At 71.5% G+C, this 56,238-nt stretch carries 49 protein-coding genes and 3 pseudogenes (2 of these 52 only partly in view); 28 read left to right on the top strand and 24 right to left on the bottom strand.

Annotated features, from left to right (window positions below; genetic code table 11):
• Window positions 1–179 carry the beginning of a pyridoxamine 5'-phosphate oxidase family protein gene (locus LZ495_RS02410; protein WP_235050137.1) on the bottom strand. The gene continues 226 nt to the left of window position 1, outside the view, so the window shows 179 of its 405 coding nt (coding positions 1–179); the start codon lies at window positions 177–179; the stop codon falls past the left edge of the window.
• A 573-nt stretch (window positions 180–752) separates the two neighbouring features.
• Here LZ495_RS02410 and hpnC point away from each other — a divergent pair.
• The 7 genes from hpnC to LZ495_RS02375 all read left to right on the top strand — a co-directional run bounded on the left by hpnC (window position 753) and on the right by LZ495_RS02375 (window position 9,166).
• Window positions 753–1,670, top strand: a complete 918-nt coding sequence (hpnC, locus tag LZ495_RS02405) for a squalene synthase HpnC (protein ID WP_443732540.1) — start codon at window positions 753–755, stop codon at window positions 1,668–1,670.
• A gap of 8 nt (window positions 1,671–1,678) precedes the next feature.
• A complete protein-coding gene (gene hpnD, locus LZ495_RS02400) occupies window positions 1,679–2,626 on the top strand; it encodes a presqualene diphosphate synthase HpnD (RefSeq protein WP_235050136.1) in 948 nt (315 codons plus the stop codon).
• A 31-nt stretch (window positions 2,627–2,657) separates the two neighbouring features.
• On the top strand, window positions 2,658–4,061 hold the full coding sequence (gene hpnE / locus LZ495_RS02395) for a hydroxysqualene dehydroxylase HpnE (protein WP_235050135.1): 1,404 nt from the start codon (window positions 2,658–2,660) through the stop codon (window positions 4,059–4,061).
• A complete protein-coding gene (locus tag LZ495_RS02390; protein WP_235050134.1) occupies window positions 4,058–5,083 on the top strand; it encodes a polyprenyl synthetase family protein in 1,026 nt (341 codons plus the stop codon). Before hpnE ends, LZ495_RS02390 begins: the two co-directional genes overlap by 4 nt.
• Window positions 5,084–5,085: 2 nt before the next feature.
• On the top strand, window positions 5,086–7,005 hold the full coding sequence (gene shc, locus LZ495_RS02385; RefSeq protein WP_235050133.1) for a squalene--hopene cyclase: 1,920 nt from the start codon (window positions 5,086–5,088) through the stop codon (window positions 7,003–7,005).
• A gap of 143 nt (window positions 7,006–7,148) precedes the next feature.
• A complete protein-coding gene (locus LZ495_RS02380; RefSeq protein WP_235050132.1) occupies window positions 7,149–7,793 on the top strand; it encodes a phosphorylase family protein in 645 nt (214 codons plus the stop codon).
• Complete coding sequence (locus LZ495_RS02375) at window positions 7,790–9,166, top strand: aspartate aminotransferase family protein (RefSeq protein WP_235050131.1); 1,377 nt, start codon at window positions 7,790–7,792, stop codon at window positions 9,164–9,166. Before LZ495_RS02380 ends, LZ495_RS02375 begins: the two co-directional genes overlap by 4 nt.
• Before the next feature lie 83 nt (window positions 9,167–9,249).
• On the opposite strand, the gene LZ495_RS02370 is transcribed toward LZ495_RS02375, so the two are convergent.
• Together LZ495_RS02370 and LZ495_RS02365 are read right to left on the bottom strand one after the other, a co-directional pair.
• Window positions 9,250–10,068: a hypothetical protein gene (locus tag LZ495_RS02370; RefSeq protein WP_235050130.1), complete on the bottom strand. Its 819-nt coding sequence runs from the start codon at window positions 10,066–10,068 to the stop codon at window positions 9,250–9,252.
• Between the two features lie 27 nt (window positions 10,069–10,095).
• Window positions 10,096–10,638: a SigE family RNA polymerase sigma factor gene (locus LZ495_RS02365; RefSeq protein WP_235050129.1), complete on the bottom strand. Its 543-nt coding sequence runs from the start codon at window positions 10,636–10,638 to the stop codon at window positions 10,096–10,098.
• 191 nt (window positions 10,639–10,829) lie between these two features.
• Between LZ495_RS02365 and LZ495_RS02360 the strand changes: the two genes are divergently transcribed.
• From LZ495_RS02360 to LZ495_RS02335, 6 genes are all read left to right on the top strand, one after another.
• Window positions 10,830–11,438 carry a hypothetical protein gene (locus LZ495_RS02360; protein ID WP_235050128.1) on the top strand — a complete coding sequence of 203 codons (609 nt, stop codon included), beginning with the start codon at window positions 10,830–10,832 and terminating at the stop codon, window positions 11,436–11,438.
• A gap of 61 nt (window positions 11,439–11,499) precedes the next feature.
• Window positions 11,500–12,378 carry an amidohydrolase family protein gene (locus LZ495_RS02355; protein WP_235050127.1) on the top strand — a complete coding sequence of 293 codons (879 nt, stop codon included), beginning with the start codon at window positions 11,500–11,502 and terminating at the stop codon, window positions 12,376–12,378.
• 22 nt (window positions 12,379–12,400) lie between these two features.
• A complete protein-coding gene (locus LZ495_RS02350) occupies window positions 12,401–13,594 on the top strand; it encodes an amidohydrolase family protein (protein ID WP_235050126.1) in 1,194 nt (397 codons plus the stop codon).
• 31 nt (window positions 13,595–13,625) lie between these two features.
• The gene (locus LZ495_RS02345; RefSeq protein WP_235050125.1) at window positions 13,626–14,450 is read left to right on the top strand and encodes an SDR family NAD(P)-dependent oxidoreductase; all 825 of its coding nucleotides are present in this window, start codon (window positions 13,626–13,628) and stop codon (window positions 14,448–14,450) included.
• Between the two features lie 174 nt (window positions 14,451–14,624).
• A complete protein-coding gene (locus tag LZ495_RS02340; protein WP_235050124.1) occupies window positions 14,625–18,056 on the top strand; it encodes a S8 family peptidase in 3,432 nt (1,143 codons plus the stop codon).
• 110 nt (window positions 18,057–18,166) lie between these two features.
• Window positions 18,167–18,655 carry a nitroreductase/quinone reductase family protein gene (locus LZ495_RS02335; protein ID WP_235050123.1) on the top strand — a complete coding sequence of 163 codons (489 nt, stop codon included), beginning with the start codon at window positions 18,167–18,169 and terminating at the stop codon, window positions 18,653–18,655.
• A gap of 74 nt (window positions 18,656–18,729) precedes the next feature.
• Here LZ495_RS02335 and LZ495_RS02330 read toward each other — a convergent pair whose 3' ends face one another.
• On the bottom strand, window positions 18,730–19,971 hold the full coding sequence (locus tag LZ495_RS02330) for an MFS transporter (RefSeq protein WP_235050122.1): 1,242 nt from the start codon (window positions 19,969–19,971) through the stop codon (window positions 18,730–18,732).
• Window positions 19,972–20,131: 160 nt separating this feature from the next.
• Here LZ495_RS02330 and LZ495_RS02325 point away from each other — a divergent pair, with 160 nt between their 5' ends.
• The 3 genes from LZ495_RS02325 to LZ495_RS02315 are packed head-to-tail and all read left to right on the top strand — an operon-like array spanning window position 20,132 to window position 23,005.
• Entirely contained in the window at window positions 20,132–21,169 is a 1,038-nt protein-coding gene (locus LZ495_RS02325; RefSeq protein ID WP_235050121.1) for an ABC transporter substrate-binding protein, read from the top strand.
• On the top strand, window positions 21,159–22,205 hold the full coding sequence (locus LZ495_RS02320; RefSeq protein WP_235050120.1) for a FecCD family ABC transporter permease: 1,047 nt from the start codon (window positions 21,159–21,161) through the stop codon (window positions 22,203–22,205). The genes LZ495_RS02325 and LZ495_RS02320 overlap by 11 nt, the downstream gene beginning before the upstream one ends.
• Complete coding sequence (locus LZ495_RS02315; protein WP_235050119.1) at window positions 22,202–23,005, top strand: ABC transporter ATP-binding protein; 804 nt, start codon at window positions 22,202–22,204, stop codon at window positions 23,003–23,005. The genes LZ495_RS02320 and LZ495_RS02315 overlap by 4 nt, the downstream gene beginning before the upstream one ends.
• 57 nt (window positions 23,006–23,062) lie before the next feature.
• Here LZ495_RS02315 and LZ495_RS02310 read toward each other — a convergent pair whose 3' ends face one another.
• Window positions 23,063–24,595 (bottom strand): MFS transporter, encoded by a 1,533-nt coding sequence (locus LZ495_RS02310; protein ID WP_235050118.1) that lies wholly within the window; start codon window positions 24,593–24,595, stop codon window positions 23,063–23,065.
• A 300-nt stretch (window positions 24,596–24,895) separates the two neighbouring features.
• On the opposite strand from LZ495_RS02310, the gene LZ495_RS02305 reads away from it, so the two are divergent.
• Complete coding sequence (locus LZ495_RS02305) at window positions 24,896–25,369, top strand: MarR family winged helix-turn-helix transcriptional regulator (protein WP_235050117.1); 474 nt, start codon at window positions 24,896–24,898, stop codon at window positions 25,367–25,369.
• A gap of 128 nt (window positions 25,370–25,497) precedes the next feature.
• Here LZ495_RS02305 and LZ495_RS02300 read toward each other — a convergent pair whose 3' ends face one another.
• Window positions 25,498–27,066 (bottom strand): class I adenylate-forming enzyme family protein, encoded by a 1,569-nt coding sequence (locus LZ495_RS02300; RefSeq protein ID WP_235050116.1) that lies wholly within the window; start codon window positions 27,064–27,066, stop codon window positions 25,498–25,500.
• Window positions 27,067–27,247: 181 nt separating this feature from the next.
• Here LZ495_RS02300 and LZ495_RS02295 point away from each other — a divergent pair, with 181 nt between their 5' ends.
• Window positions 27,248–28,921, top strand: coding sequence for an FAD-dependent oxidoreductase (locus LZ495_RS02295; protein ID WP_235050115.1), 1,674 nt, complete (start codon window positions 27,248–27,250; stop codon window positions 28,919–28,921).
• Between the two features lie 44 nt (window positions 28,922–28,965).
• A complete protein-coding gene (locus tag LZ495_RS02290) occupies window positions 28,966–29,478 on the top strand; it encodes an isochorismatase family protein (protein WP_235050114.1) in 513 nt (170 codons plus the stop codon).
• A gap of 57 nt (window positions 29,479–29,535) precedes the next feature.
• Here LZ495_RS02290 and LZ495_RS02285 read toward each other — a convergent pair whose 3' ends face one another.
• Window positions 29,536–30,792: an SLC13 family permease gene (locus tag LZ495_RS02285; protein ID WP_235050467.1), complete on the bottom strand. Its 1,257-nt coding sequence runs from the start codon at window positions 30,790–30,792 to the stop codon at window positions 29,536–29,538.
• Window positions 30,793–30,906: 114 nt separating this feature from the next.
• The gene (locus LZ495_RS02280) at window positions 30,907–33,189 is read right to left on the bottom strand and encodes an outer membrane protein assembly factor BamB family protein (protein WP_235050113.1); all 2,283 of its coding nucleotides are present in this window, start codon (window positions 33,187–33,189) and stop codon (window positions 30,907–30,909) included.
• 234 nt (window positions 33,190–33,423) lie between these two features.
• Here LZ495_RS02280 and LZ495_RS02275 point away from each other — a divergent pair, with 234 nt between their 5' ends.
• Window positions 33,424–34,029 carry an HAD-IA family hydrolase gene (locus tag LZ495_RS02275; protein ID WP_235050112.1) on the top strand — a complete coding sequence of 202 codons (606 nt, stop codon included), beginning with the start codon at window positions 33,424–33,426 and terminating at the stop codon, window positions 34,027–34,029.
• Between the two features lie 61 nt (window positions 34,030–34,090).
• Here the strand turns inward: LZ495_RS02275 and LZ495_RS02270 are convergent, their stop codons facing one another.
• From LZ495_RS02270 to LZ495_RS02250, 5 genes and pseudogenes are all read right to left on the bottom strand, one after another.
• Window positions 34,091–34,843, bottom strand: coding sequence for a class I SAM-dependent methyltransferase (locus LZ495_RS02270; protein WP_235050111.1), 753 nt, complete (start codon window positions 34,841–34,843; stop codon window positions 34,091–34,093).
• Between the two features lie 69 nt (window positions 34,844–34,912).
• Complete coding sequence (locus LZ495_RS02265) at window positions 34,913–35,893, bottom strand: NADP-dependent oxidoreductase (RefSeq protein ID WP_235050110.1); 981 nt, start codon at window positions 35,891–35,893, stop codon at window positions 34,913–34,915.
• A 154-nt stretch (window positions 35,894–36,047) separates the two neighbouring features.
• Window positions 36,048–37,058, bottom strand: a complete 1,011-nt coding sequence (locus tag LZ495_RS02260; RefSeq protein WP_235050109.1) for a sugar phosphate isomerase/epimerase family protein — start codon at window positions 37,056–37,058, stop codon at window positions 36,048–36,050.
• A 59-nt stretch (window positions 37,059–37,117) separates the two neighbouring features.
• Window positions 37,118–38,221 (bottom strand): annotated as a pseudogene (locus tag LZ495_RS02255) (Gfo/Idh/MocA family protein); the annotation flags it as partial.
• A gap of 200 nt (window positions 38,222–38,421) precedes the next feature.
• A pseudogene (locus LZ495_RS02250) lies at window positions 38,422–39,505 on the bottom strand (Gfo/Idh/MocA family protein); the annotation flags it as partial.
• A 242-nt stretch (window positions 39,506–39,747) separates the two neighbouring features.
• On the opposite strand from LZ495_RS02250, the gene LZ495_RS02245 reads away from it, so the two are divergent.
• Window positions 39,748–40,917 (top strand): ROK family transcriptional regulator, encoded by a 1,170-nt coding sequence (locus LZ495_RS02245; protein WP_235050107.1) that lies wholly within the window; start codon window positions 39,748–39,750, stop codon window positions 40,915–40,917.
• 90 nt (window positions 40,918–41,007) lie between these two features.
• Here LZ495_RS02245 and LZ495_RS02240 read toward each other — a convergent pair whose 3' ends face one another.
• The 4 genes from LZ495_RS02240 to LZ495_RS02225 all read right to left on the bottom strand — a co-directional run bounded on the left by LZ495_RS02240 (window position 41,008) and on the right by LZ495_RS02225 (window position 44,476).
• Window positions 41,008–41,667, bottom strand: a complete 660-nt coding sequence (locus LZ495_RS02240; protein ID WP_235050106.1) for a TetR/AcrR family transcriptional regulator — start codon at window positions 41,665–41,667, stop codon at window positions 41,008–41,010.
• 82 nt (window positions 41,668–41,749) lie between these two features.
• Window positions 41,750–42,532: a TauD/TfdA dioxygenase family protein gene (locus tag LZ495_RS02235; RefSeq protein ID WP_235050105.1), complete on the bottom strand. Its 783-nt coding sequence runs from the start codon at window positions 42,530–42,532 to the stop codon at window positions 41,750–41,752.
• A gap of 358 nt (window positions 42,533–42,890) precedes the next feature.
• Complete coding sequence (locus LZ495_RS44625) at window positions 42,891–43,931, bottom strand: helix-turn-helix domain-containing protein (RefSeq protein WP_235050104.1); 1,041 nt, start codon at window positions 43,929–43,931, stop codon at window positions 42,891–42,893.
• A 155-nt stretch (window positions 43,932–44,086) separates the two neighbouring features.
• Complete coding sequence (locus LZ495_RS02225; RefSeq protein ID WP_235050103.1) at window positions 44,087–44,476, bottom strand: RidA family protein; 390 nt, start codon at window positions 44,474–44,476, stop codon at window positions 44,087–44,089.
• Window positions 44,477–44,548: 72 nt separating this feature from the next.
• Between LZ495_RS02225 and LZ495_RS02220 the strand changes: the two genes are divergently transcribed.
• Window positions 44,549–45,469 carry a LysR family transcriptional regulator gene (locus tag LZ495_RS02220; protein ID WP_235050102.1) on the top strand — a complete coding sequence of 307 codons (921 nt, stop codon included), beginning with the start codon at window positions 44,549–44,551 and terminating at the stop codon, window positions 45,467–45,469.
• A 30-nt stretch (window positions 45,470–45,499) separates the two neighbouring features.
• Here LZ495_RS02220 and LZ495_RS02215 read toward each other — a convergent pair whose 3' ends face one another.
• Both LZ495_RS02215 and LZ495_RS02210 read right to left on the bottom strand, forming a co-directional pair.
• Complete coding sequence (locus LZ495_RS02215; RefSeq protein WP_235050101.1) at window positions 45,500–45,685, bottom strand: hypothetical protein; 186 nt, start codon at window positions 45,683–45,685, stop codon at window positions 45,500–45,502.
• 166 nt (window positions 45,686–45,851) lie between these two features.
• A complete protein-coding gene (locus LZ495_RS02210; RefSeq protein WP_235050100.1) occupies window positions 45,852–46,238 on the bottom strand; it encodes an ATP-binding protein in 387 nt (128 codons plus the stop codon).
• Window positions 46,239–46,354: 116 nt separating this feature from the next.
• Between LZ495_RS02210 and LZ495_RS02205 the strand changes: the two genes are divergently transcribed.
• Window positions 46,355–47,218: a helix-turn-helix domain-containing protein gene (locus LZ495_RS02205; protein ID WP_235050099.1), complete on the top strand. Its 864-nt coding sequence runs from the start codon at window positions 46,355–46,357 to the stop codon at window positions 47,216–47,218.
• A complete protein-coding gene (locus LZ495_RS02200; protein ID WP_235050098.1) occupies window positions 47,215–47,406 on the top strand; it encodes a DUF397 domain-containing protein in 192 nt (63 codons plus the stop codon). The genes LZ495_RS02205 and LZ495_RS02200 overlap by 4 nt, the downstream gene beginning before the upstream one ends.
• 6 nt (window positions 47,407–47,412) lie before the next feature.
• Here LZ495_RS02200 and LZ495_RS02195 read toward each other — a convergent pair whose 3' ends face one another.
• Window positions 47,413–48,024, bottom strand: a complete 612-nt coding sequence (locus tag LZ495_RS02195; protein ID WP_235050097.1) for an ankyrin repeat domain-containing protein — start codon at window positions 48,022–48,024, stop codon at window positions 47,413–47,415.
• A gap of 143 nt (window positions 48,025–48,167) precedes the next feature.
• Here LZ495_RS02195 and LZ495_RS02190 point away from each other — a divergent pair, with 143 nt between their 5' ends.
• The gene (locus LZ495_RS02190) at window positions 48,168–49,907 is read left to right on the top strand and encodes a hypothetical protein (protein ID WP_235050096.1); all 1,740 of its coding nucleotides are present in this window, start codon (window positions 48,168–48,170) and stop codon (window positions 49,905–49,907) included.
• Between the two features lie 151 nt (window positions 49,908–50,058).
• Here LZ495_RS02190 and LZ495_RS02185 read toward each other — a convergent pair whose 3' ends face one another.
• Entirely contained in the window at window positions 50,059–51,549 is a 1,491-nt protein-coding gene (locus tag LZ495_RS02185) for a hypothetical protein (RefSeq protein WP_235050095.1), read from the bottom strand.
• Between LZ495_RS02185 and LZ495_RS02180 the strand changes: the two are divergent.
• Together LZ495_RS02180 and LZ495_RS02175 are read left to right on the top strand one after the other, a co-directional pair.
• Window positions 51,548–52,225: pseudogene (locus LZ495_RS02180) on the top strand (GNAT family N-acetyltransferase); the annotation flags it as partial. The gene LZ495_RS02185 and the pseudogene LZ495_RS02180 sit on opposite strands and share 2 nt — an antisense overlap.
• A 156-nt stretch (window positions 52,226–52,381) precedes the next feature.
• Window positions 52,382–52,924: a GNAT family N-acetyltransferase gene (locus LZ495_RS02175; protein ID WP_235050466.1), complete on the top strand. Its 543-nt coding sequence runs from the start codon at window positions 52,382–52,384 to the stop codon at window positions 52,922–52,924.
• 84 nt (window positions 52,925–53,008) lie between these two features.
• Here LZ495_RS02175 and LZ495_RS02170 read toward each other — a convergent pair whose 3' ends face one another.
• Window positions 53,009–53,644: a hypothetical protein gene (locus LZ495_RS02170; RefSeq protein ID WP_235050094.1), complete on the bottom strand. Its 636-nt coding sequence runs from the start codon at window positions 53,642–53,644 to the stop codon at window positions 53,009–53,011.
• Between the two features lie 283 nt (window positions 53,645–53,927).
• On the opposite strand from LZ495_RS02170, the gene LZ495_RS02165 reads away from it, so the two are divergent.
• Complete coding sequence (locus LZ495_RS02165) at window positions 53,928–54,848, top strand: isopenicillin N synthase family dioxygenase (protein ID WP_235050093.1); 921 nt, start codon at window positions 53,928–53,930, stop codon at window positions 54,846–54,848.
• A 48-nt stretch (window positions 54,849–54,896) separates the two neighbouring features.
• Here LZ495_RS02165 and LZ495_RS02160 read toward each other — a convergent pair whose 3' ends face one another.
• Window positions 54,897–55,262 carry a hypothetical protein gene (locus LZ495_RS02160; RefSeq protein ID WP_235050092.1) on the bottom strand — a complete coding sequence of 122 codons (366 nt, stop codon included), beginning with the start codon at window positions 55,260–55,262 and terminating at the stop codon, window positions 54,897–54,899.
• A 12-nt stretch (window positions 55,263–55,274) separates the two neighbouring features.
• Window positions 55,275–56,238 carry the 3' end of a hypothetical protein gene (locus tag LZ495_RS02155; RefSeq protein ID WP_235050091.1) on the bottom strand. 1,640 nt of this gene lie beyond the right edge of the window, so the window shows 964 of its 2,604 coding nt (coding positions 1,641–2,604); its start codon lies beyond the right edge, outside the window; it ends in the stop codon at window positions 55,275–55,277.

The following is a 56,238-nucleotide window of genomic DNA, read 5'->3' as shown; positions in this document are numbered from 1 at the left end:
CGCTGCGCGCCGACGATGCGGAACACGATGCCGCCGTCGTCCAGCACGAAGTGCACGGGGCGGATGGCGGGCAGTGCGCCCTCGGTGAAGACGACACGGCCGACCGGCACTCCGGCCATCAGGCGGAGCGCCTCGGCGGCCGAGAGCTCTTCGAGCACGGGCATGGGTGTCGTGGTCATGTCTCCAGGATCTCCCCGCGGCCCGGAGGCGGTCAGGGGCAAAGGTCCCGGCTGCGACGGAGATGGACCCGGTGTCCGTTTTGCGCCCGGAAGGCGCGTCGAGTGTCCTGTCCGGAGCTCTGCGGATTCCGCCGAGAACGGTGTGATCCGTGGTGTTAGCGGGGTCCGGAAAAAGATTCCCAATTCGCCATTTGATCGGGAAAAGCGATTCCGCGGAATCCCAACCTCCGGTTGGTCCGAACGCCGGACAACACCCCGGAAAAGCGGGCCCGCAGTGAAACCGGGCCCCTTCGAACCGCGTCCTGAGAGCCAAGGGGGTGAAGGGCGCCCGCATGCGGAGGATAGCGGGTTCCACGGCCATGGATTACGTCGGGGTTTCGTCCGGGGAAAGTCGCGGAGGCGGGCTGACACGCGTCAACCCGGTGCTTGATCGGCGCGTCGGTGATCAGGCAAGCTGAGCCGTCGGACCGACCGGGACAAACCGAGTTCCTGGCCAACTGTCGTGTTGGAATCGTTGTCGGGGCACGATCCGAGGCACCCGGGAACACGGTTCCCAGCAGTCCAGGGAGAGAGATGGAGCGCAATTCCGGCGGTCATGCAGGTCCCGATGACACCGGAGGCGATGCGGCAGGAGCCGGCACCGGGGAACAACCCGACCGCGCGGTCGTCGACCCCGCGGTCGTCATGGCCCAGGCCAAGGACGAGAACTTCCCCGTCGCCTCCCGCGTGCTGCGCCCCGACCACCGGCGGCACCTGCTCGCCGTCTACGGCTTCGCCCGGCTCGTCGACGACATCGGCGACGAGGCGGCCGGCGACCGGCTGGCCCAGCTCGACGCGGTCCAGGCCGACGTCGAGCGCATCTACGCAGGCCGCGATCCCGAGCTCGCGGTCCTGCGCCCGCTGCGCGGCACCGTCGCCGAGACGGACCTGCCCGCCGACCCGCTGCTCGCGCTGATCGAGGCGAACCGGCAGGACCAGCGGGTACGCCGCTACGCCACCTACGACGACCTCGTCGCCTACTGCCGGCTGTCCGCCGACCCGGTCGGCCGCATAGTCCTGTACATCTTCGGCCGCGCCGACGAGCAGCGGTTCGTCTGGTCCGACCAGATCTGCACGGCCCTCCAGATCGTCGAACACCTCCAGGACGTCGCCGAGGACCTCGGGAAGGACCGCATCTACCTGCCGGCCGAGGACATGGCCCGGTTCGGTGTCGCGGAAACCGACCTGAAAGCCCCCTCGGCAGGTTCTGACCTGCGAAAACTGGTTGCGTTCGAGGCCGCACGTGCGACTAACCTGCTGCGCGCCGGGGCCCCGTTGATCGACTCGCTGAGCGGACGGGAGCGTCTCGCGGTCGCCGGGTTCGCCGCAGGCGGCCGGGCCGCGATCGCCGCGATCGCGGCGGCGGACCACGACGTGCTGGGGCAGCGCCCCCGGCCGGGAAAGGCCGGCCTGCTGCGGGAACTCGTCCGCGTACTGGCCCGGAAACGGTGAGGAGCCACATGGACGTCGATGCGTCGTACGCGTACTGCGAGCGGCTGACCCGCAACCAGGCGCGGAACTTCTACTACGGCATCCGGCTGCTGCCCGAACCGAAACGGCTCGCGCTCAGCGCGGTCTACGCCTTCGCCCGCGAGGTCGACGACATCGGCGACGGCGACCTGCCGCTGGAGACGAAGGTCACCGAGCTGGGCCGCATGCGCGCCCAACTGGAGGACCTGGACGCCTACCGCGACCCGGTCTGCACCGCGCTGGCCGACGCCGCGCGCCGCTACCCCATCCCGCTGTCCGCCCTCGGCGAGGTCATCGACGGCGTCGAGATGGACCTCAAGGAGACGCAGTACCGCACCTTCGAGCAGCTGCGGGTCTACTGCCGCTGCGTGGCCGGCGCGGTCGGACGGCTCTCGCTGGGCATCTTCGGCTCGACCGACCCCGAGCGGGCCCCCGAGCTCGCCGACACGCTCGGCATCGCGCTGCAGATCACCAACATCCTCCGGGACATCAAGGAGGACAAGGACAACGGGCGCGTCTACCTGCCGCGCGAGGACCTCGCCAAGTTCGGCCTGGAGGACGCCTGGGAGCCGGAGGGCGCGTTCGTCCCCGGCGCCGCGTTCGACGACCTGGTGCGCTTCGAGGGCGAGCGGGCCCGGCGGCTCTTCGACGAGGGCCTGCGGCTCCTGCCGCTGCTCGACCGGCGCAGCGCCGCGTGCACCGGCGCGATGGCGGGCATCTACCGCCGCCTGCTGACCCGCATCGTCGCCGAGCCGGCCATCGTCCTCGAAGGCCGCCAGTCGCTGCCCGGCTGGGAGAAGGCGGAGATCGCGGTCCGCGGCCTGTCCGGCTTCCCGGTCGGCGAGCGGTCGGCCTTCGCAAGGTTCATCGCAAAAGATCATCAAAGTGGTGCCGCAGGGGGAACACGAACCGGCGAAAAACGCTTCAACGGGGAGTAGGCCAAGTGATCATCTGGGTACGTGAGGGGTCATGACACGTCGTCTGATCGTGGTGGGGGGAGGACTCGCGGGCATCACCGCTGCCCTGACCGCGGCCGATGGCGGCGCCGCGGTGACGCTGCTCGAAGGGCGTCCGCGCCTGGGCGGGGCCACGTTCTCCTTCCGCCGTGACGGACGGTGGATCGACAACGGACAGCACGTGTTCCTGCGCTGCTGCACCGAGTACCGCTGGTTCCTCGACCGCATCGGCAGCACCAAGGACACCGTGCTGCAGGACCGCCTCGACGTCCCCGTGCTCACCCCGTGGGGCACCGCCGGCCGGCTCAAGCGCAGCAGCCTCCCCTCGCCGCTGCACCTGTCCGCCGCGCTGTCCCGCTACCCCTTCCTGACCCTCGCCGGGCGCGCCCGCGTCGGCTTCGCGGCCCTCGCCCTCAAGCGCCTCGACCCCGAGGACCCCCGGCTCGACACCCAGACCTTCGGCCAGTGGCTCGACAAGTTCGGCGTCACCGCCCGGGAGCGCGCCGCGATGTGGGACCTGGTCGGCATCGCGACCCTCAACCTCACCGCCGAGCACGCCTCCCTCGCGATGGCCGCCAAGGTCTTCCGCACCGGGCTGCTCGACACGAACGACGGCGCCGACATCGGCTGGAGCCGCGTCCCGCTGCAGCAGCTGCACGGCGACGCCGCGCAGCGCGCCCTCGAGGACGCCAAGGTCGACATCCGCCTGCGGTCCCGCGTCTCCGCCCTGGAAGCGCTGCCCGGCGGCGGCTTCACGGTCGACGCGGACGGCGGCACGCTGCACGCCGACGCCGTCGTGCTCGCCGTCCCGCACGAAGACACCGCCCGGCTGCTGCCGGCCGGCGCCCTGCTCCTGGACGACCGGCCCGCCGACCCCACGGTCCTGGCCGGGCTCGGCCGCTCGCCCATCGTCAACGTGCACGCGGTGTACGACCGCCCGGTGTTCGCCGAGGACTTCGCGGCCGGCCTGGCCACCCCCGTGCAGTGGGTGTTCGACCGCAGCGAGAACCTCGGCCTGGAGCGCGGCCGCTACCTGGCCGTCTCCGTCTCCGCCGCCGACGCCGAGATCGACATGACGCAGCAGCAACTCCGCGACCGGTTCGTGCCCGCGCTCGAGACACTGCTCCCCGCCACGCGCACGGCACGTGTCGAGGAGTTCGTCGTGACCAAGGAGCGCACCGCGACCTTCCGGGCCGCGCCCGGCTCCGGGCGGCTGCGTCCGCATGCGCGCACCGCCGTCCCCGGACTCGCACTCGCCGGCGCGTGGACCGCGACCGGCTGGCCCGCGACCATGGAGTCCGCTGTCCGCAGCGGGCTGGCCGCGGCGCAATCCATCCTGCCCAGCCTGGACTTGGATCCCGGGCGTGTACTGCCGACCCGACCTGGTGCCTTCCCGGAGAGGACGACGACACCGTGACCGTAGCCGACAGCTCACTCGCCCCCGTTGTACTGGACCGAGCCCGCGAAGCCACGCAACCCGCACTGCGGGCCGCCGTGGCCCGCCTCGAACCGCCGCTCGCCCGCGTCTCCTCGTACCACATGGGCTGGGCCGACACCGAAGGCCGCCCGATGCCCGGCAACGGCGGCAAGGCGCTGCGCCCCGCGCTCGCCCTGTTGTCCGCCGAGGCCGTCGGGGCGCCGACCGGCGAGGGCGTGCCGGGCGCGGTGGCCGTGGAACTCGTGCACAACTTCTCGCTGCTGCACGACGACTTGATGGACGGCGACGAGGAGCGCAGACACCGCCCCACCGCGTGGAAGGCGTTCGGCCCGGGCCTCGCGGTCCTGGCCGGCGACGGCCTGCTGGTGCTCGCCGAGCAGGTGCTCATGGAGTCGTCCGGCCAGGGCGACCGGGCCGCCAAGCTGCTCACCGACGCCACCGCCGCGCTCATCGACGGCCAGTCCCAGGACCTCTCCTTCGAGACCCGCATGGACGTCACGGTCGAAGAGTGCCTGGCCATGGCCGGCAACAAGACCGGCGCCCTGCTCGCCTGCGCCAGCGCGATCGGTGCGGCCCTCGCCGGGGCCGACCAGGTCGTGGTGGACCGGCTCTACGCCTTCGGGCACAACCTGGGCATCGCCTTCCAGGCGGTCGACGACCTGCTGGGCATCTGGGGCCGCCCCGAGGTCACCGGCAAGCCCGCCTGGAACGACCTGCGGCAGCGCAAGAAGTCCGTACCGGTGGCGGCGGCGCTCACCTCGGGCGGCAGCAACGCCACCGCACTCGCCGAGCTGTACGCCACGCCCGGCGACCTGACGGAGGATCAACTCGCGCTTGCCGCAAGGCTTGTGGAGGAGGCCGGGGGCCGCATCCGCACCGAGGTGGAAGCGCAGCGCCATCTGGAACTCGCGCTGGCCAGCCTCGACGGACTCGGCATCCCGGAGGTGACGCGTACCGACCTGGCGGCCCTGGCGGCATTCACGACGACTCGGGAGTTGTAGAGATGACGGTGACCGTCCGGACCGAAGCCACCGACGCGCCCGACCGCGCCAAGGACACCCTGGACCGGGCTGTGGCGCACCTGCTCGGCCTCCAGGACGAGGCGGGCTGGTGGAAGGGCGAGCTGGAGACCAACGTCACCATGGACGCCGAGGACCTCCTCTTCCGGGAGTTCCTCGGCATCCGCACCGCCGAGCAGACCGAGCAGACCGCCCGGTGGATCCGGTCGAACCAGCGCGCGGACGGGACCTGGGCCTCCTTCCGGGGCGGCCCCGCCGAACTGTCCACCACCATCGAGGCGTACGTCGCCCTGAAGCTGGCCGGCGATGCGGTGGACGCCGACCACATGCAGCGCGCCGCGGCGTACATCCGCGAACAGGGCGGCCTTGCGCACAGCCGGGTCTTCACGCGCTTCTGGCTGGCCTTCTTCGGCTGGTGGTCCTGGGACGAACTCCCGGTCATGCCGCCGGAGTTGATCTACCTGCCCAAGTGGTTCCCGCTCAACGTCTACGACTTCGCCTGCTGGGCCCGGCAGACCATCGTGCCGCTCACCATCGTGAGCGCGCTGCGCCCGGTCAAGCCCGCCCCGTTCCGGCTCGACGAACTGCGCCCCACCGGACCGGTGGCCGCCAAGCCGCAGGCCGACGACGCGTGGTCGCGCTTCTTCCGCACCCTGGACCAGGTGCTGCACGTCTACTCCAAGCGCCCGGTGATGCCGGTCCGCCGGCACGCCATGCGGCGCGCCAAGCAGTGGATCATCGAACGCCAGGAGGCGGACGGCGGCTGGGGCGGCATCCAACCGCCCTGGGTCTACTCGCTGATCGCCCTGCACCTGACCGGACTCCCGCTCAACCACCCGGTGGTGGCCCAGGGCATCAAGGGCCTGGACGGCTTCACCATCTGGGAGGAGACCGACCAGGGCACGGTCCGCCGCTTCGAGGCCTGCCAGTCCCCGGTGTGGGACACCGGCCTCTCGCTGGTCGCGCTGCGCGACGCGGGATTCCCCGAGGACCACCCGCAGGTCGTGAAGGCCGCGGACTGGCTCCTCGACGAGGAGATCCGCGAGGTCGGCGACTGGGCGGTCCGCCGCCCCGGGCTCGAACCCGGCGGCTGGGCCTTCGAGTTCGCCAATGATTATTACCCGGACACGGACGACACCGCCGAGGTCGTCATGGCCCTGCGCTACGCCGCGCACCCGGACACCGAGCGCATGCGCGCGGTGCTGGGCCGGGCCGAGGTGTGGACCGCGGGCATGCGCAGCAAGGACGGCGCCTGGGGCGCGTTCGACGCCGACAACACCGCCACGCTGCCGCTCAAGCTGCCGTTCTGCGACTTCGGCGCGGTCACCGACCCGCCCTCCGCGGACGTCACCGCGCACATCGTCGAGATGTTCGCCGAATCCGGCCCCGAGTACCGCGACCAGGTCGTCGAGGGCGTCCGCTGGCTGCTGCGCAACCAGGAGGCGGACGGGTCGTGGTTCGGCCGCTGGGGGGCCAACTACATCTACGGCACCGGCGCGGTCGTCCCCGCGCTCGTGCTGGCCGGCGTCGACCCGCGGCACAGCGCGGTCCGGCGCGCGGTGCGCTGGCTGTACGGCATCCAGAACCCGGACGGCGGCTGGGGCGAGGATCTGCGCTCGTACGCCGACACGTCGTGGTCCGGCAAGGGCGACTCCACCGCCTCGCAGACCGCCTGGGCGCTCCTCGCGCTCCTCGCGGCCGGCGAGCGCGGCGCCGAGGTGGAACGCGGCGTGCGCTGGCTGACCGACCATCAGAACGACGAAGGCGGCTGGGACGAACCGCAGTTCACCGGAACCGGGTTCCCGGGGGACTTCTACATCAAGTACCACATGTACCGGATCGTCTTCCCGATCATGGCCCTCGGCCGCTACGTGAACTCCACGCCGGTGAAGTCCGCGGGATGAACGGACCTTCGCGACGCCGGTTCCCCGGCCTCCCCGACCCGGAAGCCCGGGCGAGGCCGGCCGGGGAACCGGCGCCTGGTACATCGCAAGCGCGCCTCGGTGTGCCTCTGGTAGCCACCCCGCTCCGCATCGAGGAGCGTGCGATGCGGCGCGGCGGTGCCGCGGCGGTCGTGCGTACCGGCATGGGAGAGGCCAAGTCGCGGGCCGCGGCGGCCCGCCTGGCGGCGGCGCCGGCCGTGGTTGTCGCGGGGATGTGCGCAGGCATGCGGGGGCTCGTGCCCGGCGACGTCGTGGTGGCCTCCGAAGTACGCGACCCGGACGGCACCGTCGTCCCCTGCCCGTGGGCCGAGTCGCTCGCGGAAGAGCTGCGCCGCGCGGGGCTCGCGGTGCACGTGGGGCCGGTGGCCACCGTCCGCAAGCTCGTCCGGCCCGCCGAGCGCGTCACGCTCGCGGACGCCGGGGTGATCGCGGCCGATATGGAATCGTCGTTCCTGCTCGCTGGGGTGTGGGCGGGGGGCGGCACGAGCCCGTGGGCGGTGCTGCGGGTCGTCTCGGACGCCCCCGGCCACGAACTCCTGCGGCCCGGCATCGTGCGCAACGGCATGCGGGCATACCGGGCACTCAAGGCGGCAGCCCCCGCCCTGGCCGGCTGGCCTGCCGCGGCGGTCGCGGCACACTCGGTCGATTCGGCGCCGTTGCCGACCGCGGACGGTCCCGAAGGGGCAGACTTGGGCATGGCAGAGCGGCGAGAAGCAGGTCGGGACACGACGCAGGACGGTGGCGCATGACGTTCGATCTCGGTGAGACCCTCGCGGAGTACGAGGGCCGCGGCTTCGAGCTGCACGCCAAGCACCTCAACCCGCAGCTGCCGCGCGTGCTGCAGACGATCGGCTTCCACCGCAACTACGTGCGCGCCGAGGGCCCGTACCTCTACGACGACACCGGCGCCGAGTACGTCGACTACCTGTCCGGCTTCGGCACCTACGGCGTCGGCCGCCACCACCCGGTGGTCCGCAAGGCGATGCAGGACGTCATCGCGCTCGACCTGCCGGACATCGTGCACTTCGCGACCCCGCCGCTGGCCGCCGCGCTGGCCGACCGGCTGCTCGCCAAGACCCCGCACCTGGACCGCGTCTACTTCTGCAACAGCGGCACCGAAGCCGTCGAGGCCGCACTGAAGTTCGCGCGCTTCGCGACCGGCCGCAAGCGCATCGTCTACGTCGACCACGCCTTCCACGGCCTGACCACCGGGTCGCTGTCGGTCAACGGCGCCAAGGAGTTCCGCAAGGGCTTCGAGCCGCTGCTGCCGGACGTGGCGATCCAGCTGGGCGACCTGGACGCGCTGGAGCGCGAGCTCAAGCGCGGCGACGTGGCGGCCTTCATCGTGGAGCCGATCCAGGGCAAGGGCGTGCTGATCCCGCCGCCCGGGTTCCTGGCCGCGGCGCAGAAGCTGCTGCGCCAGCACGGCGCGCTGCTCATCGCCGACGAGGTGCAGGTCGGCATGGGCCGCACCGGCAAGTTCTTCGCGTACGAGTGGGAGGACGGCGTCGAGCCGGACATCGTCACCGTCGCGAAGGCGCTGTCCGGCGGCTATGTGCCGATCGGGGCGACGCTCACCAAGGACTGGATCTTCAAGAAGGTCTACTCGACGATGGACCGCGTCCTGGTCCACGACTGCACGTTCGGCGGCAACAACCAGGCCATGGCGGCCGGCCTCGCGACGCTCGCGGTCATCGACGACGAGGATCTGCTGGGCAACTGCCAGAGGATGGGCGACGCGTACCAGGCGGCACTGCGGCCGCTGATCGACAAGTACGAGCTGTTCGCGGACGTGCGCGGCCGCGGCCTGATCGTCGGCCTGGAGTTCGGCAAGCCGAAGTCGTTCAAGCTGCGGGCCGGCTGGTCGGCCCTGCAGGCGGCCCGGACCGGCCTGTTCGCCCAGATGGTCGTGGTCCCGATGTTCCAGCGGCACCGCATGCTCACGCAGGTCGCGGGCGACCACATGGACGTCATCAAGCTGCTTCCGCCGTACGTCATTTCGCAGCGCGACGTGGACAACTTCACGACAGCGTTCGTGGACGTGATGGACGACGCGCACAAGGGCACCGGCCTGATGTGGGACTTCGGCCGCACGTTGATAAAGCAGGCCATCACGAAGTAGGGCTGTTCCGGCGCTACTTGGTACAAGGCAGAAGGTGCGGCCGCTGCGGGACTCCGCGGCGGCCGCACCCTTTTCGCGGTGCCTCAGGAACCGGGCGCCACCTGGGCTGCGAGGGGCGCCCACCGCTGGTCCGCGGCCATCGCGACGACCTGGTCGACGGTGTACGGCACCTTCCCCATCTCGGGGTCGATCGACGCCTGCTCGGAGTTGTCCCCGAGCATGATGCGCACCGAGAGCGTGGCGGTGACCGGGACTTCCACTTCGATCGAGATCGCGGTGCCTACCGTGTCGTAGATGATGTCCGCCATCCTGCCGTCGGCCAGGCGGCGGCATTCGGTGATGCCTTCGGGGGCGGGCCCGCCGCCGTCCTGGCACAGGCGCTCGCCGGAGAGGATGTGGACGGACAAGTCGGCCGGTCCGGTGGCCGACTCCCACTCGATGCGCGCGGAGACGTCGCCCTTGTCGTTCGACCAGGCCGGAGTGCGGTTCGGCGGTCCGGCGGGTGCGATGAGCGCGGTCAGGATCCCGGCCGCCTCGTCGGCGAGCGGGTTGTCGACGGGGACCGGGGTGGACTGCGGGGGGATCGCGTCGGGCGGCATTTCGCCGTACGACGGGCCGGGCATGGCCGTGTTCGGGAGCGACGGGCGTCCGGTGGCCGGCGGCGACGAAGGTGCCGTGCCGGCCGACCCTTGCTCGGTACCGGGCGCCGCCAGCAGGACCGCGGCGGTCACGATGCCCGCGGTCGCGGCGGCCGTGCCCACGGCGGCCAGCAGCCGCCGCCGCCGGAGCCGCTGCCGGCCTCCGGTCGTCGCGCGCACCGCGATGTCCGCGCGGCCTGCCGGTTCGCCGGCGTCCCGCATCTCGGCCTGCAGGCGGCGCCGGAAAAGCTCTTCGGTGTCCATGGGTGATTCCTCCTGTCCGACGCGGCGTCAGCTCGCTGCGGGCGCTTCGTTCGCGGGGTGGGCGGTCGGCGCCAGGTCGGCGAGTGCGCCGCGCAGCCGGGCGAGGCAGCGTCCGGAGATCGTCTTGACCGCGGACGGCGTCAGGCCGAGGTGCTCGGCGGTGGTCTCGACGCTCAGGTCTTCCCAATAGCGCAGGACCAGGACGGCCCGGTCGCGGGCCGGGAGCCCGGTCAGCGCGTCCAGCAGGGTGACCCGCAGATCCGGGTCGCCTTCCGGACGGGCTTCGGTGCCTTCCAGCGCGGCGCTGTCGAGCCCGGGCGTCTCGCCGGAGCTGCGCCGCCGCCCCCGGTCGAGATAGGCGTTGACCAGCACGCGCCGGGCGTACGCGTCCTGGTTCCCGGCCTGCGCGACGCGGGGCCACGCGACGTACAACTTCTCCAATGCGGTCTGGGCAAGGTCCTCAGCCAAATGCCAGTCCCCGCACAGCAGGTAGCCGGTCCGTCGCAAGCGTGGCGCCGCCGCGGCGGCGAACCCGCTGAACCCGTCCCGGTCCCTCGTTCCCCGTGCCATCTGACCCCCGTATGTGGTGCCTGTGTTCCCCCTGGAAGGAAGACGTATCGACCCTGCCGCCGCGTCGCAGCGCCGGCCGCGGCGGTTCCTCGCGAACCCCGTGCAAAGATGCTGTGGAGGTCTCGGCAGGGTTGTGTGACCTGGGGCTTTACCGGGATTTGGCAGTCCGTCGCGGGTCTAATATCCGGCATATGAACATACCGAGAGCGGGGGTCGCCGAGGTTCCGGCGACGGCAGAGCCCACCGAGCCGGCAGCGCCGGGGCAGCCGGCGAAGACGGCCGCGTGGCACGCCAAGCGCATCCGCATATGGCTGGCCGCCTTCATCGTCGGGCTCGTCCTGAGCGGCGTGACGGCCTTCCCGATGGAGACCGAGATGCGCGTGCTCGTCGACGTGCTGCACCGGTTCGACTGGGTGCCCGATCCGCTGGTGCGCTGGATCGACCGCAGCTACGAGGGCGTCGTGGTGACCAACGACCGCTACCCCTTCATGGCGTACGGCACCGACTGGCTGGCCTTCGCGCACCTGACCATCGCGGTGGCGTTCTGGGGCCCGTGGAAGGATCCGATCCGCAACGTCTGGGTGGTGCAGTGGGGCCTCATCGCCTGCGCCGCGATCATCCCGTTGGCGCTGATCTGCGGCCCGCTCCGCGACATCCCGCTCTGGTGGCGGTTCATCGACATGTCCTTCGGGGTCTTCGGTGCGGTGCCGCTGCTCATCGTGCTGCGCCACATCCGCCGCCTGGAAGCACTCACCACGGCTGCCCCGCAGGTGAATAGGTTGACAGAGTCAATCAAATAAGTAGCATGGCAGGAGGAGTCGTACCGGCCTGGAAAACCAGGTCCGACAAGGAGGTTCGCGCGTGCCAGGATTCCCCGCCGAGGTCGGTGCGGTCGACCTGATGATCGGCTTCCCGAGCGCCCAGGCACGCAGCCACTACGACTTCCTCAAGCCCCAGCTCCGCGACGCCGAGAGCGCGGACATGGAGTTCCCGGCCGAGTACATGTTCAAGGGCGTCCCCAATCAGCTGGCCGACGAGGACGACCCGGTCGCCGTGACGGTGGCCAAGATGGACGCCTGCGGCGTGGCCGTCGGCCTGGTCGGGCTCAGCGAGACGGGCCTGCGCGCCGCCAAGGAGCACCCGGACCGCTTCCGGCTCTCCCTGGAGGTCGACCCCAACGAGATCACCGCGGCGGTGCGGCGCATCCGCGCCGCACACGAGGAGCACCGCATCGCCGCGGTCACCACGTTCCCGGCCGGCTGCAACCCGCAGGTCCCGGTCAGCGACCGGCGCTACTACCCGATCTACCAGACCTGCATCGACCTGGACATCCCGATCATCTCCAACGCCGGCATCCCCGGCCCCCGGGTGCCCGCGGCCTGCCAGGACGTCATGCACTTCGACCAGGTCTGCTACGACTTCCCCGAGCTGCGCATCGTCATGCGGCACGGCGCCGAGCCGTGGGAGGACCTCGCCGTCAAGCTCATGCTCAAGTGGCCCGGCCTCTACTACATGACCTCGGCCTTCGCGCCCAAGTACTACCCGAAGGCGATCGTCGACTACGCCAACACCCGCGGCGCCGACAAGATCATGTACGCCGGGTACTACCCGATGGGCCTGTCCCTGGAGCGGATCTTCCGCGAGCTGCCCGACGTGCCGTTCAAGGCCGAGGTGTGGCCCAAGTTCCTGCGCGAGAACGCGATGCGCGTCTTCAAGCTCGGCGCCGACGAATCCCGCTGAGCAGCCGAGAAAGGGCCGTGCGATGAGCGACCGCTACACCATCATCTCCGCCGACGGCCACGCCGGCGCGAACATGGAGACCTACCGCCGCTACCTCGACAGCGCGTGGCACGAGGAGTTCGACGCCTGGCGGGACAAGTACCGCAACCCGTTCCGCGACCTCCAGGACGACGGCCGCACCCGCAACTGGGACGACGCCCGCCGCATCGCCGAGATGGAAGCCGACGGCATCGTCGCCGAGGTCGTCTTCCCGAACACCGTCCCGCCGTTCTTCCCGACCGGCCAGCTGATCGCCCGCCCGCCCACGGCCCGCTCGTACGCCCGTCGCCTGGCCGGCATCCGCGCGCACAACCGCTGGCTCGCCGAGTGGTGCGGCGGCCCGAACAAGCACCGCCGCGCCGGCCTCGCCCAAGTCTTCCTCAACAACGTCGACGACGCTGTCGCCGAGGCCAAGTGGGCCAAGGAGAACGGCCTTTCCGGCATCCTCATCCCCACCACCCCGCCGGACGCCGAGGGCATCATCCCCCTCTACGCCCCCGACTGGGACCCGCTCTGGGCGGTCTGCCAGGACCTCGGCCTGGTCGTCGTGAACCACGGCGGCTCCGGGTCGCCGGACTACGGGCCGTACCCGGCCGCGAAGTTCCTGTGGATCGCCGAGGCCGCCACGTTCTTCCGCCGCCCGCTCACCCACATGCTGGTCTCCGGCGCGTTCGAGCGCTTCCCGCGGCTCAAGTTCGTCATCACCGAGCAGGGCGCGTCCTGGATCCCGCCGCTGCTCACGCAACTGGACGCCTACCACGACCAGATGTCCTCGGGCCGCATCGGCGAGCTCAAGTACGGCGACGACGACCGGCTGCCGCTCAAGCCCAGCGAGTACTTCGCCCGCAACGTCTGGGTCGGGGTCAGCTTCCCCAGCCCGGTCGAGGCCGAGGCGCGCTTCGGCATCGGCGTCGACCGCTTCCTGTGGGGCAGCGACTACCCGCACGACGAAGGCACCTACCCCTACACCCGCGAGTCGCTGCGCCGCTCCTTCGCCGGCGTGGACCCCGCGGACCTGCGCCGCATGCTGGCCGGCAACGCCGCCGAGGTCTACGGCTTCGACTTGGCCGTCCTGGACGGCTACGCGGCCGCCTGCGGACCGACCGTGGCGGAGATCGCCGAACCGCTCGCCGAGATCCCCGCGGACAGCAACAGCCCGGCCTTCACCCGCGCCTGACGCCCCCTCACCCCATAGTTACGGAGTACCCATGTCCGACAAGCGGTTCGCCGGGCGCCGCGCACTGGTCACCGGCGCCAGCCGCGGCATCGGCGCGGCCCTGGCCGAACGCCTCGCCGCGGAAGGCGCGGACGTCGCCATTACCGCCCGCAGCCTCGACACCGCGTCCAAGCTCCCCGGCACCCTCGCCGAGGTCGGCGCCCGGCTCGCGGCGTACGGCGGCAAGGTGGCACTCATCGGCGCCGACCTCACCGACGAGGCGGACCGCGACCGCATCGTCCCCGACGCCGAGGCGCAACTCGGCGGACCGCTCGACATCCTGGTCAACAACGCCGCGATGGGCGTCTACGCGCCGCTGCTCGACTACCCGCTGCGCCGGGCCCGGCTGCACTACGAGGTCAACGTCATCGCGCCGCTGCACCTGGCCCAGACCGTCATCCCCGGCATGCGCGAGCGCGGCGAGGGCTGGATCGTCAACCTCTCCAGCGCCAGCGCCAAGCTGTGGGACGGCCCGCCCTTCACGCTCGGCGGCACCGGCACCGACATCACCATCTACGGCTCCTCCAAGGCCGCGCTCAACAAGGTCACCAACGGCCTCGGCGCGCAGCTCCACGGCACCGGCGTCCGCGTCAACACCGTCGAGCCCCGCGCCGCGGTCATGAGCGAGGGCGCCCGCGAACTGGTCGGGCACATCGTGAGCGACGACCAGATCGAATCCATGGAGGAGATGGTCGAGGGCACGCTCGCCCTGTGCGACTGCCCTGCGGACATGACCGGCGGCATCCGTGTCAGTCTCGACCTCATCGCCGAACTCGGCCTGACGGTACGGAATCTGGACGGATCCGTACCCGCCTGACCACGCTCGGCGAGCTCAACCGGAACACCCGCGGCCGGTTGTGCCGAACATGTGCTGCTTGCTGCCCGAGCATTGAACTCTGGTGGCAGTAGGCCTACTTATTCGCGCATGACTGAACGTTTGGCGCCCCGAAGGCGCCGTACCCGAATACCCGGAACACCTCCGAGGACCGCCGTGATCGCGGCGGTCCTCGGTTTTGCCCTGGTGTCCCCGCAGGCCTTCCCGACCGCACAGGCCGCAGACTCCGCATCCGCTGCAGGAACGCAGGCACCCCAGCTGCCTGCGCACCTGGCCGCGGACGCACCGACTCCTGGCGGCAGGGGAGTTCCGGACGGCACCGCGCCGCCGCCGGTCACCGAGCCCGTCTCCGCCGACCGCATCACCCTCGTCACCGGCGACGTCGCCGTGGTCTCCTCCGACGGGACCGGTCGCCAGTCGGCAACCCTGCAGCCGGCCCCGGGGCGCGAGCAGATCCCGTACTCCACGGTCCTGGACTCCTCGGGGGACGTCCACGTCGTCCCCGCCGATGCCGCCGAACTGATCGCGGCCGGGCGGGTGGACCCGCGGTTCTTCGACGTCACCCTGCTGCTCTCATGGGGATACCAGGACAGCGCGAGCGGCGAACTCCCGGTGCTGGCAAAGCGCGAGGACAAGAAGCGGAAGGCGGTGCCGCCTGGCGCGGTCGCGTCCGCTGCATACGCGTCGATCGGCGTTGATGCAGCCCGGGTGCCGAAGGCCAAGGCCGCGGACGTCTGGCGGCAACTCGTCGGCGCACCGGGGGAGTCCGGGAAGCGGACCGCCAAGCTGTCGGGCAACGGTGTGCAGCGGTTGTCGATCGACGCCAAGGTCCAGGCCGTCCAGACGTTGGACCAGAGCACCGCGCAGATCGGCGCCCCTCAGCTGTGGCAGGCCGGGTACGACGGCACCGGTGTCACCATCGCCGTGCTCGACACCGGCATCGACGCCGGCCATCCCGACCTGCAGGGCAAGGTCGCGGCGAGCCGCGACTTCACCGGCAAGGGCAACGCCGTGGACGGCGAAGGCCACGGCACGCACGTGGCGTCCACCGCAGTCGGCACCGGCACGGCTTCCGGAGGTCAGTACAAGGGGGTCGCTCCCGGAGCCCGGCTGGCCATCGGCAAGGTCCTCGACGACCAAGGCCGGGGCGATTCGACGGACATCGTCGACGGCATCACCTGGGCGGTGGAGGAGGTCGGCGCCAAGATCGTCAGCCTCAGCCTGGGGGCCCTGGACACGCCCGAGGTCGACGCCATGGAAGCCATCGTCGACCACTACTCGACCACGCGCGGCGTGCTGTTCGTGATCGCCGCGGGCAACGACGGGGCGGGCGCCCAGACGGTCCGCTCGCCGGGCAGCGCCCGCACCGCGCTCACCGTCGGCGCCGTGGACGCGGACGGGAACATCGCGCCGTTCTCCTCACGCGGTCCGATACCGGGGTCCATCGCCACCAAGCCCGACATCACCGCCCCCGGCGTGGACATCCTGGCCGCCCGCGCGGCGGGCACCCCAGGCGGGTCCGGCGCCTACACGACCAAGTCCGGCACCTCGATGGCCACCCCGCATGTGTCCGGAGCTGCCGCACTGCTCATGCAGGCGCACCCGTCCTGGACCGGTACCGACATCCGGTCCGCGCTGGCCTCCTCGGGACGGCCCAATCCGGCGCTGCGGCTGGACGACCAGGGCATGGGACTCGTCTCGGCCCCGGACGCGAATGCCCGGAAGCTCGGTGCGCTCGGCGAGACCCACAGCACGCTCGCCTACCCCCACCCGGCCGGCCAGGCCGACACCCAGCAGGCGCAGATCAAGAACTTCACCGGCCAGAGCACCACCCTGAACGTGACCATCCAAGCCGTGAAACCGGACGGATCCCCGGCCCCCGCGGGGGTGTTCACCGCGCCGGGCACCCTGGCGCTGCCGGCCGGCGCGACCGTCGGCCTGCCCGTCACCGCGCACGCGGACGGTGTCCCGGCCGGTGCGTACTACGCAATCGTCACGCTCGCCGACGCGGCCGGCACGTACACGACGCGGTTCCGGGCGGGCGCGGTGGTCAAGCCCGAGGAACAGAACGTCAGCCTCACGTTCACCGGCCGCAGCGCCGACATCGCGTGGCAGTACCTGGCGCTGTACGACAAGGCCGGGGTCAAGCCGACCCGGATCCTCCGCCCGATCGGGGAGACCTGGTCCGGACCGGTCGAAGTCGGCGACTACAACCTGGCGTTGGAGATCGGCTACCGGAAGAACGGTGTCGTCGAGGCGGTCGCCGCACAGCTTCCGGTGAACGTCTCGTCCGGCCAGAGCCCGCAACTGAGCTGGGACCTGCGCCAAGCGGTCCACGTGGGCTACAAGGTCGACCGGGCGGACGCCAAGTCGGACGGTGTGCGGGTCGCGCTCACCTACGAGCAGTCCGGGCAGGCGGTCCACACGCAGGTCGCCCGGGCCGATCCGGCCGGGCCGATCCTGACCGAGACCATGCTGTTCGTGCTGCCCATTCAGATGCCGGGACTGCGCTACACCGCTTATGAGTTGCTGCGGTCGAACCAGACCTACACGCCCTCGTACACGGCTGCGCTTGTGCACGAGTACAGCGGCGGCATCCCGTCCGTGACCAACAGCGTCACCAGGCTGGCGGACATGGCCAAGTACCGCGCGGTCTACCAGGGGCAGGGCAGCGGGGCGTACGGCCTGGTCACCCACGAGCTCCACGGCCTGCAGGCCGTCATGGGCGTGGGCACGAAGGCGGTGTTCCCCGCAGCCATCGACGAGTACTACACGCCGCACCCGACTCTGCAGTGGAGCCATGACTCGCAGTTCTACCTCGGCGGGAACGGCAAGGTGCACGACGTCTTCCGGAACCCGGAGGGGGCGGTCGCCACGGCCGGCGACAAGGGCACGGTCGAGCGGCACGGCCTGATGATGCCGACCATGCCGCGCGCGAACTTCTCGCGCACCGGGACGACCATGACGATGGACACGCCGCCGTCGCTGTTCGCGGACCGGCGCGATGCGGCCGGCCGGGACGACTTTGCGACCGGGACGTATGCACTCGACGTCAACGGGACGCGGGTGTCGTCCGCACCGCTGAGCTACAGCGTGAACAACAAGTGGACGATCCCGGGCCTGCCGGCCGGCCCGGCGCAGTACACCTTGACCGTGGAAGCGCAGCGCAGTGCCGGCTACGCGGCCACGTCGACGAAGGTGCGGACCCAATGGGACTTCACCTCCGCGCAGGCCGGCAGCGGCAAGGTGCCGCTGCCGCTGGATGCCGTGGGCATGTTCGTCAACGTGCCCCGCGACACCCTGTCGCGGGCACCGGCCGGCAGCAGCCCCTGGGTGATCATGGCCCGGTACGGGCCGCCCGGGAGCTCCGACGTTTACGAGGCCCCGCAAAGTCTGACTCTGGAGATGTCGGTCGACGACGGTGCCGCCTGGACACCGCTGGCGGTCATCCCCACGATGTTCGGCCCGGCGGCCCCGTTGCCGGTGCTCGCGGGCGGCTCGAACGTGTCCCTCCGCGTCACCTGGACCCGTCCCGACGGGACCCGCATCATGACCTCCGTCACGCGGCTCCTCGCGGTCGCCCCGTAAGGCCGCTGACCTGGGGTTTTCTCGGACCCGGCCGGGGTGCCCGAACCCTGGCCGGGTTCCGGTCCGCACATCCATTGCAAAGTCAAACAGTGATTGCATACGCTCCGGGCATGTCGACCGATCAGCGCAACGAAGAGTTCATCGAGCCCAGCCCGGAAGAGATCGTGGCCTTCACCAAGGAGCACGTGAAGGGCATGGAGGGCTCGGACGACGATGAGTGGTGGAACGTCGCCGGGATGCTGCACGTCCTGATCCAGACGGTCGGCCGCAAGACCGGCAACGTGCACAAGGTCGCGCTGCCGTACTGGGTCGACAAGGACGGCCACCGTGTCGTCGTCGCCTCGTTCGCGGGTGCCGAGAAGAACCCGTCGTGGTTCATCAACCTCGCCGACAAGAACGCCAACCCGACCGTGCTGGTCCGCGTCCAGGGCGCCACCTACTGGAGCGACGCCGAGGTCCTCGACGGCGACGACTACACCGAGACCTGGGCCGGCCTGACCGCCGACCGCGCGTACTACAACAACTACCAGACCCGCTGCGAGCGCCGGATCCCGCTGGTCCGCCTCCCGGAGTCGAACCTGGTCGCCAAGCGCGGCTGACCTCTTCGCGCAGTCCCGTTTGTGGCGCGGCACCGGCTTGGTGCCGCGCCACAGGCATGTCCGGAGGCCGACGGCTATTTCGGCGGGGCCCCGAAGTGGCGGGAGGTCGGGGTGAGGGCGGCGGCGGTGGGGGCGAGGAAGCAGGCTGCGGCGCAGGTGGCCAGTACCGGGGTGGCGCCGAAGGTGTCGATGGCGGGGGCGATGGCGGCGAGGCCGATGGGGGCCAGGCCGTACGAGACGAGGAAGTCGAGCGAGGAGACCCGGGCCAGTTTGCCGGGGTCGACCTCGCGTTGCGCGGCGGTGAACCAGGGGACGTTGAAGAGTTCGATGCCGACCCCGGCCACGGCGTACGCGGCCAAGACCGCCGCGGCGGGGACGGGGAGGGCGAGGCTCAGCGGCGCGAACCCGTAGGCGGCCAGGCCTGCGAAGGCCGCCCAGCCGGGTGAGCGGGGGCGCCACCGGGCCGCGGCGACGGCTCCGGCCAGGGCGCCGAGCGTGTACGCGGTCAATGCGGCGGCGAGGACCCACTCGCTGCCGTACCGGTCCCGGGTGACCAGGGGGAGTGCCACGCCGGTGGCGGAGTAGCCGAGTGCGATCACCGTGACGAGTGCGCCGAGCCCGGCGACGAACCAGGGGTGGCGGCGGGCTTCGCGTATGCCGTCCAGGAAGGCGGCGGTGAAGGGTTCACCGCCGTCGGAGGGCTCGGTCCGCGCGGCGCCCCGGCCGGGAACCAGTGCGGCCGCCAGCCACAGCAGGCCGATGCCGGCCAGGAGGGCCTCGGTGCCCAGGCGGGTGGCCAGCAGGGCGGCGAGTGCGGGGCCGGTCAGTGTCGCGGTACGGATCGCGAAACTCGTTGCGGCGTTGGCCTGTTGCCGGTGCTCCGGGGCCACGGTCTCGGCGGTCAGCGCCTGGAAGGCCGGGCGGCAGGCGCCCTGGCCGGCGCCGGCGACCGCGGCCGCGGCGGCGGTCAGGAGCAGGGACCGGCCCAGGCTCGCGGCGAGGACGAAGCTGCCCAGTGCGGCACCCAGCCCGGCCGCCAGGACCACGCCGCGGCGCGAGTGCCGGTCGGCCAGCACGCCGCCGACCGCGACCGCCGCCAGGAAGCCGGCCGTGCGGGCGGCGAGCACCAGGCCGAGTCCGGTCGGGCTCAGATCGCGGTGCAGCACGGCCAGCGCGAGGACGAACGGCAGCGCCCAGGTGGCGAGACCCGAGGCGGTGGTGCCCAGCCACAGGCGTCGGAACGGTGTATCGCGAAGCAGCGAACTCCCTTGTTTTGGTTTTGTCTTGCTGGTGGAGGCGGGGGGTGCGGCGGTCACGGGCAGGGCTCCTGGTGGATCGGTGCGGGGGCGGGCCCGCTCGGCGCGGGCGGCCCCCCAGGGGTGTTATTGGAAATGATTACCATTATATTTAGCGCCTGCCCGGCTCCCCTCGGATGCCGGGGTCCACCCATGCCTTCTTCCGGACCGGAGTCCCTCCATGCGCCACCCCGTCCTCATCGGCACGGCACTCGCCGCCGCACTCGCTCTCGCCGGCACCGGCTGCGCCGACCCCGACCGCGGGGGCTCCGCGGCCGGCGGAGCGCCGGCGTCCGGTGCCCAGGCGCCCGTCGCCATGGACAGCTGCGGCCGGTCGTTCACCGTCGAACGGCCCCCGGGGCGGGCCGTCGCCCTGGACCAGACCTCGACCGAGACGCTCCTGGAGCTCGGGCTGCAGGACCGCATGGCCGGCACCGCCAACCTCAAGACGAAGATCCCCGCGGCCTACGCGGAGGCGTACGGCCGCGTCCCGGTGATCGCCCCGAAGATCGCCACCAGTGAGCAAGTGCGTGCGGCCACACCGGATTTCGTGATGGCCTCGTCAGTCGACCTGTTCACCAAGGACCGGGCGGGGACCCGCGAGGAGCTGGACGCGCTCAAGGTGCCGACGTTCGTCAGCGCGGTCGACTGCCCGCAGCAGGGCGCCGGGAAGACGCCCTTCGAGCTGCTGTTCGCCGACTACGAGCAGCTCGGCGCGATCTTCGGAGTACGCGAGCGGGCCGGGCAGCTGGCCCGCGACCAGCGCGCCGCGGTCGCCGAGGCCGCCGGACACGCCGGGCACGGGCACGGCCACGGCGGCGAGGTGCCGACCGTGCTCTACCTCTACTCGGTCTTCAACGGCCAGCCGTACGTGGCGGGCGGCACGAGCCTGCCCAGCGAGATGAGCCGGATCGTCGGTGCCAAGAACGCGTTCGACGACGTGGCCGAGGACTGGCCGGAGGTCTCTTGGGAGGAAGTCGCGAAGCGCGACCCGGACTTCATCGTGATCGGCGACCTTTCCGAGCGCGGCCGACCGGGTGACAGCGCCGCCGAGAAGCGCGCCGTGCTGACCGGACACCCGGTCGTATCCAAGCTCGCCGCGGTGCGCGACAGCAAGATCATCGAGGTGCCGGGCATCGAACTCGACCCCTCGGTACGGTCCGTGCACGCCCTCGGCCTGATCGCCGACGGCCTGGGGGCGCTCGGCCATGACGGCTGACCCCGCCGCCGCACTGCCGGGCAGCTCGTCGGCCCGGCAGTGCGGCACGCTCGCCCTCGGGGCCGCCGTGCTGGCCGCCTCGATCGCCGCCGCGGTACGCCTGGGCACCGTCGACGTCAGCTGGACGGACCTCGCCCGCGTGGTCGGACCCCGGCTCGGCCTGGACGTCGAACCCCTGCCGCCGCTGGCCGACTCGCTGGTGTGGGACCTGCGCCTGCCGCGCGTGCTCATGGCCGCACTGGTCGGCGCCGCACTGGCCGTCTGCGGCACGGTACTTCAGGCCGTCACCCGCAACGCCCTCGCCGATCCGTACCTGCTCGGCGTGTCGTCCGGCGCCTCGACCGGAGCGGTCGCGGTCGTCGTCCTGGGCATCGGTGCGGGCACCGTCGGTGTGACCGGCGGCGCGCTCGTGGGCGCGCTCCTGTCGTTCGGCCTCCTCGTCGCACTCCTGCACCGCACCGGACTGGACTCGGACCGCATCGTCCTCACCGGCGTCGTGGTCGGCCAACTCTGCGCCGCACTTACCTCGTTGGTCCTCATGGCCGCCGCGGACGCGGACACCACCCGCGCCCTCACCCACTGGCTGCTCGGCTCGATGGCCCCCGCGCGCTGGGACGCCGTCGCGCTGTGCGCGATCGCCGTACCGCTCGGCCTGCTGGCCGCCTGGCTGCACGCGAACGCCCTCGACGCACTCGCCTTCGGGACCGACACCGCCGCATCCCTCGGCGTCGACGTGCGGCGCACCCGCATGATCCTGCTCGTGGTCACCGCCGTGCTCACCTCGGCGGCGGTCGCCACGGTCGGCGCGATCGGCTTCGTCGGGCTGATCGTCCCGCACGGCGTGCGCTTCGTGGTCGGCGCCCGCCACCGGATCCTGCTGCCGCACGCGGCGCTGGCCGGTGCGGTGTTCCTCGTCTGGACGGACGCGCTCGCCCGCGTCGCCTTCGCGCCGCGCGAGCTGCCGGTCGGGGTGCTCACCGCGCTGCTCGGCGTCCCGCTGTTCCTGCTCGTCCTGCGCCGCCGAGGTGACCTGTGAAGATCGAAGCGGAGGAGCTGAGTTGGGCGGTCGGCGGGACGCCCGTGGTACGCGGGGTCAGCATGTCCGTGGGGACCGGCGAGACCATCGGCCTGATCGGGCCGAACGGCTCCGGCAAGTCGTCACTCCTGCGCTGCCTGGCCGGACTGCGTACCCCCGACGCGGGCCGCGTGCGCCACGACGGCACCTGCATACGAGGCCGGCCGGCCCGCCGGATCGCGCGCCGCGTCGCCTTCGTGGCGCAGGACACCGCGCTGGACGCCGACCTGCCGGTCGCCGAGGTCGTCGGCCTCGGCCGCCTCCCGTTCCGCGACCCGTGGCGCGGGCCGGACGCCGCCGACCGGGCGATCGTCGCCGCGGCCCTCGGCCAGGTCGGCCTCACCGGCCTCGCCGGCAGGCCGTGGCGCAGCCTCTCCGGCGGCGAGCGCCAACGCGCCCACATCGCCCGCGCGTTCGCCCAGCAGCCGGACGCAATCCTGCTCGACGAGCCGACCAATCACCTCGACATCCGACACCAGCTGGAACTGATGGAACTCCTGTCGGCGGCCGACCGGACCGCGGTCATCGCCCTGCACGACCTGAACCTCGCCGCCCGCTACTGCACGCGCCTGCTCCTGCTCCACGACGGCCGCCTGCACGCCGACGGCCCGCCCCGAGCCGTCCTGACTCCGGCCAACCTCGCCGAAGTCTTCGGCGTGGGAGCCGAATTCACCATGGACGGGGCCGGCCGCCCCGTGCTGGCGTACGCCAGTCTGCCCCGGCCCGACACGGCGGCTGCGTCGACGGCCGCGCTGCCCTGACGGCGTCCGGAAATGGCGTCGGCCCCGATCGGGCGACGAGATCGGGGCCGACGCGGATCAGTCGCCCGTCTTCCCCGGGAGCAGCAGGCTTGCCGCGGCGATGGCGAGGGCCAGGGCAGCGGCGACGAGGAACACGAGGTCGTAGCCGAGGGCCAGGGCGGAGGGGGTGTCGGCGAGGGATTCGCGGTCGGCCCGGGCTGCCGCGGCGGTGGCGAGGGCGGCAAGGCCGAGGGAACTGCCGACCTGGCTCGCGGTGTTGGCCAGGCCGCCCGCGGTCCCGGCGTCGCCGTCCGGGACCTCGGCGGTCGCCACGGCCATCAGGGTCGGGAAGGTGAGCCCGATGCCGGCCGCGATCAGCAGTGTCGGGCCGAGGATGTCCGCGAAATAGCTGCTGCCGGCATCCGCAAAGGACAGCCAGCCGAAGCCCGCCACGAAGCACGCGGCCCCGGAGAGGACCAGCGGGCGTACGCCGGTCCGCGGCAGCAGCGCCGCCGACCGCCCGGCGACCAGCATGAACGCGACCGCGGCGGGAGTCTGGCCGAGGCCGGCGCGCAGCGCGCTGTAGCCGAGCACGTTCTGCAGGAAGAGCGAAGTGAAGTACCACATGGCGATGGCGATGCCGCCGAACAGCAGCAGCATGACGTTGCCGACGGCCACCCCGCGCAGGCCGAAGAGCCGCAGGGGGAGCATGGGCCGGGCGGCGAAGCGGGCCTCGACGGCGAGGAATCCGACCAGGAGGAGCAGCCCGGCGGCGATCGGTGCGAGGACGTAGGCGGACGTCCAGCCGTGGTCGGTGCCCTGCATGACGCCGCAGATCAGCGCGGCGAGCCCGGCGGTGCCGGTGGAGGCGCCGAGCAGGTCGAGGGACGAGGTGCGCGCGGGGCGCGCACCGGAGAGCGCGGCCAGGGCGACTGCGATGAGGACGGCCCCGATCGGGACGTTGATCAGGAACACCCACCGCCAGGACAGTCCCGTGGTGAGCGCGCCGCCGGCCAGTGCGCCGGCCATCCCGCCGACCCCGCCCGCGGCCGCCCAGGCACCGAACGCCCGGGCGCGCTCCGGCCCTTCGCCGAAGGCGGTGTTGAGGACGGCGAGCGTCGCCGGGGCCATCACGGCAGCACCGACGCCTTGGACGATGCGGGCGCCGACGAGCAGTCCGGGCGTGTCCGCAAGGCCGCCGGCGAGGCTTGCTGCGGAGAAGACAGCGAGCCCGGCGACCAGCATGCGGCGGTGCCCGAACAGGTCGGCGGCGCGCCCGCCGACGAGCATGAAGCCCGCGAAGGACAGCAGGTAGCCGTTCACCACCCAGGCCAAGCCTGTTGCAGTGAAGCCGAGTTCGCTGCGCACCGAGGGGAGGGCGACGTTCACGATCGAGGCGTCCAGGATGACCATGAACTGGCAGGCGCAGGCCAGGACGAGGATCAGCCAGGTGCCGCGGGAGCGGGAAGCGGAGGCGGCGACGCCGGGGGCGCTGCCGATGGGAGAGTCGCTGGGGGAGTTGGTGAGGGCGTCGGCGGACGAGCCGCTGTTGGACCGGACGGCGGGGTCCGCTCCCGAGGCCGCGGCAGGGACGGGGGAGCTGCTGGTCATGGCTTTCCCTTGCGCTGGGCGGCGGTTCATGCGGCGCGGGTGGCGGGCGCACCGCCGTCGCGTGCGGTGCCGGACTGTGCGGTGGATCGAGCGGTGGTACCGGTCATGGCATCCCCTCGGGGTGAACGGCGGTTCGGACGGCGCGGATTGCGTCCGGGCGCACGGCAGCGTCGGCCGGCCCGCTGCCGTGGGCGTAGGGTGGGCTCCGAGAATTGCTTATGCGCATAAGCTTATGTGCATAATGTTATGTGCTTAAGTAATCCGTCAAGGAAGACCCGAGGAAGGTTGGAGCCAGGAGCCGTGGACTTCGCCCAAGCCGACGCCCTCAACCAGGCCATCCGGCTGCTGAGCCTGCGCCACCGGGCGCGCGCCGCCGCGCTGATCGCCCCGCTCGGCCTGCATCCCGGTCAGGAGGCGCTGCTGCTCGAACTGGACCGCACCGGTCCCCGCATCCAGGCCCAGTTGAGCGAGGCGCTCGGTGTGGAGCCGCCGAGCGTCACGCTGATGGCCCGCAAGCTGGAGGCGTCCGGCCACATCCGCCGCAGCCCGGCGCCCTCCGACCGGCGCGCGAGCATCGTCGAACTGACGGACAGCGGACGGGAACTGGCCGAACGCGTCAAGGAAGTGTGGCGCGGGCTCGCCGAGGAGACCGTGGCCGGCCTGCCCGCCGCGGCCGCGGCCGAGATCCCCGGCCTGCTGGCGGCCATGACCGCCAACGTCGCCCCGCGGCGTACCGGCCCGGGCCGGGCGAGGGCGGCGGATTCCGGGGGCTGAGCGGGAAAACGCCGGAGCCCCGAGGCGAAGGCCTCGGGGCTCCGGCGTGAGAGGTGTAAGGGCGGAGTCGGCAGCAGCGGTGCGGCGTCAAAGCGGCGCGGGTACTCCCGTGCTGCCGCGAAGTGCGGTCAGACGGCCGGGCGTTCGTCGGCCATCGTGCGCAGCTCCTTCTTCAGTACCTTGTCGAGCGTGCCCAGGGGGAACGCGTCGACGAAGTAGACCGCGCGGGGCACCTTGAAGTCGGACAGGCGCTCGCGGCACAGCTCCAGGATCGTCTTCTCCAAGGCGGCCTCGTCCGGTGCGGCGGCGTTCTTGATGACGAACGCGACGACGACCTCGGAGAGGAACTCGTGCTGCTTGCCGACCACCGCGACCGAGCCGACGCCGGCCACCGAGCCGACGACGTCCTCGACCTCGCGGGCCGAGACGTTCTCGCCGCCGACCTTCAGCAGGTCCTTGTCCCGCTCGCGGTAGAAGACGTTGCCGCCCTCGCCGAGCACGACCATGTCGCCGGTGCGGAACCACTCGCCCTGGAAGGCCTTCTCGGTGGCCTCGGCGTTGCCGTAGTACTCCAGGAAGAGCTGGACGCCGCGCTCCGCCTTCAGCCACAGCTCGCCCTGCTCGCCGACGCCGCACTCCGCGCCGGTCTCCGGGTCGACGATCTTGATCGTGTAGCCGGGCGCCGGACGGCCCATCGACTTCGCGGGCAGGTGCTCGGACGGCTTGCCGGTGACCGCGTGGATGACCGTCTCGGTCATGCCGTACGCGCCGTACACCTTCAGGCCGAGCATCTTGTCGAGCATGGTGTTGACCATGCCGAAGACGCCCACGCGCAGCTTGGACGCCGGGCGGTCCTTGGCGGCCAGCGTGCCCATCGCGAACGGCATGAGGGAGATGTGGGTGATCTCGTGCCGCACCACGACGTCCCAGAAGCGGCTGGTGGACCACTTCGGCATGAGCACCGCGGTGGCGCCCACGCCCAGGACCGAGAAGAACGACCAGCTCTGCGCGTTCACATGGAAGAACGGCAGGTAGATCAGGTAGCGGTCGTCCGCGGTCAGGTCGATGCTGCGCGGCCCGGACCGGCCCGCCCACACGGCGTTGGCGTGCGTGTGCACGACGCCCTTGGGGCGGCTGGTCGTGCCGGACGTGAACATGATGCCGAACGGCAGCAGCGGCTCGATCTCGCGGCCGGCCCAGGCCTCGGGGTCGCCCTGCAGGTCCGCGAACGGGATGTGCGGGGTCGCCGACGCGGCTTCGGGCGCGTCGGCGCCGATGACCGCGACCCAGCCGAGCTCGGCGCCCGACGCGGCGACCGCCTCGGTGTAGTGCGGCTGCGTGATCGCCGCGACGCTCTCGGTCTGCGCCGCGAAGTACGCGATCTCGCTGGCCGTGGCGTGCGTGTTCGTGGTCACCGCGACCGCGCCGACGGTCGCGCAGGCCAGCCACGCGAACACCATCTCGGGGCAGTTGTCGGCGTGCACGAGGATCTTGTCGCCGCGGCCGATGCCGCGCCCGGACAGCCCGGCGGCGACGCGCAGCGTCTCGCGCTCCAGGTCCGCGTACGTCCAGGTGCGGACCTCGCCGCCGTCCCCGGGCTCCCACACGAGTGCCGGGTGCTCGGGCCGGTGCTGCGCCCAGTGGCGCAGCAGCCACGGGATGTCCTGGCCGTGGACCTGGTGCCCGTCGACTGCCACTACTGGCCTCCTTCACGTCCTGCACGTGGTGCGCGTCCTGGAACGACCTACGGGCGGAACGATAGGCGCGAGTCTTTGACTCTGGCAAGGATTGGGCGATGCCTCTGGCTTCCTTCGGCGATCTCCACTTTGATGCGCCATGCACGCAACGTGGCCCAGTCGCCGAACCGCGGAGGTAGCCGTGACGTCCCTGCCCGCCGGCCCGCACGACCCCGCATCCTGGGACCGCACCGCCGACGTCGTGGTGCTCGGCACCGGCGCCGCCGGGCTCTCCGCGGCCACCCTGGCCGCCGACGGGGGCGCCGAGGTGCTCGTGCTGGAGAAGGCGGCGATGGTCGGCGGCACGACGGGCGTCTCCGGCGGCATGCCATGGGTGCCGTGCAACCACCACCTCGCGGACGTCGGCGAGACCGACTCGCGCGAGGAGGCCCTGTCGTACATCCGCCGCCTCACCCTGGGCCGCGAGCCGGACGCCGACCTGCTCGAGGTGTACGTCGACACCGCCGCGCGCATGATCGCGTACCTGGAGGAGCACACCCCGGTCCGCTTCGCCGCGCCGCCGACGTTCTCCGACTACTACGCCGACCAGATCGGCGGAAAGCGCCGCGGCCGGTCCCTCGAGGTCGAGCCGTTCGACGCCCGCACGGAACTGGGCGACTGGGCGCCCAAGTTGCGGACCAGCCCGTTCATGCCGCGGCTGACCATGGCGGAAGGCGCCAAATTCGGCACCCCGGACGCACCCGACCTGTCGATCCTCGGGCAGCGCGCGGCCGCCGACATCCGCGTCCTCGGACCCGGCCTGGTGGCCGCGCTCTTCAAGGGCCTCCTCGACCGCGGCGTCACCGTCTTCACCGAGACCGCAGCCCGCGACCTGGTCACCGACCGCACCGGTGCGGTCGTCGGCGTCGTCGCCGAGGGCCCCGGCGGCCCGGTCCGCATCCGGGCCCGCGGCGGCGTGGTGCTGGCCTGCGGCGGCTTCGAATGGAACCGCGACATGGTCCGCGCCTTCGTCGGCCGCGACGTCGTCCCGCTCAGCCCGCCGTACAACGAAGGCGACGGGCACCGCATGGCGATGGCCCTCGGCGCCCGGGTGGCCAACATGAACCAGGTCTGGGGGCAGCCGGCCGTCGCCGACCCGACCGTGCAGTACGAAGGACGGCAGCTCTACCAGTACGAGACGCTGCGCAACCTGTCCGGCACCCTCATGGTCAACCGCCACGGCCGCCGCTTCACCAACGAAGGCGTCACCTACAACGACATGACCAAGGCCTTCGCCGCGTACGACCCGGTCACCGTGGACTACCCCAACCAGGGCCCGGCCTGGCTGATCTTCGACCAGACCCTGCGCGACCGCACCCCGGTCCTGTCCGCGATGCCCGGCCAGGAGGCCCCCGACTGGCTCGCCAACGCCCCCAGGCTGCGCGGCCTCGCCGAGCTCATCGGTATCGACCCGGACGAACTCGAGTCCACCGTCGACCGGTTCAACGGCCACGCCGCGGCCGGCGCGGACCCCGACTTCGGCCGCGGCACCGTGTGGTGGGAGGGCTTCATGTCCGGCGGCGGCCACCCGCGCCTGAACCTCGGACCCGTCCACAAGGCCCCCTTCTACGCGCTGCCCATCCACGACGGCGTCCTCGGCACCAACGGCGGCCCCCTCGTCGACCCCGACGCCCGGGTGCGCCGCTGGGACGGCGGCGTCATCGAAGGCCTGTACGCGGCCGGCAACGCCGCGGCCAACATCTTCGGCCCGATGTACCCCGGCGGCGGCGCGACCATCGGCCCCGCCCTGACCTTCGGCTACCTGGCCGGCCGCCACGCCGCCACCCGGGCCGCCGCCGCGTCCGGCGGGAACTGAGTGCGGTGGCGCACGATCCCCGGGACACCCCCTAACGTGGCGTCATGATCACTCTCGTGCCCGCGCGTTCCGCCCTCGTCCTGGTCGATCTGATGGACCGCATCGTCGCGCTGCCGGTCGAACCGCGGCCGGGCAGCGAAGTGCTGGCGGCTGGCGTCGGGCTGGCACGCCGGTTCCGCGCGGCGGGAGCACGGGTCGTCGCGGTGCGCGTGGAGCGGCCGAACGTCGACACGCAGCCACCGGGGAGCGACCTGGCCGCGGACGTGGCCGCGGTGGCGGACCGGGTCGTGGTCAAGCGCACGATCGGCGGCTTCCACGGGACCGGGCTGCACGAGGTGCTGCAGGGCTACGGGGTCGACACCCTCGTGTTCGCCGGCATCGCGACGAATCTCGGTGTCGAGTCGACGGCCCGCGCCGCGGCCGACCTCGGGTACGAACTGGTCTTCGTCGAGGACGCCATGGCCGCGCTGACCGCCGAGGAGCACCGGGCAGCGGTGGAGCTCGACCTGCCGCGGTTCGGCAGCGTGGTCGCGGCGGACGCGGTGAAGTTGGGCTGAGCCGGCCGGACGGCACCTGAGCACCCCGTGCACCCGCACTCCCGGGCACTCGGCTGCTCAGGTGCCGATGACCTGCAGGGACGCCCACAGCGCCACGACCGCGGAGACGAGCGCAGCCGGCACGGTCAGCAGCCCCAGGCGGGTGAACTCGCCCAGCCCGACCGCCCCGTCGTGCGCGTGCACGATGCGCCGCCACAGCAGCGTCGCCAGCGAACCGGCGTACGTCAGGTTCGGGCCGATGTTGACGCCGATCAGCACCGCGAGCACCGCTCCCGGCCCGATCGGTGCCGCGAGCGGCAGCAGGACCAGGACCGCCGGGAGGTTGTTGACGACGTTCGCCAGCCCCGCGGCCAGTGCGGCCAGCGCCAGCAGCGCGAGCAGGCCGGTGCCGGACGGCACGAGCCGGCCCAGCGCATCGCCGAGGCCGTGGTCGACCACCGCCCGCACCACGATCCCCAGGCCCAGCACGAACGCGCAGAACGGCAGCGCGGCCGCCCGCACGATCGCGGCCGGCGTGGTGCGCCGCCGCAGCAGCGCGCGGACCCCCAGCACCGCGGCACCCGCCGCGGCCGCCCACACCGGCTCGATGCCGGCCGCCGAGGACAGCACGAAGCCCGCGAGCGTCGCGACCACGGTCACCAGCGCGAACACCGGCACCGCCACCGGCTCGGCAGGCGGCGGCGCATACGCCGCGGCGTCCAGATCGGCCCGGAAGAACCGGCGGATCACCACGTACTCGGCGGCGATCGCCACCAGCCACGGCAGCGCCATCAGCGCGGCGAAACGCGTGAAGCTCAGCCCGCTGGCCGAGAACGCCAGCAGGTTCGTCAGGTTCGACACCGGCAGCAGCAGCGAGGCGGTGTTCGACAGATGGGCGCACGCATATATGTGCGGCTTGGACCGGACCCCCAGCCGGGCGGCGGTCGCGAAAACCACCGGCGTCAGGAGCACCACCGTGGCGTCCAGGCTCAGCGCGGCGGTGATCAGCGAGGCACTGGCGAACACCTGCGCCAGCAGCCGCCGCGGCCGGCCCGCCGAGGTACGCGCCATCCACGCCCCGCAGGCCCGGAACAACCCCTCGTCGTCGGACAACTGCGCGAGGACCAGCACGGCCGCCAGGAACCCGATGACCGGCCCCAGATGCGCGGCCTCCTCGCGCGCCTGATCCGTCGAGACCACCCCCGCCGCGATCAGCAGCGCAGCGGCCGGCACCGCGAAGACCGCCTCGGGGAGGCCGCGCGGGCGCACCACCGCACCGGCCAGGACCACGGCCAGGAGGAACACGGAGAGCAGTTCGGCGGCCGGGGCGTTCAGGGGCAGTGCCTTTCGAGCGGGCGGACAGGCGAGCGGTCGACTGGTCGACCGGCACATTCCACCAGCCCGCCCCCGTACGCGCGGACCCACCCCCTCGCAGTACCCGCGCCCGGGTCAGGGGGCCAGTTCCACCGCGGTCACGCCCGTGCCGGACGCGAAGAGGGCGTCCTGCCCGAGCATCACGGACGAGGCGTCATGACCGAGGTTGGTGCGCCGGACCAGGCTTGCGTCCTCGGTCCAGTACGACCACAGGGCCTCGTCGCCCACCGCATGCAGGTAGCCGTTGCCCAAGGCAAGCTGCGGGCCCGTGAACGTGTCCCGGTCCAGCGGCACGGCCCAACGCCGCGCCCCGCTCGCCGCATCCAGGGCGATGACGTGGTCATCGTCGTGGACGAACACCGAGCGGCCGTCCGAGACCGGCACCGGCAGGCCCGCACCGGGCCGCGCGCCGCTGGAGTCCACGTCCAGCCGCATGTCCCACATCTTCTTCCCCGTATTGCAGGCGACCGCGTGCAGGGCACCCTCATCGGTCACCACCAGCACGCTGCCGCCCAGCACGGTCGGCTGGACGCCGTGCGGATTTCGGTACTGCGAGGACGGTGACACCAGCGGACGGCTCGACCACAGCACCTTGCCCTGCTCGGCGTCCAGGGCGAGCACCTCGAAATCCTCGCGCGTGGCGTACAGGATGCCGCCGGCGCCGAGGACCGGGTGGCCGATGAGGTCGCTGCCGGGCAGATCGGTCCGCCAACGCAGTGCGCCGGTATCGGTGTCGTACCCGGACGCGAGCGACCCTCCGCTGTGCTTACGCGCGAACACCACGACCGTGTCGCCGGCCACCGCGGGGCCGCTGGTGGGGGTCGCCAGGTCCTGGTCTCCGGCGCCGGCTGCCCGGAGCTGCTGCTGCCAGGCCACGGAGCCGTCGTGCCGGTATGCCGCAAGAAAGCCGCGGGAATTGGCGGCCCAAGGATCGCCGGCGAGGACGAACACAAGGTCCCACGTCGCCGCGGCGAGCGGAGATTCGGCCAAGCCGATGGGCGCGGTCTTCGACCAGAGCAGCTGCCCGGTCCCGTTGTCGACCAGGGACACCGCTGACTGGGAGCTCACTGCGGCGATCCTGATCCGGTCGGCGACATCGAAAGTGCGGGCGCCGCCGGGCAGCCCGCAGGACCAGTCCGGCTTTCCGGTCCGGGCGTCCAGTCTGTGGAGCCCGTCCTCGGCGGTGACGAGGACCCGCCCGGCAGCCGCGAGATGGAGGACGGCGCCGCGCGCGGCGCCGGAGCCGCCGGTCCGGAAACGCCAGAGGATTTCCTTGGGCGTGGGCTCGGACCGGGTCTCGGCATAGACCGCTGCGCCGATGAGCCCTGCAGCTGCCCCGAATGCGCCGGTCATGGTCGCGATCACCTTGCGCCGGCTCACCGGACGAGCGGAAGCGGCAGAGGGTACGGCCGTGGCGGCGGAGGTGGCCGCAGCAGGGCGCGAGGCCGCAACCGTGCCGGACGAGGGCGCCGGTGCAGCGTGTTCCGGGCCGGACGAGGGCGCCGGGGCAGCCGCATCCGGGGCAGCCGCATCCGGGGCAGGCGCGGGAGCTGTCCTGCGTATCCGGGACAGCTTCGCGGTGGTGAGTATTTCGATGTCCGGATCATCGTCATCGCGGTCCCGGCGGTCTGTGCCGTGCCCGTTGCCGCCCGCCCCCGGTCGCAACTGCGCGAGCACTTCCGCAGCCGACGGCCGCTCCTCGGGCACCCGTGCCGTGCACGCCTCGGCGACCGGCCGCAGCACCGCGGCATGCAGGCCGCCCAGGTTGTCCAGGGCACTGGTGAGGGCGTACGTGAGGATCCGCCCCAGCCCGAACACGTCGGCAGCGGGCGTCGGCGTACGGCCGCCGCTCAGTTCAGGCGCCACGTACCAAGTCGAGACCCCGCCCCTCCGATGGTGCGCGGCCGCCCACACCGCGGCCCGGCCCATGCCGAAGTCGACCAGCCGCGGTCCGCCTTCGGTCAGCAGCACGTTGCTCGGCTTGACCGAGCCGTGCACCACCCCCGCAAGGTGCAGCGACAGCAGTGCCTCCGCCAAGTCGGCTCCCAGGTCCCGGACTTCGCGGCCGGACATCGGACGGTCCTTGAACCGCCCGGCCAGCATGCGGCCCGGAATGTACGGCCGCGAGATCCACGGGTTCGGCTCCAGGCCGAAACCGTCCATCGGCACCGCGAAGTCCACGCCCACCGCCTGCGCCGCCTGCGCATCCTCGGCGAACCTGCGCCGGAAACCCGGCTGTTCCGCCAGATAGGCATGGACGACCTTCACCACGGCCCGCTCGCCCCTGAAGCCCTTGCCCACGAACACGCGGCCCAAGTCGCCCTCGCCGAGCACGCCGGACAACGCATACCCGTTCACGGTGCGCGGATCCCACCGCGAAAGCCCCTCAGGCAAACCGGGTTCCCCCTCTCCCGTCTCGCGTTCCCCGTCTCCAGCCCACGGTACGAACGCGACCACCCCCGCCGTCTGCGGGGAGCCCCTCGCTTTGCCGCCCGGGAACTCCCGCCCTGCCCGGATAGGTTGATCAAACGGTGACCGCCCGCGCGCCGGACCTCGGCGTGCCGCCGACCGGTCCCCGGAAGGAGAACGCACATGGCGAAGTGGCTGGTGTTCGACTACGGAGAAGTGATCTGCCACGCCTCGGCGGCGGTTCCGGCGATGGCCGCATCGGTGGACGCACCGCTCGACACGTTCCACGACGCCTACTGGGCGCTGCGCGACGCGTACGACCGCGGGATGTCCGACACGGACTACTGGACCGGAGTGGGCGAGCGCGCGGGCTTCGCCGTGGACGCCGCCCGGGTGGCCGCGCTGACCGAGGCGGACATCGCGGGCTGGCTGCACACCGCGCCCGAGTCCCTTGCCCTCCTCGACGACCTCACCGCCGCCGGAGTACCGCTCGCCCTGCTGTCGAACGCCCCGGCCTCGTGCGGCCGCGCCTTCACGACCCAGCCGTGGGCCAAATACTTCCGCCACCTGGTGATCTCCGCCGACCACGGCATCGCCAAGCCGGACGCCGAGATGTGGCGCGTGCTCACGGAACGCCTCGACGCCTCGCCCGCCGACTGCGCGTTCCTCGACGACCGCCAGGTGAACATCGACGGGGCCCTGGCCGCAGGCCTGTCCGCGCATTTGTGGACGGGGCATGCCCCGGCCCGCACCTGGCTGGCCGAACAGGGGATCCTGGCCGCCCGGTAGCTCTCCCAGTCCCTGGCCTCGGCCCCCGGCCCCCGGCCCGAGCCGGGGGCCGTGCCCGGGGTCAGCCGTCCAGCTTGTGTGCCACGAACGTGTCCGTCAGGTACGGGATATGCAGCGGATCCGGGCGCGATGCAAGGTGCTCCCGCAGCCGCGCGAGAAAACCGGCCCGATCCGCCTCCGACATCGCGTTGACGTAGCTGAACGTGGCGATACGGTCCACGAGTTGCTCATGCGTGAGGATCTCGGTCCACGGGAACGCCTGCCGCTGCGCGGGCGTGAAGCGGCCCGAGGCGTCCAGGTCGGGGCGGAAATCGCGGCCCACGTCGTACGGCTGGAACTGCTTCCACTCGACCGCCGATCCAAGGGCGGAGGCTTCGGGGTCCGATGCGTCGCGCTCGTTCCACACCAATGCCAGCCCGCCGCCCGGCCGCAGCACCCGGGCGATCTCGCGCAGCGCCGCCGGCCCGTCGAACCAGTGGAATGCCTGGGCCACCACGACCGTGTCGAACGAGGCGTCCGGGAAGGGGATTTCCTCGGCTGTTCCGTCGTACAGCGCGATCTCCGGAAGCTCCGCGGCGAACGTGGCGCGCATCGCCTCGGACGGCTCCACGGCCGTCACGTCCCCGCCCAGCGCGGCAAGCTCCGCCGTCATCCGGCCGGTGCCGGCCGCCAGGTCGAGCACGGCGGAGCCCGGCCCCAGGCGGAGCCGGTCCCGCAGATACGCGAGGGCTTCCGGCCGATACGAAGGCCGGGCCCGGTGGTACCGGTCGGCACCGGACCCGAACCCCCGCCTGGCTTGCTCTTTCATGTCCATGGCAGCGCATGATGGCCGCAGCCCCCGGCAAGGGCCAGAGGCGTCGGCCGGCCCAGGCGGCAGGGCGATTTAGGGCAGCAGGACGATCTTGCCCTGCACGCGGCCGGTCTCGCCGAGTTCGTGGGCCTTGGCGGCCTCCTCCAGCGCGAACGTGGCGGCGATGTGCACCGACAGCGCACCCTGCTCGGCCAACGCGGCGATCGCCTCCAGATCGGGTCCGGACGGCGCGACGCCGATGGTACGGAAGCGCACCCCGCGCGATTCGGCCTCCTCGACCGTGGTGCCCGGATCGGCCAGGAAGGCCGAGACCAGGATGCCGCCCGGCCGCAGCGAGTCCAGCGACCGCGCGCCGTAGTCCAGCCCGATCAGGTCGAAGACCACGTCCACGTCGCGGACCGCGTCCTCGAAGTCCACCACCGAATAGTCCACCGCCTCGTCGATGCCCAGCCCGCGCAGGAACGCGTGCTTCCCGGCCCGGGCAGTCCCGATGACATAGGCACCGCGCGCCTTCGCCACCTGCACCGCCACATGGCCGACCCCGCCCGCGGCTGCGTGCACGAGGACGCGCTGGCCCGGCTGCACGTCGGCGATCCCGACCAGGGCCTGCCACGCGGTGAGCGCGGACGAGGCGAGTGCGGCGGCCTCCGGGTGCGTCATCCCGGCAGGCTTGCGGACCAGTTCGCCGGCCGGCGCGGTCAGGTACTCCGCGTATGCCTGAGTCGGCGCGGGCAGCCTCGGCATGCCGAAGACCTCGTCGCCGACCGCGAACCGGTCGACCCCCGCGCCGACCGCCTCGACGGTCCCGGACACGTCGACGCCCAGCACGAACGGCGGGGGGCCGTACATCGGCACGTCGCCTTCGCGGATCTTCCAGTCGAGCGGGTTCACCCCGGCTGCGGCGATCCTGACGAGCACTTCGCCGGGACCGGCCACCGGCCGGTCCAGCTCGGCCATTTCGAGGACTTCGGGACCGCCGAGCCGGTGCTGCACGACCGCCCGCATGCTGGGCGGGGCGGTCTCGGCGGACGGACGGGTGGCGCGGTCGGACATGGTGATCCTCTCGGACACGGCAGTGTCGGGTACTCCGTGGTGTCGTCGTCCAGCGATCGGTGTCCGCCCGTTGTTCCCGTTCCGGCGAAAATGACGTGCTCTCTTCAAAGATTCAGTTGTCGTTCTGAGTCCTCGTCAGATCATTCAGGCTCGTCTACATGTAGAGCGGTGCCAGCGAAGTGGACACGAACCGCCGCGCCGCCTGCATCTCCGCGACCGGGTCCGGGACCATGTCGAGTTCGAGCAGCGTCGGCGCGGTGAAGCCGATCTCGCGCATCAGCCGGGCCCACCCGAACCAGTCCACGACGCCGCTGCCCAGCGGGCAGAAGTACGGCCCGTGCGCGGCGTAGATCTGCTCGTCGATCTCGACGTCCATCGGCGCCCGGCCGAGCGCGTCCTTCCAGTGCGCCAGCACGATGCGCTCGCGGTGCCGCGACACCACCTGCACGGGGTCGGCGCCGGACAGCGTGAGGTGCGCGGTGTCGGGGCACAGCCCCACGTACATCGGGTCGGTGAGCAGCATGAACAGGTCGACGTCGCGGCCGGTGGCCAGCATCGAGTGGGCCTCGGTGTGCAGCGCCAGGCGGACCCCGTGGCGCAGCGTCGCGTCGCCGATCTCGTTGGCCAGGTCGGCGAGCGGGCCGGCGGTGGCCATGTCGACGAACTGCGCGGGCTGCGCGCCCACGGTGCGGCGCAGCGGGAGGCCGGCGACGAGGACCGAACCGCCGGCCCGGGCCACGAACTCGGCGTACTCGGCGGCCGAGCGCAGGATCGCGGCGCGGCCCTCGGCGGTACGCCACTCGGTCCGGTCGATGTCCGCGAAGAAGCCGCTGACCAGGGTGAGCCCGCGCGCCGCCAACGCCTCGGCGAAGCCCTCGGGGGAGCCGTACGCGGCCACCGCGGAGTGCCGGTCGCCGGGCGGGAAGGTCATCTCCAGGCCGGGCACGCCTGCTTCCTCGAGCGCGTCGAGGCAGCGGTCCCAGAACCAGCGGGGCTCGGCGGCGGTCTTGGCGACCAACTCGTCGTAGGAGGCCAGGCCCCAGAACTCCGGGTGGTAGAAGGTGATCAGGTCGACGGCGTACAGGGGTTCGGGCGTCTCGCGGGGTGCGCCCGGCCTCGCGGGTGCGGGTGCGGTGGCGGCGGGGGTCGGCTCGGGAGCAGACATGCGGGATCCTCTCGGAGTGGGCAGCTGATCCGATTCAGCAGCGCGGTGTGCGGGACCGTTCAATCCGCGGCGACCGCGGCAGCCGCGGCCGGGCGTGCGCACGTGGTCGTCATCGCGGCCGGCGTACGGGCCTTGCCCGACGTGCCGATGGCGTCCAGGACTTCGAGGACGTGCAGGGCCAGGCCGCCGGTCGCCCGGTGCGGCGCGCCGTGCAGCGCGGCGGCCAGGTCGGCGACGCCCGGCCCGCGCAGCATCTGGTGTTCGAAGGAGTCCGCGGGCCCCTGGACCGGCAGCACGGGCGGCACGACGGTCCAGTCCTCGGCGCCGTGCAGGCGGACCTTGACGTCGCCGTCGTACGCGTTGGGGTCCGGGATGCTCAGCGTGCCGCGCGTTCCGTAGATCTCCAGGTACGGCAGGTTGTGGTCCCAGATGTCGAAGCTGAGCACCATGCTCGCCAGGACCCCGGAGGCGAACGTCAGCACCGCGTTGGCGTGCGTCTCGACCTCGACGTCGATGCTGTCGACCAGCCGGCCCGGCGCGGTCACGGCGCGCACGGGCGCACCCACCCGGGCCGTCCCGTACACCTCCGCCACCGGCCCCAGGCAGTTCACCAACTGCGTGACGTAGTAAGGCCCCAGGTCGAGCACCGGCCCGCCGCCGGGCTTGAACAGGAAAGTCGGGTCCGGATGCCAGGTCTCGGCGCGGCTGTGCGTGACGAACGCGGTCGCGCCGACCGGGTCGCCGATCGTGCCCGCGTCGACCACCTGCCGCGCGGTCTGCCCGGCACTGCCCAGGAACGTGTCCGGGGCGCCGCCGACTGTCAGCCCCGACGCAGCGGCCAGCTCCAGCTGCGCGCGGGCGATGCCGAGGTCGGTGGTGATGGGCTTCTCGACGTACACGTGCTTCCCGGCGCGCAGCGCGGCCTCGGTGACGTGCGCGTGCACGGTCGGCGGGGTGATGTTGACGACGATCACGGCGGCCGGGTCGGCGAGCAGGTCCGCCAGGCTGCCGTGCCGCACGGTGGTGCCCGCGGGGGCGGCGGCCTGCGCGGTCTCGGCGCCCAGCTTGGCGCGTTCGGGGTCGACGTCGGCGACGTGCACGATGCGCAGTCCGGGGAAGCGCGCGATGCCGCGCACGTACCGCTCGAAGATGTTGCCGCAGCCGACGATGCCGATGCAGATGGCCGGGACGGTGGGTTCTGCTGGTGTGCTCACACGGAGTCCTTTTCGTCGTCGAGGGCGATGGGTGTGCGGACGCCCGAGTTGCTCGCGCGGTGCGAGGCGACGCCGTTCGAAGCTTTCGGCGGGCCGTACGCCGCGACCGACTCCGCGGCGTCCGGAACGTCCTGCCACGTCCCCGACGCCGCACTGCGCAGGGCCGCGTCCAGCACCAGTTGGATGCCGAGGCCGTCGGTGAAGTCCGGCGCCGCGGGGCGCCCTTCGGCGATCGCGGTGAGCAGGTCGTACGCCTGGTGGGTGAAGGTGTGCTCCCAGCCCAGCACGTGCCCGGGAGGCCACCACGCGCGGAGGTAGGGATGGCCGGGCTCGGTGGCCAGCAGGGTCCGGAAGCCCTGCTCGGCGGGCGGCGCAGCGGCGTCCAGGAAGCGCAGCTCGTTGAGGCGCTCCAGGTCGAAGGCGAGCGCGCCGCGGTCCCCGTCGATCTCGATGGACAGCGCGTTCTTGCGGCCGGTCGCGGCCCGGGAGACCTCGAAGACGGCCAGGGCGCCGTCCCGGGTGCGGGCGGTCAGGACCGCCGCGTCGTCCACGGTCACCCGCCCGGTGCCGCCGCCGGCCGCCGGGCGCTCGGACACGAACGTGTGTGTCGCGGCGGACACCGCCACGACCCGGTCTCCGGTCAGGTAGGCCGCGAGGTCGAGGATGTGGCTGCCGATGTCGCCGAGCGCACCCGAGCCGGCCTCGTCCGCGTCCAGCCGCCAGCTCAGCGGCGTATCGGGTGCGGCCAGCCAATCCTGCAGGTAGCGCGCCCGGATGTGCCGGATGCGGCCGAGGCGCCCGTCGGCGACCAACTGCCGGGCCAGCGCCACGGCCGGGACGCGGCGGTAGTTGAAGCCGAGCAGCGCGACCGAGCCGTACCGTTCGCGCGCGGTCCGGGCGGTGCGGGGCCAACTGCACAGCCTCCTCGACGGTGTTCGCGAGCGGCTTCTCGCACAGTACGTGTTTGCCGGCCGCGAGGGCCGCGGCGGCGATTTCGGCGTGCGTACCGGACGGGGTGCAGATGTCGACGATCGCGATATCCGGGTCCGCGAGCACCTCGCGCCAGTCGGCGGCCGCCCGCTCCCATCCCCAACGCGCTGCTGCCGCACGTGACTTGGCGAGGTCGCGGCCGCACAGCACGGCCATCCGCGGGGCCGGGCCGTCCTCGAAGACGCGGGCGACGGTCCGCCACGCCTGCGAGTGCGCGGCGCCCATGAAGCCGTGGCCGACCATGGCGACCCCGAGGACCGGGCGCTCCGGTGCGCCGCCTTCATCGAGGCTCTCGCCGCCGTTCGCGCCCTGCCCGCTTCCGGGGATGCCGTCGCTGCCACCACCGCCAAATGACTGTGCTCGCACGCACGCCCTCCCGCACTTTGGTGATCCGGAAGCTAATAGCGAGGCAAGTTACGTACAAGAGTGGTCGGACTTATTTCGGATATGGACATAAGAACCAGCCGCCGCCTACCATCGCCGCCATGGCCGCGACCCGGGAACACGAGGCGATGAGCGCCCTGTTGGCGCTGATAGCAAGCGGACGGGCGGTGACCCGGACGGAACTCGCCGCCGTCTGCGGCCTCTCGCGTTCCACCGTGACCCAGCGGGTCAACCGGCTCCTGGACGCCGGCCTGGCCGTCGAGCACGGCAGCGGCGCGTCCGAGGGCGGCCGCCCGCCGACCGTCCTCGCGCTCGCGCCGGGCAGCGGCGTCCTGCTGGCCGCCGACCTCGGCGCCACGCACGCCAGGCTCGCGGTCGCCGGCCTCGGCGGCGAGATCCTGGCCGAATCGTCCGAGGACCTCGTGATCGACCACGGCCCCGACCGGGTGCTCGGACGCGTCCGGGACGGCTGGCACGGCCTCCTGGCCTCGCTGGACCGCGGCGCCCGGGACGTCCGCGGCATCGGGATCGGCGTGCCGGGCCCGGTCGAGTTCTCCACCGGCACGGTCGTCCGCCCGCCGATCATGGCCGGCTGGGACGGCTTCCGGGTGCCCGCCTTCTTCGCCGACCACCGCGCCGTGCCGATCCTCGTCGACAACGACGTCAACCTCATGGCCCTCGGCGAGCACCGCGGCAGCCGCGCCGCCGAGGACAGCCTGCTCTACATCAAGATCGGCACCGGCATCGGCTGCGGCACGGTCACCGCGGGACGCCTCTACCGCGGCAGCGCGGGCGCCGCGGGCGACATCGGCCACATCCGCCTGCCCGGCCACGAACAGGTCGTCTGCCACTGCGGCAACACCGGCTGCGTCGAGGCCGTGGCCTCCGGCGCCGCGCTCGTCCGCTCGCTGCGCGCCGGCGGCCTGGACGTCGCCACCGCACGCGACGTGGCCCGCCTCGCGGTCGACGGAAACACCGCCGCCCGCCGCGCACTTCGCGTCGCCGCCCAGCAGATCGGCGAGATCCTCGCCGCGGTCGTCAGCTTCCACAACCCCGGCTGCATCCTCATCGGCGGCGCCTTCACCGCCCTCGGCGACGAGGTCCTGGCCGAGATCAAGGCCGTGGTCTACAGCCGCGTCCTGCCCCTGGCCACCCGCAACCTCCGCATCGAGGCCGGCCCCCTGGGCGACCGCGCCGCCATCGTCGGCGCCATCGCTCTGGCCCAGGAACACGCTTTGGCCCCGGGGGCGTTGGTCCGGCTCTTCGGATGATCGGGGATCGTCGGAGCCGCGAAGCCGCCCGCCCTGCGCGGTGCCGCCGCGGGCGACGGCGCGGCATGTCGGTGCTACGCCGCGACGGTGCTACGCCGCGTCGGCCAGAGCGGCGGTGAGCATGCCGACGACGAGTTCGACGAACCGGTCGTGGCCGGGGGAGACCTCCTGGTCGGTGTCCGCTTCGTCGTCGATGCGGCGGGCCCGGTCGGCGAGGGCGGCGGCCTGCATCTGGACCGCGAGGGCGAGCCGCTCGTCGACGTCGCGGACGTCCGCCTGCCGGAGGCGGAGGTGCAGGAGGTCGAGGACCCGGGCCTGCCCGGGCGGGGCGTCCGGGTCGCCGGTGCGGATCCGCGCGAGGTGCGCGACCTGGGGCAGCAGGCGCAGGTAGTCGCGGCCGGCCGGGGTGCGCAGCTCCTCGGCGGCGGGGCGGAGCAGGAGTCCCACGAGGGTGCGCAGATCCGCGTCCTCGGCGCCGGGCCCGAGGTCTTCCAAGGCCGCGGCGCGGCGGGCGTCCACCTGCATGCGGTGGTCGCGCAGGATGGCGGCGGCCAGTCCGGGGACGGAGCCGAAGTGGTACTGGACGGCCGACTTGTTGCGCTGGTCGGCCTCCTGCTGGATGCGGGAGACGGGGATGCCGAGGCCGTGCCGGGAGATCAGCCGGGCACCGGCGCGCAGCAGGGCCTCGCGGGTCTCCGCGGTGTCGGCGCGCAGGCCGTCGACCGGTCCGGGGCGTGAGGTGCGGGGCATGGAGGAAGGTTAGTCCGCCGCCGGAATCCGCAGGCGCCCGCGCATATGCGGGGGTCGCCGGCGGACGCGCATTGCGTGCGGATCAGGCCGCGGCACGGGGGTAGATGGCGACGCGGTGCAGGACGCGCTTGGCATCCCCGTAGTCGTTGATGGCGTAGTGCTGGGTGCAGCGGTTGTCCCACAGGGCGGCGTCACCGGCCTGCCAGGTCCAGCGGACGGTGTTCTCCGGACGTTCGGCGTGCTCGCACAGCATGCGCAGGATCGCGTTGCTCTCGATCGAGGACAGCCCTTCGATGCCGGCGGTCCAGCCGCGGTTCACGAACAGCGTCCGGCGGCCGGTGACCGGGTGCGTGGTGACGACGGGGTGGACCGCGGTGCCGGTGAAGGGTGCGCGGCCGTGCTTGGCGCGGAGGCTGTCGGCGAGGATGCGGACCGGCTCGGCGAGTGTCTCGTACGCCCGGTACTGGTTGAGCCACATCGTGTCGCCGCCGCGCTCCGGGCACACCTGCATGGACAGCAGTGCGCCGATGGACGGAGTCTCGGCGAAGGTCAGGTCGGTGTGCCAGATGTTGGCGCCGCGCTCCTTGTCGGAGTCCAACTCCAGGATCTCGCCGCCCTTGCCGAGCTTGGTCATGTAGTCGCGTGCGTCGTTCTCCTCGCCGGGGGTGGTGGCAGCCAAGTCACCGAACAGCGAGCCCAGTTCGACGAGCCGCTCGTCGTCGAGGTGCGCTTGCGGGAAGAAGAGCACCAGGTGCTCCATCCACGCCTCGTGCAGCTGCTCGCCGAGGACGCTGTCGAACTTCTCCGGGAGTCCGGTGACGACGGCACCGAGAGCCTGCGGGAGTTGACGGATGCTCAGGGACACGGGATGCCTGCTCTCGTCGGGAACCACGCGACGGGGCCAGGCGCCGTCCCGCCGTCAATCGTTTAAGGAAATTTCTTAGGTTGATGCTTGCCGAATCCCTCGACCGAGTCAAGGACGCGGCTGCCCCGAACTTCGCCCCGACGGGCGGCGGGGACCCACCCGGCTACCGGACGTGGGCCCCCGCGTGCGCCCGTACCCCCGCCTACGGCGGACGCGTCGGGCGCCTCCCCCCGCCGCCCCCACGGCGCGCCCGACAGTTGGATGCTAGGCAGTGGGCGGGGAGGCGATAACCCCATGACTGTGGGGTATTCGGCGGACCGGTCGCCGCAGGGCAGGGGGCCGGCCGCATCCGGTCCGTTCAGGCGCCGGCGGCCGGGAGCAGAGGTACGCGGCCGTCCAGCGCCAGCGGGCCCGTCCCGATGCGGGGCCAGTAGTGCCGCGCGAAGATCGCGCCTGCCAGCTCGCGCTGACTGCGGACGCCGACCTTGTCGAAGATCTTCGCCAAGTGGTCGTTCAGGGTGTTGCGGGTGATGTGCAGCTCCACGACGATCTCGTGGCTCGACCGCCCCAGCAGGACCGACTGGGCGATCCTGCGCTGCTGCTCGCTCAGACCGTACGCCTCGAGGACCAGCGCGATGAGCATGCCCGGCTCCGGCGGACCGATCGACACCATCGTCATCGGACGGTCGGACGTGACCAGCCGCCAGGCGTGCAGGGTGAGCCAGTGGCCGCTGTGCGTCCGGACCAGCGAACGCGTGGTCTCCCCGTCCCGCGACGCCCGAGCCGCCGCCGCGACAGCCCGTACCGCATGCGGGCACGACTTGGGGCGACCGCTCGTCGGCGTCTCCTCGATGCGTGCCATCAGGCGTTCCGCACTGAGGCTGCACTCGACGAGCCTTTGGTGCTCGTCCAGCACGACGAACCCGGTGCCGTCGGCGGCGAGTTCCAGTCCCGAGTCGGTCCCGGTCGCGACCAGCGAACGCCGTACCGCACGCGTGGTCGGCGCACAGAACGTCCGCGCCGCCGCAAGATCCCGCGCCGAGAACCCGGCTTCCGACCCGCCCTTGCGCGCCTCGCGGCACATGACGAACATCCCCCAGGTGCGGCCGCGCTCGCGCAGCAGCACCCGAAGTTCGTCGCCCAGGCCCAGTGGGCGCAGGATGTCGCGGTAGTACTTGCTCGTAGCGAGGTCGCCCTGCGTGGAGTTGTGCAGCGAACTCACCGGCACCGAACGCCTTGTCAGCGCCCGCAAGTTGTCCACGTCGTCGTGCTCGACATGCTCGATCTCGAAGAGCCGGGGCATCACGTGCTCGGGGAACCCGTCCTCGTGCACGCCCCCGGTGTCCAGCAGCGTCGAAGGGTCCAGAAGCACCGCACACCAGACGTCCGCCGGCACCACCTTGAGCAACCTCCGCGCCGCCGCCCCCACGACGTCCGCAGCCCCCCGCCCGCTCTCCACGACAAGCTGAAGAGACTGATCGAGGGCAACCCCACCATCACCAGTACGCCGACCGGCCATGCTTCCAAGCTACCCGGTCGGCGGCCGCGCCCGGGTCAGGCAGCGCGTCGTGCACAGACCTCGATCTCGATCTTCATGCGGGGGTCGGCGAGGCCGCAGACCATCATCGTCGCGGCCGGGCGTACGTCGCCGAAGGCGCGGCGCAGGGCGGGCCAGCAGGGCTCGAAGTCGGCGCGGGCGGGCAGGAGGTAACGGACGCGGACCACGTCGGCGAAGGTGCACTTCGCCTCGTCGAGTGCGGCCGCGATGTTGCGCAGGCACTGCTCGGCCTGCGCCACGACGTCGTCGGAGATCGTCATCGCGGCGTAGTCGAAGCCGGTCGTCCCGGACACGTGCACCCAGTCGCCGTCGACCACGGCGCGGGCGTAGCCGATCTGCTCTTCGAAGGTCGAACCGCTGAGGATGGAACGTCGCTCGGTCGTCATGCGCCGAACCGTAGGTGGGCGGGAGACATACGTCTAATACTCGTCGTGCGGCTACGTGATATCTCTGGAGGTATGGACGACCGGCCGGAACTTCCCCTCGCCCAGTTGCACGCCTTCGCCGTGCTCGCCGAGGAACTCCATTTCGGGCGGGCGGCGGTACGGCTGGGGATCGCGCAGCCGCCGCTGAGCCAGCAGATCCGGCGGCTGGAGGAGAAGGTCGGCTATCCGCTCTTCACCCGCGAGCCGGGACGGGTCGCGCTGACCCCGGCGGGGGAGGAGCTGCTTCCTGCGGCCCGGCAGGCGCTCGCGCTGATTGCGAAGGGTGTGGCAGCGGCGCGCGAGGCGGGCAGTGGGCGGGCCGGGCGGTTGCGGATCGGCTTCGCCGCGTCGCTGGCGCTGACTGTTCTTCCGGATCTGCTGCGCAGGTTCAGGGCGGACTTCCCAGCGGTGCGCCTGGATATCCGGGAGATGACCAGCGCACCGCAGCTGTCCGCGTTGCGTGCGGGGATGATCGACATCGGGCTGCTGCGCGAACCGCCGACCGGGGACGCGGACCTGTGCTTCCGGACGGTTCTGACCGAGCCGTTCGTCGCCGTCGTGCCGGCCGGGCACCCGCTTGCCGGGCAACGTACGGTCCGGATCGAGCAACTGGCGGAGTTGCCCTTTGTGTTGCTGCCTCGCGAGGTCGGACCACCGCTCTACGACCAGATCACTGCTCTGTGCGCCGACGCCGGCTTCACGCCCCGGGTGGTGCAGAACGCCGTCGAGTGGCAGACCGTCTGCGCCCTGGTCGGAACCGGGCTGGGTGTGTCGCTGGCCCCGGCGAGTGTGCGGCGTATCCGGCTGGGCGGGGTCGCGTTCCGGGGGATCGACCCCGGCGCCGCGGCGAGGGTGCGTACCCGCGTCGCCGTCGCGTGGCGCAGAGACGACGCGAACCCGGTGGTGTCCAACCTTCTGGCGATCCTCGGCCAAGGCCCGGAGAGCGGAACGTAGCGTCCGCTGTCCGGCCCTGGCCGAGAGGTCTCAGCAGGCGGCCCAGCTGCTGCACGTGATACGGCAACCGCCCGTCGCCTTCATGCAACAGGTGCGGCACTGTCCGGTCGCGCTGTTCCGTTCGTTCCAGCACTCGTTCCAGCAGGACGCCTCGGCACTCGCCTTGGGCAGGAGCTTTTCGATGATGCGCCCGGTGCCGGCCTTGAGTGTACGCATGTGATCTCCTCGCTCGTTGGGGACGAACTGTGTTCAGGAGTCGCGTTGTTGCTCAGGCCAGTGTCGAAGCGGGCGGGTCGCGCCCACTATCCAGTATGCGAGACGTTATGGACGGCTATGCGGGCGGCATCCGACATGTCGGCGTGCGTCATCCGGGAACTCCAGGTCAGTCGCTGCGGTTCGCTGCGAGCAGCGAAAACCCCGCGCACACGGCCTTGATGCCCTTGCCGACTTCGAGGCGATAGGCGTCCGCACCAGCGAAGGCGAGGGTCAGGCCGCGGCCGCCCTCGTCGAAGAGCCCGGGCATGCGCGAGATCGGGAGCATGCCGGGAGAGCCGTCCAGAACCTCGACCCAGAGCAGTTCTTCGCGTACGACGACCCGCACCTCGAAGTCCGGAACACCGGCGTGGACAACGGAGTTCGTCGCCAGCTCGGACACCGCGAGCTCCGGCCCCTCGCTGTCCGTACGATGCGCCGCGCACACGGCCCGCACATGGCGCCGTGCGGCAGGGACGGATGCGGGGACGGCGGGCAGCCGGAGGCTGGAGTCCATGGGCAACTCCCGAAGGTGAGATCTGTGATCGTCTGGACGCGCTGAGTTACTGCGTGCAACCATCCTCCTGTTCGTTCAGTCACACAAGCGGGATCCCAAAATCGAAGGGGAATCGGATGCCGATCAACGCCGGATCCGTGCTCGAACGCCGCCGACTGGGAGCCGAGTTGGCGCGATTGCGTGACGAAGCCGGGCTGACGATGGAAGGCGTGGCGGAGCGTGTGGACATCACGCGAAGCAAGTTGGGGCGCATCGAGAAGGGGAAGAGTTCGGTCGCCGCGGCCGACCTCAACGCACTTCTTCGCCTGTACGGGGTCTCGGGCACTGCACGGGCCGAACTCGAGCGCTACGTCCGCGGTGGCAACCGCCGGGGTGCGAACTGGTGGGCGCGCTACAACGAGACTTTGTCCGCGGGCTACGCCGAGTTCCTGGCGTTCGAGGCTGAGGCCGCAGTGGCCCGGCAGTATCAACCACTGATCGTCCCTGGCCTGTTGCAGACCGAGGCGTATGCGCGTGCGACACATGCCACCGGCTTCTTCGCGTTCGGTCCGGATCAGGTGGACGACCTGGTCGAGATCCGCATGCTGCGGCAGCGACGGCTGACCGATGAAGACGGGCTGGAGCTGCACGCCTTCATGACCGAGGCAGCTCTCAACATCCAGCTGGGCGGAGCAGCGGGCCTTCGCGGCCAGTTGCAGCACCTGCTGAGCGCTGCCGAACTGCCCAACGTGACGGTACAGATCGTGCCGTATACGTCGCAGTCACTAAGCGCGCACACGAGCGGTGCGACGCTATTCGACTTCCCCGATTCCGGGGACCCCAGCGTGGCATTCCTCGACGTCATCGGAGGTAATCTCCTGAGAGACGACCTGCGGGACGTGCGGCGAATCGCCCGTGTCTTCGAGAACCTGGCGAACTCGGCGTTGAGCCCCGCGGAGTCGATGGACCTGGTCGCGCGCAAGCTGGAGGAACTGCTGTGAACTCTCCCGCCAAGGTCGAGCCGTCGGATTGGCGCAAGTCGTCGTACTCCGGCAACGGAACCGAGTGCGTCGAGATGGGTGTCGTGGACGCCGGGATCCTTGTTCGGGACTCCAAGGTGGCCGACGGGCCCCGGGTCACGGCTACGGTTGCTGGGTGGCGGTCGTTCGTCGCGGAGCTTGCGCGCTGAGTGTGCTCAGGGCTGCCCGAGTCCGTCGATGAGCGGCAGCAGACTCGCGTAGGGTTCCTGGCCTCGCGAGCCGGATTCGGTCAGGTGCGTCCGTACGCTGGTCTGCTCGCTTGAGGGTGCGTCGGGGTCGGCGCCGGCGTCGATGAGGGCCTGGAACACCGGGGTGAGGGCCTCGACCTGGGCAAGGGTGAGCTGCTCCTTGTGCCACCGCCACACGCGGAAGACCGCCCAGCCCAGGACCGTACGTTGGGTATCGGGGTGCGGAGTGGCCACGTCGGCTCCCGCGTCGAGCATGCGGGTCAGCAGCGCAAGGCTTTCGGTCCGCGTCGCGTTGAGCCTCAAGGCGTCCACGAGCGCTGCCTCGACGGCGTCGTTGATCACGGGCTGGCGGCCGGGGATCGACGGGGCCTCGATGAAGTCGACGTCGGCGCCGCGGTCGAGGAGAAGCCGGGCGATCTCGTACCGGGCAGTCTTGAGGGCGACGCCGAGCGGCTGTTGGCCCGCGTCCTTCTTGGGCGGGGGCTTGCGTACGGCGGCCACCAGCGCGGGGTTCTTGTCGAGCAGAGCCGCGACGACGGCGATGTCACCGTGCCGGATGGCCCGGAAGAGCTTCTCCATCCGTGGACCCTAGCCGCCGCCTGCGCCCTGGGGCCGCGGCGGCGTCCGCAGGCATTGCCGCATGCGGCGTAGCCGTGAACCGCGGGGAGTCTGTTCCTGGGTGGATAGCGTCGAATCCGAGTGCCGCCCTACCATCCCCCGACGTGGGACAACATCGATTCATACCCCGGAAGCCTCGCGGACGTGGGCTGCTCGTCGTCGCCGGAGTCCTGTCCGTCACCGCCGGATTGGGTGTGGCGGCCTACGCCGAGCAGACATCGGGCGACGCCGGTTCGACCTCCGCGGCCCGGTGCACTCTGAAGCCGAATCCGGACCAGTCCGACCTGAGCGAGAGCCGCTCGTGCTTCACCGTGGACGCTTCCCTCGACCGGGCACCCGCCGTGGGGGAGACCGCGACCATCCGCTTCACCGTCACCGCCGAACATGCGGCGAAGAACGTCCGCGTGGAAGCCGACCTTCCGGCGGGCATGACCTGGGCGGCGCTCCCCGCGGGCCTCACCGGGACCACGGTCGCCGACCCCGCGCCCGTCACCGGCGGCACCCTCCACCGCGCCGCGACGGATCACGCGTTCAAAGCCGGCCAAGTGCGCACGTACGAAGGCAAGGTCACCGCGGTCGCGCCTGGCTCGACCGAGATCCGCGTGCGCGCGGGCAGCGGCCGGGAGTCCATCGGCGAGGACACCGTCTTTCTGACCATGGCCCAAGGCTCCGGGGTGTCCGCCTTCGGCGTCGCCGCGGCCGCCGCCGCGCCGGGCGCCACCACCACCGCCACGCTGCCGAGCCGGTACGCCGGGGTCATCCAGAAGAAGGTTCCCGCCGACCCCGCGCCGACCGGGCCGAACGACGACGCACCGTGGACCGAAGCGGCGAAGACCGCCGCCGGGACGGCGTGCGTGACCGGCCAGTGGGCGTACGTGGACGACACGGGGGCCACGCGGCTGGTCGTCAACGCCACCGTCGAGGCGTGGGACGCCGACACCGACAGCGCCCACGACCGCCTCGCCGTCGGCACAACGGGCTCGGTCGGCGACTACCGGATCTGCTTCCCGAACACCGACGCCGGCGGCCAGGACGTCTACCTGAAGTTCATCACCGAGACCAGCCGGTACCGGGTCCAGAAGACCGGCACCCCCGAGCCGTACGTCTTCGTCAGCCGTACGATCGGCAACACCCTCAAGGGCAGCACCAACGACTTCGGCCCCCTCAAGCCCGCCGACCCGGCCCTGATGCGTGCCTGGGCCGCCTTCAAAGCCGCCAACGATCTGTGGCGCTGGGTACCGGGCGGTACGTGCTGGGACGAGGACGACGCCGTCTGCCGCAAGCACATTCTCAACTGGACGCCCGGCGGCACCGGCGGCACGTACTACCGGGGCGACATCAACGAGACGTTCCTCAACGGCATCGAGCCGAAGGCGCCGTTCATCGTGGTCCACGAAATGGGGCATGCCCTCATGGACGACCTGTACGAGGACGCACCGCCGCCCCTCGACTGTGCGTCGCCCCACTATCTCCACCGTCCGACCGGGCCCAATTGCGCATGGGTCGAAGGTTTCGCCCACTGGGTCGCGGCGTCCGCCCTGGATGATCCGTGGGTGCGCTGGCCGGTCGGTGCCCCCAGCAGCCTGGAGACGGCCAACCTGGACTGGGACGACGGCGACACCGTCGAAGGCCGCGTCGCCGGCGCTCTCGTGGACATCTCCGACTACATGAACGACGGGTCCGACACCTACGGCGAAGGTTCGCCGGCGTACATCTGGAAGACCACGGCCAAGCACCGGCCGAAGACGTTCCGCGAATTCTGGGACGCCCGACGGACCGACGGGTACAACGTGGCTTCCCCCGGTGCACTCAAGTGCCTCTGGCAGAACACCATCATGTACTGACAGAGCCGCGACGACGGCAACGTCACCATGCCGGAGGGCCCGGAAGAGCTTCTCCATCCGTGGACCTTGGCCGCCGCCCCTGCCCCGGCTACTGCGGGCAGGGCGGCGTCGGCGGCGGCGTCGGTATCGGCGTCCCTGTCGTTCAGGGCCCTCACACCTTGTGGTTGATCCAGGCCGAGTGCTGGTAGTGGCTGTCGATGTGGAAGACCTCGGGCTTGCCGTAGAGGTTCCTCACCTTGATGCGCCAGTTGCCGACGGCCAGTTGCAGGTCGGGGGCGTCGATGGACTGCGGGCGGCCGTTCGCGTACCAGAACTGGCAGGCCTGGCGGCAGGCCTCGGCGAGTTCCGCGTAGTAGGCCTCGGCCTTGGCCTTCGACGGGTTGGCGCCGAGCTCCTGCTTGTGGTGCTTGATGCAGGCCTGGTCGGTCTGGAACCCCGCGCCCTCCATCGCCACCGGCACCCACAGGTTGCCCAGCGGCTGCCAGATGATGGCGTCGGTGTGCGGGGGCAGGTCGATCTCCGTGTACGCGAACTTGTTGATTGCCAGGCAGACTTGGTCCCACTCCGGGTTGTCCCAGGCCAGGATGCCGACCACCTTGGAGACCATCGACAGAGGCGGGTGCTGCCCCAGGCGCTTGGTCACCGCCTGGAAGATCGTCTTGTTCTGGCAGTGCAGCACGACCCTCGCCATCGCGTCCGGCTCCTGCGCCCCGAAGCACAGGACGAACGGCTTGCCGTACGTCTGCGACAGCGACGTGCACGTCTTGATCGCGGCGCCGCCCATGCCCGACAGGGGAGCGAAGCGTCCGATCAGCGGAGGCGACGTCCGGACGAGTTCGCCGCTCAGGTTCAGCGTGCAGATCTGCGCTTCGGCCTTCGGGGTCCCGCACAGGTCCTTGATCAGCTGCTCCTGGACCTCCTCGGTCGCCGCGAACGTCGCCAGCAGCTGCTGGTCGATGAGCGTCGCCGTCTGCGCGGGCGTGGTCTGCAGCGCCAGGCGGGCCTTCGCGCGCAGCGCGTACAGCTGCTCGGTCAACGGGCCGAGGAACACGGTGAGCTTCATGCCGGAGATCTGGGCTTCGATCCGGTCGACATCGCCGACCATCAGGCTGAGCTCGTTGAACTCCTTTGCATAGGAGGCAAGTTGTTCGACGATGCACGGCTCCAGGCGCAGCGGGCGGCTCGCGAAAGCGGCAAGCTTCTTGGTCTTGTCCGGCAGCACGGTGTCCGTGATGTTCTTCATGCACGTGCTGGAACCCACGTACTGGTTCGCCCGCTTGGCGAGTGCCGGAGTGATGTCGACCGGGTCCACCTCCGCGGCGGTGAAGCCGTGCGCGACGCCTTGGAGGTCCTCCATGACCTCCTGCATGGCGGTGTCGAACGTCGGCGGGAGCTCGGCCAGGATCTGCGCGTACATCTGGGCGATGAGGGCGTTCATCTGCTGGACCCACAGCGTGCGGCGCGGGCCGGCGGGGATCGCCGCGAGTTGCTGGTCCACGGCGGCAAGGGCCGCCTTGTGCCATGCGAAGACCTTTCCGCCCGCCAGCGCCTTCAGCGCGGCCAGCAGGAACGCCTCCATCTGCGCTTCGGTCGGCTCCTTGGGCGCCGTCGGTACGTTGTGTCCACCCGGCTGTTCCGTCATGGCGACCCCCCGGTCTCCGTCAGTTCCCCGCCGCGCCGCAACCGGTAGGGCGGGCCCCACGCCCGTCAGTATCAGGGGCGGGCCGACCACCCATGGGCGGAACGAGGACGACTGGGGGAGGGACGGGGCACATTGGCCTGAAACGCCTGGGATGCGGGCTGCGGACAGGGCGCGTCCGCGTCATACGGCAAATCGGTTTGCCCGATTTCGGGCGGCGGGTGAGGATCCGCGGATGGACATCTTCGCCGAGACCGACCGCCTCCGGCTGCGCGCGTTCACGCTTGACGACGTCGACCTGCTCGTGGCGCTGGACGCCGATCCCGAGGTGATGCGCTACCTGAACGGCGGCGTCCCGACCCCGCGCGACGACATCGCGGGCCGGGTCATCCACCGCCTGACCGAGCCCTACCCCGGCATCGGCGGGCGGCCCGGCTTCTGGGCCGTGGAGGAGAAGGCGACCGATGCGTTCCTGGGGTGGTTCGCGCTGCGGCCGCCGGCCATGGACGCCGCGGATGCCGTGGAACTCGGCTACCGCCTGCGCCGCGACGCGTGGGGACGCGGCCTCGCCACCGAAGGCGGACGTGCGCTCGTACGAAAGGCCTTCACCGAGTTGGGCGTTCGCCGCGTCTACGCCGAGACCCTGGTCGTCAACGCGCGCTCGCGCCGCGTCATGGAGAAGTGCGGACTCGCTTACCGCCGCACGGTGTTCCGCGGCCGGTTCGCCGAGGTCGAGGGCGGCGAGCAGGGCGAGGTCGAGTACGAACTGACGCGTCCGGAATGGCTGGCCGCCGAGATCGCGGCCGCCGGGAGCGAGGCGTGGGAGACCGAGCGGATGCGGTTGCGCCCGTTCACTCCGGACGACTTCGACCTGATGGTCGAGCTCGATTCCGACCCGGAGGTCATGCGCTTCCTCGACGACGGCAAGCCGACGCCGCCCGAGCGGGTCCGCGACGAGGTCATGCCGCACGTGCTGCACCGCTACCCGGTCATCGCCGGGCTGCCGGGCACCTGGGCCGCCGAGGACAAGGCCACCGGGGAATTCCTGGGCTGGTTCGAACTCTGCCCGGAGGACGACGACTCCGTCGCCGAGGCCGAACTCGGCTACCGCCTGCGCCGGGACACGTGGGGCCGCGGCTACGCGACGGAAGGCGCGCGTGCCCTGGTCGAGCGCGGCTTCGCGGCGTACGGGGCCGAGCGGATCGTCGCCGACACGATGACCGTCAACGCGGGTTCGCGCCGCGTGATGGAGAAGGCCGGGCTGCGGTACGTCCGGACCTTCTTCGAGGAGTGGCCGGTGGCGATCGAGGGGTCGGAGGAGGGCGACGTCGAGTATGCGGTGAGCCGGGAGGAATGGCAGGGCGGGCGGCGGGCGTGAGGGTCCACCGGTCAACCGGGGGAGCGGTACCGCGAACAGATCTGTGGCGCCCGGGTATTCGGCGGAGCGTGCCGCTTCCCGCGCCTACCTGCGGGTTCCGGTGAACGTCGCCTGGACGCGTTCCGGCGGGCACGCCCCATTTGCCGGGCCGGAGACCTCGACCGTGCCGGTGACCGTCCCCTCAGTCGTACCCGCGGTGACGGTCAGCCGTCCGGACGTCGCCTTGTACACGCAGGTCGGGGACGTACCGGCGGTGAAGACGTTCGCGCGGCCCACGGCTTCCACGGGGTCGGGCTCGAAGAGCACCTGCGTACCCTCGACCGCGACGAATCCCAGGTCCTTCTCGCCCGCGTCCGGCTGGCAGACCGCATTGCTGCCGAACCAGATCGACGGCATTTCGGGCCGCTCGTACGGATAACCCGTGACCAGGCAGATCTCGACCATGTTGACGGCACTGGTGGTGTCGTCGTCCACGACGCCGGAGCGCAGGTAGAGCGTCCCACTGAGCTGGAAAGACGGCGCGGTGCCGGTGACGGACACGTCGTACGTACCGGGCAGGGGCGGTCCGGTGGGAGCGACTCCGCTGCCGCCGCTCGGGCCGGCCGTGCCGCCGCCTGTGCTTTGGGGGTTGGTGGGGACGGGACCCGTCCGGCTCGGCTGCTTGTCCCCGGAATCGGAGGTGCAGGCGGCCAGGCCGACCGCCAGAGCGATCGCCAGCATGCCGTGCGCCAACCGACATTGCCGTTGCCGTTGCTGCGCGTGCCGCATCGACGCCCCCGTTTTCGTGTTGGTCCGGATCCGGACGATTCGTCGCCTGGCCGGGCATCATCCTTGCGATCACCGAGCGGGCCAGCAAGGGGCGATTCGTCACAGGAGTGCGGGCGTCGGGGCCGACGGCGGCGAGATCCATCCCTACGGAAATCGTCTGATCGTCTCAGCGGCCTGATGCGAACGCGCGGCCGCCGACTTGATCGGCCTGCGAACGAGGCCACACAGTTGGGGAATGAGCATCCCCACCATCGACCTCGGACCGTGGATTGCCGGCGGCCCCGAGGCCCGCGGCACGATCGGCCGGACCGTCGACGAGGCCCTGCGTACGGCGGGGTTCCTGCTGGTGACCGGGCACGGCATCGATCCGGGTCCGCGCGCCGAAATCCGCGCGGCGGCCCGCAAGTTCTTCCACCTGCCGGCGGACGCCAAGCAGGCGTACGCGGTGAAGGTGGGCGGCCGCGGGTGGCTCGGACCGGGGGCGGAGGCCAACGCGTACGCCGAGGGCGGGGAAGGCCCGCCGGACTTGAAGGAGTCGTACTCGTTCGTCTCCGACGAGCCGACCGGCGATCCGATCGTGGACGAGGAGTGGTTCCGCCCCAACGTGTGGCCCGGCGAGGTGCCCGGACTGCGGCCGCTGGTGGAGACCTACTTGGGCCAAATGCGGGAACTCTCGGACCGGCTGCTGGAACTGCTGGGCGTGGCGCTCGGCGCCGGGGAGGACTACTTCACCGCGCACACCAAGCACCCGACCTGGGGCTTCAACATCAACTGGTACCCGGGCACGGACCGGGTCGGCCCCGCGGCTCCCGGCCAGTTCCGGATCGGCCCGCACACCGACTTCGGGACCGTGACCGTGCTGGACCGCGAAGCCGGCAGCGGCGGCCTGCAGGTGTTCACCGACGAGCGCGGCTGGGAGGACGCGCCGTACAACCCCGACGCGTTCACCATCAACATCGGCGACCTGATGGCCCGCTGGTCGGACGACCGCTGGCGCTCCGGCCGCCACCGCGTCCTGCCCCCGCCGGAGCACACACCGAACGAAGAACTGATCTCGCTGGTCTACTTCTACGACTGCGACCCGGGGACGGACGTACGGGGCATCGACTCGCACGTCTACCTGCGGGGCCAACTGAACGCGATCACGGCGGACTAAAGATTGTTCGATAACCCGGACGGCGTGGCCACGTTGGTCGACAGGCGGTCACCTCGGTTGCGCCACCGCCCCGAGGTTCAGAGCGAGGGTCATGATCACCGCCGTCAGAGCAGGCTGGCCTGCTTCGGCAACGAACGAGGCGAAGCGTGCGAACGCGGCCCGCAGGCGTCCGGGATCTGCTGCTTCGGCCGAGGCAGCTTCTTCGATTTCGGCCAATGCAGCCTGTGCTCCGGCTCGGTGCTCCGCTGCCATGCTGATGGCAGCCAGTTCACGGGACATCATGGTGACGAAGGCGCTCAGGGCTTCGCGGTCGGATGCCTGTCGGCTTGTGAGTACATTGCCGTCGCCGGTGTTGAGTTGGCCGATGGCGTTGCCACCGACACTGATGCTGCGGGCGCCGGGGGATTCTGTCACGGCTTCCTTCTTTCAGATGCGCGAGAGAATGATCTTCATGAGTGCTTGGGCCGCCGCGATGTCGCCGGTCGAGTCCCATCCCTGCTGCCGCCTGACGCGCACTACAAGGCCGGTTCCATTGCCGAGCTGAACGCGGACTTCCTCTACGTTGCGCCCGTACGGACAGATCCAGGAATTGCCGGAGATGTCGATCCGACGGCATTCAGTGCTGCTCGAGTTCTTCAGTGAAGGCTGGTATGACCATTCGACAGATGCGGAGTTGTCGGTATTCGGCGGTGTGTAGTACGCGCATTGCGCGAAGAACGCGGCACCGTTGTTCCCAGGGTCCGAGTTTCTTCGGACGTCCAACTCCGTGGCAACCGCCAGATATCCAGCGGTGCGTTGCAGGTCGGACGGTTTCAGGATTACGCAGGGATCGAACGCGGGCTGCGGGTCCGCGTTCGAGCCGCCTGGCGCTGGGGACGGCGAGATCGACGCCGGCGAGGTGCCGAGGGCGGTCGGCGTAGGTGCCTCCTGGCCGGCGCCGCCGAGCGCGGCACATCTGCTGCGGGCCGCCGTGTCCTTCGGACTGGTTGTCGTGACGCATATTGAGCGCTCGGCGTCCGCTGTGACGGTACAAATTGCCGACGCCGCGCCCTCGTCGCAGCCCCAGTAGACGATGCCGACACCGGCGGGCAGGGGTCCGTCGGGCACGACCGTGACGGGTCCCCGCTCTCCCTTGGCCACCTGGACGATCTTCGTGCAGTCGGTCTGGCCGGCCTCGACACGGCAAGTTCCCTCGGTTGTGCCGGGCATCGCACCGACCTCGAAGACGTCGGTCGCCACCTGAACGCGCAGCGGCACCGAGGGCTTGGCACCTCCGCCGCCGCCCTGACCGAGCACCCACAGGCCGCCGCCTCCGAGTGCCAGCAAGGTAACGCCGATCACGAGCTTGGCGGTCAGTGTCAGGCCACCTGGGGCGACCCCTCCGCCGGGT

Origin of the sequence: Yinghuangia soli (assembly GCF_021502675.1) — a bacterium.
Classification (GTDB): domain Bacteria; phylum Actinomycetota; class Actinomycetes; order Streptomycetales; family Streptomycetaceae; genus Yinghuangia; species Yinghuangia soli.
The sequence above is the reverse complement of the archived record's forward strand: the minus strand, read 5'-3'. Positions and strand labels throughout refer to the sequence as shown.

What these genes read in the sequence shown, in the direction of transcription:
- LZ495_RS02220 (WP_235050102.1), top strand. Translation starts at nt 44,549, where the DNA reads ATGGACGACCGGCCGGAACTTCCCCTCGCCCAGTTGCACGCCTTCGCC.
- hpnC (WP_443732540.1), top strand. Translation starts at nt 753, where the DNA reads ATGGAGCGCAATTCCGGCGGTCATGCAGGTCCCGATGACACCGGAGGC.
- LZ495_RS02320 (WP_235050120.1), top strand. Translation starts at nt 21,159, where the DNA reads ATGACGGCTGACCCCGCCGCCGCACTGCCGGGCAGCTCGTCGGCCCGG.
- LZ495_RS02185 (WP_235050095.1), bottom strand. Translation starts at nt 51,549, where the DNA reads ATGACGGAACAGCCGGGTGGACACAACGTACCGACGGCGCCCAAGGAG.
- LZ495_RS02240 (WP_235050106.1), bottom strand. Translation starts at nt 41,667, where the DNA reads ATGCCCCGCACCTCACGCCCCGGACCGGTCGACGGCCTGCGCGCCGAC.
- LZ495_RS02380 (WP_235050132.1), top strand. Translation starts at nt 7,149, where the DNA reads ATGCGGCGCGGCGGTGCCGCGGCGGTCGTGCGTACCGGCATGGGAGAG.
- LZ495_RS02335 (WP_235050123.1), top strand. Translation starts at nt 18,167, where the DNA reads ATGTCGACCGATCAGCGCAACGAAGAGTTCATCGAGCCCAGCCCGGAA.
- LZ495_RS02245 (WP_235050107.1), top strand. Translation starts at nt 39,748, where the DNA reads ATGGCCGCGACCCGGGAACACGAGGCGATGAGCGCCCTGTTGGCGCTG.
- LZ495_RS02275 (WP_235050112.1), top strand. Translation starts at nt 33,424, where the DNA reads ATGGCGAAGTGGCTGGTGTTCGACTACGGAGAAGTGATCTGCCACGCC.
- LZ495_RS02170 (WP_235050094.1), bottom strand. Translation starts at nt 53,644, where the DNA reads ATGCTGGCGATCGCTCTGGCGGTCGGCCTGGCCGCCTGCACCTCCGAT.
- LZ495_RS02225 (WP_235050103.1), bottom strand. Translation starts at nt 44,476, where the DNA reads ATGACGACCGAGCGACGTTCCATCCTCAGCGGTTCGACCTTCGAAGAG.
- LZ495_RS02290 (WP_235050114.1), top strand. Translation starts at nt 28,966, where the DNA reads ATGATCACTCTCGTGCCCGCGCGTTCCGCCCTCGTCCTGGTCGATCTG.
- LZ495_RS02175 (WP_235050466.1), top strand. Translation starts at nt 52,382, where the DNA reads ATGCGGTTGCGCCCGTTCACTCCGGACGACTTCGACCTGATGGTCGAG.
- hpnE (WP_235050135.1), top strand. Translation starts at nt 2,658, where the DNA reads ATGACACGTCGTCTGATCGTGGTGGGGGGAGGACTCGCGGGCATCACC.
- LZ495_RS02360 (WP_235050128.1), top strand. Translation starts at nt 10,830, where the DNA reads ATGAACATACCGAGAGCGGGGGTCGCCGAGGTTCCGGCGACGGCAGAG.
- LZ495_RS02370 (WP_235050130.1), bottom strand. Translation starts at nt 10,068, where the DNA reads ATGGACACCGAAGAGCTTTTCCGGCGCCGCCTGCAGGCCGAGATGCGG.
- LZ495_RS02350 (WP_235050126.1), top strand. Translation starts at nt 12,401, where the DNA reads ATGAGCGACCGCTACACCATCATCTCCGCCGACGGCCACGCCGGCGCG.
- shc (WP_235050133.1), top strand. Translation starts at nt 5,086, where the DNA reads ATGACGGTGACCGTCCGGACCGAAGCCACCGACGCGCCCGACCGCGCC.
- LZ495_RS02165 (WP_235050093.1), top strand. Translation starts at nt 53,928, where the DNA reads ATGAGCATCCCCACCATCGACCTCGGACCGTGGATTGCCGGCGGCCCC.
- LZ495_RS02205 (WP_235050099.1), top strand. Translation starts at nt 46,355, where the DNA reads ATGCCGATCAACGCCGGATCCGTGCTCGAACGCCGCCGACTGGGAGCC.
- LZ495_RS02365 (WP_235050129.1), bottom strand. Translation starts at nt 10,638, where the DNA reads ATGGCACGGGGAACGAGGGACCGGGACGGGTTCAGCGGGTTCGCCGCC.
- LZ495_RS02210 (WP_235050100.1), bottom strand. Translation starts at nt 46,238, where the DNA reads ATGGACTCCAGCCTCCGGCTGCCCGCCGTCCCCGCATCCGTCCCTGCC.
- LZ495_RS02265 (WP_235050110.1), bottom strand. Translation starts at nt 35,893, where the DNA reads ATGTCCGACCGCGCCACCCGTCCGTCCGCCGAGACCGCCCCGCCCAGC.
- LZ495_RS02215 (WP_235050101.1), bottom strand. Translation starts at nt 45,685, where the DNA reads ATGCGTACACTCAAGGCCGGCACCGGGCGCATCATCGAAAAGCTCCTG.
- LZ495_RS02325 (WP_235050121.1), top strand. Translation starts at nt 20,132, where the DNA reads ATGCGCCACCCCGTCCTCATCGGCACGGCACTCGCCGCCGCACTCGCT.
- LZ495_RS02270 (WP_235050111.1), bottom strand. Translation starts at nt 34,843, where the DNA reads ATGGACATGAAAGAGCAAGCCAGGCGGGGGTTCGGGTCCGGTGCCGAC.
- LZ495_RS02195 (WP_235050097.1), bottom strand. Translation starts at nt 48,024, where the DNA reads ATGGAGAAGCTCTTCCGGGCCATCCGGCACGGTGACATCGCCGTCGTC.
- LZ495_RS02375 (WP_235050131.1), top strand. Translation starts at nt 7,790, where the DNA reads ATGACGTTCGATCTCGGTGAGACCCTCGCGGAGTACGAGGGCCGCGGC.
- LZ495_RS02310 (WP_235050118.1), bottom strand. Translation starts at nt 24,595, where the DNA reads ATGACCAGCAGCTCCCCCGTCCCTGCCGCGGCCTCGGGAGCGGACCCC.
- hpnD (WP_235050136.1), top strand. Translation starts at nt 1,679, where the DNA reads ATGGACGTCGATGCGTCGTACGCGTACTGCGAGCGGCTGACCCGCAAC.
- LZ495_RS02260 (WP_235050109.1), bottom strand. Translation starts at nt 37,058, where the DNA reads ATGTCTGCTCCCGAGCCGACCCCCGCCGCCACCGCACCCGCACCCGCG.
- LZ495_RS02345 (WP_235050125.1), top strand. Translation starts at nt 13,626, where the DNA reads ATGTCCGACAAGCGGTTCGCCGGGCGCCGCGCACTGGTCACCGGCGCC.